Annotated in this window: 47 protein-coding genes (1 of these 47 running past the window's edge); 32 read left to right on the plus strand and 15 right to left on the minus strand. The window is 72.1% G+C overall.

What is annotated here, in order from left to right:
- The first annotated feature begins 235 nt into the window (after positions 1-235).
- Together ACGFQC_RS04410 and ACGFQC_RS04415 are read left to right on the plus strand one after the other, a co-directional pair.
- A complete protein-coding gene (locus ACGFQC_RS04410; protein WP_363087214.1) occupies positions 236-1,075 on the plus strand; it encodes a methyltransferase in 840 nt (279 codons plus the stop codon).
- A gap of 266 nt (positions 1,076-1,341) precedes the next feature.
- Positions 1,342-1,743 carry a DUF3040 domain-containing protein gene (locus ACGFQC_RS04415; protein ID WP_363087215.1) on the plus strand — a complete coding sequence of 134 codons (402 nt, stop codon included), beginning with the start codon at positions 1,342-1,344 and terminating at the stop codon, positions 1,741-1,743.
- A gap of 440 nt (positions 1,744-2,183) precedes the next feature.
- Here the strand turns inward: ACGFQC_RS04415 and ACGFQC_RS04420 are convergent, their stop codons facing one another.
- From ACGFQC_RS04420 to ACGFQC_RS04435, 4 genes are all read right to left on the minus strand, one after another.
- Complete coding sequence (locus tag ACGFQC_RS04420) at positions 2,184-4,706, minus strand: DUF3488 and transglutaminase-like domain-containing protein (protein WP_363087216.1); 2,523 nt, start codon at positions 4,704-4,706, stop codon at positions 2,184-2,186.
- Positions 4,703-6,076 carry a DUF58 domain-containing protein gene (locus ACGFQC_RS04425; RefSeq protein WP_363087217.1) on the minus strand — a complete coding sequence of 458 codons (1,374 nt, stop codon included), beginning with the start codon at positions 6,074-6,076 and terminating at the stop codon, positions 4,703-4,705. The genes ACGFQC_RS04420 and ACGFQC_RS04425 overlap by 4 nt, the downstream gene beginning before the upstream one ends.
- On the minus strand, positions 6,073-7,113 hold the full coding sequence (locus ACGFQC_RS04430; RefSeq protein WP_363087218.1) for a MoxR family ATPase: 1,041 nt from the start codon (positions 7,111-7,113) through the stop codon (positions 6,073-6,075). Before ACGFQC_RS04430 ends, ACGFQC_RS04425 begins: the two co-directional genes overlap by 4 nt.
- A 174-nt stretch (positions 7,114-7,287) precedes the next feature.
- Positions 7,288-7,845 carry a carbonic anhydrase gene (locus ACGFQC_RS04435; RefSeq protein ID WP_363087219.1) on the minus strand — a complete coding sequence of 186 codons (558 nt, stop codon included), beginning with the start codon at positions 7,843-7,845 and terminating at the stop codon, positions 7,288-7,290.
- Positions 7,846-8,274: 429 nt separating this feature from the next.
- Here ACGFQC_RS04435 and rsmH point away from each other — a divergent pair, with 429 nt between their 5' ends.
- The 16 genes from rsmH (at position 8,275) to ACGFQC_RS04515 (ending at position 26,387) form a co-directional block, all read left to right on the plus strand.
- Positions 8,275-9,276, plus strand: coding sequence for a 16S rRNA (cytosine(1402)-N(4))-methyltransferase RsmH (rsmH, locus tag ACGFQC_RS04440; protein ID WP_363087220.1), 1,002 nt, complete (start codon positions 8,275-8,277; stop codon positions 9,274-9,276).
- A gap of 73 nt (positions 9,277-9,349) precedes the next feature.
- Positions 9,350-9,904, plus strand: coding sequence for a septum formation initiator family protein (locus tag ACGFQC_RS04445; protein WP_363087221.1), 555 nt, complete (start codon positions 9,350-9,352; stop codon positions 9,902-9,904).
- Between the two features lie 5 nt (positions 9,905-9,909).
- A complete protein-coding gene (locus tag ACGFQC_RS04450) occupies positions 9,910-11,886 on the plus strand; it encodes a penicillin-binding protein 2 (protein WP_363087222.1) in 1,977 nt (658 codons plus the stop codon).
- 204 nt (positions 11,887-12,090) lie between these two features.
- Entirely contained in the window at positions 12,091-13,611 is a 1,521-nt protein-coding gene (locus ACGFQC_RS04455; protein WP_363087223.1) for a UDP-N-acetylmuramoyl-L-alanyl-D-glutamate--2,6-diaminopimelate ligase, read from the plus strand.
- 4 nt (positions 13,612-13,615) lie between these two features.
- Complete coding sequence (gene murF, locus ACGFQC_RS04460; protein ID WP_363087224.1) at positions 13,616-15,046, plus strand: UDP-N-acetylmuramoyl-tripeptide--D-alanyl-D-alanine ligase; 1,431 nt, start codon at positions 13,616-13,618, stop codon at positions 15,044-15,046.
- The gene (mraY, locus tag ACGFQC_RS04465; RefSeq protein WP_363087225.1) at positions 15,043-16,116 is read left to right on the plus strand and encodes a phospho-N-acetylmuramoyl-pentapeptide-transferase; all 1,074 of its coding nucleotides are present in this window, start codon (positions 15,043-15,045) and stop codon (positions 16,114-16,116) included. The genes murF and mraY overlap by 4 nt, the downstream gene beginning before the upstream one ends.
- A complete protein-coding gene (murD, locus tag ACGFQC_RS04470) occupies positions 16,098-17,516 on the plus strand; it encodes a UDP-N-acetylmuramoyl-L-alanine--D-glutamate ligase (RefSeq protein WP_363087226.1) in 1,419 nt (472 codons plus the stop codon). The genes mraY and murD overlap by 19 nt, the downstream gene beginning before the upstream one ends.
- A gap of 73 nt (positions 17,517-17,589) precedes the next feature.
- Complete coding sequence (ftsW, locus tag ACGFQC_RS04475) at positions 17,590-18,942, plus strand: putative lipid II flippase FtsW (protein WP_363087227.1); 1,353 nt, start codon at positions 17,590-17,592, stop codon at positions 18,940-18,942.
- A 6-nt stretch (positions 18,943-18,948) separates the two neighbouring features.
- A complete protein-coding gene (gene murG / locus ACGFQC_RS04480; RefSeq protein ID WP_363087228.1) occupies positions 18,949-20,046 on the plus strand; it encodes an undecaprenyldiphospho-muramoylpentapeptide beta-N-acetylglucosaminyltransferase in 1,098 nt (365 codons plus the stop codon).
- A 119-nt stretch (positions 20,047-20,165) separates the two neighbouring features.
- On the plus strand, positions 20,166-20,960 hold the full coding sequence (locus ACGFQC_RS04485) for an FtsQ-type POTRA domain-containing protein (protein WP_363087229.1): 795 nt from the start codon (positions 20,166-20,168) through the stop codon (positions 20,958-20,960).
- A gap of 287 nt (positions 20,961-21,247) precedes the next feature.
- The gene (gene ftsZ / locus ACGFQC_RS04490) at positions 21,248-22,471 is read left to right on the plus strand and encodes a cell division protein FtsZ (protein ID WP_363087230.1); all 1,224 of its coding nucleotides are present in this window, start codon (positions 21,248-21,250) and stop codon (positions 22,469-22,471) included.
- Positions 22,468-23,199 (plus strand): peptidoglycan editing factor PgeF, encoded by a 732-nt coding sequence (gene pgeF, locus ACGFQC_RS04495; protein ID WP_363087231.1) that lies wholly within the window; start codon positions 22,468-22,470, stop codon positions 23,197-23,199. The genes ftsZ and pgeF overlap by 4 nt, the downstream gene beginning before the upstream one ends.
- 5 nt (positions 23,200-23,204) lie before the next feature.
- Positions 23,205-23,939: a YggS family pyridoxal phosphate-dependent enzyme gene (locus ACGFQC_RS04500; RefSeq protein WP_363087232.1), complete on the plus strand. Its 735-nt coding sequence runs from the start codon at positions 23,205-23,207 to the stop codon at positions 23,937-23,939.
- Positions 23,940-24,065: 126 nt separating this feature from the next.
- Positions 24,066-24,707: a cell division protein SepF gene (gene sepF, locus ACGFQC_RS04505; protein ID WP_363087233.1), complete on the plus strand. Its 642-nt coding sequence runs from the start codon at positions 24,066-24,068 to the stop codon at positions 24,705-24,707.
- 64 nt (positions 24,708-24,771) lie between these two features.
- Positions 24,772-25,056, plus strand: coding sequence for a YggT family protein (locus ACGFQC_RS04510; RefSeq protein WP_363087234.1), 285 nt, complete (start codon positions 24,772-24,774; stop codon positions 25,054-25,056).
- Positions 25,057-25,109: 53 nt separating this feature from the next.
- Entirely contained in the window at positions 25,110-26,387 is a 1,278-nt protein-coding gene (locus tag ACGFQC_RS04515; RefSeq protein ID WP_363087235.1) for a DivIVA domain-containing protein, read from the plus strand.
- Positions 26,388-26,591: 204 nt separating this feature from the next.
- Here ACGFQC_RS04515 and ileS read toward each other — a convergent pair whose 3' ends face one another.
- Positions 26,592-29,738 carry an isoleucine--tRNA ligase gene (gene ileS, locus ACGFQC_RS04520; protein ID WP_363087236.1) on the minus strand — a complete coding sequence of 1,049 codons (3,147 nt, stop codon included), beginning with the start codon at positions 29,736-29,738 and terminating at the stop codon, positions 26,592-26,594.
- Between the two features lie 593 nt (positions 29,739-30,331).
- On the opposite strand from ileS, the gene ACGFQC_RS04525 reads away from it, so the two are divergent.
- The 5 genes from ACGFQC_RS04525 to ACGFQC_RS04545 all read left to right on the plus strand — a co-directional run bounded on the left by ACGFQC_RS04525 (position 30,332) and on the right by ACGFQC_RS04545 (position 35,230).
- Complete coding sequence (locus ACGFQC_RS04525) at positions 30,332-31,375, plus strand: TraR/DksA family transcriptional regulator (protein WP_363087237.1); 1,044 nt, start codon at positions 30,332-30,334, stop codon at positions 31,373-31,375.
- 68 nt (positions 31,376-31,443) lie between these two features.
- Positions 31,444-32,085 carry a signal peptidase II gene (lspA, locus tag ACGFQC_RS04530; RefSeq protein ID WP_363087238.1) on the plus strand — a complete coding sequence of 214 codons (642 nt, stop codon included), beginning with the start codon at positions 31,444-31,446 and terminating at the stop codon, positions 32,083-32,085.
- 42 nt (positions 32,086-32,127) lie between these two features.
- On the plus strand, positions 32,128-33,072 hold the full coding sequence (locus ACGFQC_RS04535; protein WP_363087239.1) for an RluA family pseudouridine synthase: 945 nt from the start codon (positions 32,128-32,130) through the stop codon (positions 33,070-33,072).
- Complete coding sequence (locus ACGFQC_RS04540) at positions 33,069-33,548, plus strand: GNAT family N-acetyltransferase (RefSeq protein WP_363087240.1); 480 nt, start codon at positions 33,069-33,071, stop codon at positions 33,546-33,548. Before ACGFQC_RS04535 ends, ACGFQC_RS04540 begins: the two co-directional genes overlap by 4 nt.
- 95 nt (positions 33,549-33,643) lie before the next feature.
- Positions 33,644-35,230, plus strand: a complete 1,587-nt coding sequence (locus ACGFQC_RS04545; RefSeq protein ID WP_363087241.1) for a Na+/H+ antiporter — start codon at positions 33,644-33,646, stop codon at positions 35,228-35,230.
- A 202-nt stretch (positions 35,231-35,432) separates the two neighbouring features.
- Here ACGFQC_RS04545 and ACGFQC_RS04550 read toward each other — a convergent pair whose 3' ends face one another.
- A complete protein-coding gene (locus ACGFQC_RS04550; RefSeq protein ID WP_363087242.1) occupies positions 35,433-36,545 on the minus strand; it encodes a mechanosensitive ion channel domain-containing protein in 1,113 nt (370 codons plus the stop codon).
- A 122-nt stretch (positions 36,546-36,667) separates the two neighbouring features.
- On the opposite strand from ACGFQC_RS04550, the gene ACGFQC_RS04555 reads away from it, so the two are divergent.
- Positions 36,668-37,237 (plus strand): dienelactone hydrolase family protein, encoded by a 570-nt coding sequence (locus tag ACGFQC_RS04555; protein ID WP_363087243.1) that lies wholly within the window; start codon positions 36,668-36,670, stop codon positions 37,235-37,237.
- Positions 37,238-37,255: 18 nt separating this feature from the next.
- On the opposite strand, the gene ACGFQC_RS04560 is transcribed toward ACGFQC_RS04555, so the two are convergent.
- From ACGFQC_RS04560 to ACGFQC_RS04575, 4 genes are all read right to left on the minus strand, one after another.
- A complete protein-coding gene (locus ACGFQC_RS04560) occupies positions 37,256-38,938 on the minus strand; it encodes an alkaline phosphatase D family protein (protein ID WP_363087244.1) in 1,683 nt (560 codons plus the stop codon).
- Between the two features lie 105 nt (positions 38,939-39,043).
- The gene (locus ACGFQC_RS04565) at positions 39,044-39,856 is read right to left on the minus strand and encodes a DsbA family protein (protein ID WP_363087245.1); all 813 of its coding nucleotides are present in this window, start codon (positions 39,854-39,856) and stop codon (positions 39,044-39,046) included.
- Between the two features lie 173 nt (positions 39,857-40,029).
- Positions 40,030-40,725, minus strand: a complete 696-nt coding sequence (locus ACGFQC_RS04570; protein WP_363087246.1) for a hypothetical protein — start codon at positions 40,723-40,725, stop codon at positions 40,030-40,032.
- Positions 40,726-40,829: 104 nt separating this feature from the next.
- Positions 40,830-42,179, minus strand: coding sequence for a DUF2252 domain-containing protein (locus tag ACGFQC_RS04575; protein WP_363087247.1), 1,350 nt, complete (start codon positions 42,177-42,179; stop codon positions 40,830-40,832).
- A gap of 314 nt (positions 42,180-42,493) precedes the next feature.
- Here ACGFQC_RS04575 and dnaE point away from each other — a divergent pair, with 314 nt between their 5' ends.
- The gene (gene dnaE / locus ACGFQC_RS04580; RefSeq protein ID WP_363087248.1) at positions 42,494-46,033 is read left to right on the plus strand and encodes a DNA polymerase III subunit alpha; all 3,540 of its coding nucleotides are present in this window, start codon (positions 42,494-42,496) and stop codon (positions 46,031-46,033) included.
- An 88-nt stretch (positions 46,034-46,121) separates the two neighbouring features.
- On the opposite strand, the gene ACGFQC_RS04585 is transcribed toward dnaE, so the two are convergent.
- The gene (locus tag ACGFQC_RS04585; protein ID WP_363087249.1) at positions 46,122-46,286 is read right to left on the minus strand and encodes a hypothetical protein; all 165 of its coding nucleotides are present in this window, start codon (positions 46,284-46,286) and stop codon (positions 46,122-46,124) included.
- 224 nt (positions 46,287-46,510) lie between these two features.
- Between ACGFQC_RS04585 and ACGFQC_RS04590 the strand changes: the two genes are divergently transcribed.
- The 4 genes from ACGFQC_RS04590 to ACGFQC_RS04605 all read left to right on the plus strand — a co-directional run bounded on the left by ACGFQC_RS04590 (position 46,511) and on the right by ACGFQC_RS04605 (position 50,427).
- A complete protein-coding gene (locus ACGFQC_RS04590; RefSeq protein ID WP_363087250.1) occupies positions 46,511-47,725 on the plus strand; it encodes an NYN domain-containing protein in 1,215 nt (404 codons plus the stop codon).
- A gap of 108 nt (positions 47,726-47,833) precedes the next feature.
- The gene (locus ACGFQC_RS04595) at positions 47,834-48,808 is read left to right on the plus strand and encodes an ABC transporter ATP-binding protein (RefSeq protein ID WP_363087372.1); all 975 of its coding nucleotides are present in this window, start codon (positions 47,834-47,836) and stop codon (positions 48,806-48,808) included.
- Between the two features lie 64 nt (positions 48,809-48,872).
- Entirely contained in the window at positions 48,873-49,697 is an 825-nt protein-coding gene (locus ACGFQC_RS04600) for an ABC transporter permease (protein WP_363087251.1), read from the plus strand.
- A 34-nt stretch (positions 49,698-49,731) separates the two neighbouring features.
- Positions 49,732-50,427, plus strand: coding sequence for a DUF2567 domain-containing protein (locus tag ACGFQC_RS04605; RefSeq protein ID WP_363087252.1), 696 nt, complete (start codon positions 49,732-49,734; stop codon positions 50,425-50,427).
- Positions 50,428-50,868: 441 nt separating this feature from the next.
- On the opposite strand, the gene ybaK is transcribed toward ACGFQC_RS04605, so the two are convergent.
- From ybaK to ACGFQC_RS04625, 4 genes are all read right to left on the minus strand, one after another.
- Positions 50,869-51,369: a Cys-tRNA(Pro) deacylase gene (gene ybaK, locus ACGFQC_RS04610; protein WP_363087253.1), complete on the minus strand. Its 501-nt coding sequence runs from the start codon at positions 51,367-51,369 to the stop codon at positions 50,869-50,871.
- Between the two features lie 17 nt (positions 51,370-51,386).
- Complete coding sequence (locus ACGFQC_RS04615; RefSeq protein ID WP_363087254.1) at positions 51,387-52,127, minus strand: LON peptidase substrate-binding domain-containing protein; 741 nt, start codon at positions 52,125-52,127, stop codon at positions 51,387-51,389.
- An 11-nt stretch (positions 52,128-52,138) separates the two neighbouring features.
- Positions 52,139-53,173, minus strand: a complete 1,035-nt coding sequence (locus ACGFQC_RS04620; RefSeq protein WP_363087255.1) for a hypothetical protein — start codon at positions 53,171-53,173, stop codon at positions 52,139-52,141.
- Positions 53,174-53,344: 171 nt separating this feature from the next.
- On the minus strand, positions 53,345-54,922 hold the full coding sequence (locus tag ACGFQC_RS04625; RefSeq protein ID WP_363087256.1) for an oxidoreductase: 1,578 nt from the start codon (positions 54,920-54,922) through the stop codon (positions 53,345-53,347).
- A 169-nt stretch (positions 54,923-55,091) separates the two neighbouring features.
- On the opposite strand from ACGFQC_RS04625, the gene hisD reads away from it, so the two are divergent.
- The 3 genes in view from hisD to hisB are tightly spaced (each overlapping or abutting the next) and all read left to right on the plus strand, a layout consistent with a single transcriptional unit that may run on beyond the window.
- Entirely contained in the window at positions 55,092-56,417 is a 1,326-nt protein-coding gene (gene hisD / locus ACGFQC_RS04630) for a histidinol dehydrogenase (RefSeq protein ID WP_363087257.1), read from the plus strand.
- Positions 56,414-57,520, plus strand: coding sequence for a histidinol-phosphate transaminase (locus tag ACGFQC_RS04635; protein WP_363087258.1), 1,107 nt, complete (start codon positions 56,414-56,416; stop codon positions 57,518-57,520). The genes hisD and ACGFQC_RS04635 overlap by 4 nt, the downstream gene beginning before the upstream one ends.
- A protein-coding gene (hisB, locus tag ACGFQC_RS04640) for an imidazoleglycerol-phosphate dehydratase HisB (protein WP_363087259.1) crosses the window boundary here: on the plus strand, positions 57,517-57,671 show its start. The gene runs 439 nt beyond the window's last position; 155 of the gene's 594 nt are visible here — the first part of the coding sequence; the start codon lies at positions 57,517-57,519; its stop codon lies off the right edge, out of view. Before ACGFQC_RS04635 ends, hisB begins: the two co-directional genes overlap by 4 nt.

Raw genomic sequence — 57,671 nt, forward strand, 5'->3', positions numbered from 1 at the left:
CGCCGCCGACGGGACCGGCCGGGCCGGCGGGGTGTCCGTCCGGGACGCTCGCGCGGGCGTCCCGGGGAGGCCGGCGAACCCCGCGGCCCGGGCGCACCGCGGTGACCGGGCGCGGGGGCGGAGGCAATAGGGTGGACGGTGCCTGAAGCCTTCCCCCCGCCGCCGCCGCGGCCGGGAAGGCGCCCCGTTCGCTCCGCCGCGCCAGAGGCGGTGCCGCGCCGAGGAGTCAACTGCCGTGCCGGACCCCATGCGCCCGTCCGTCTCCCACCGCCACTCCCACACGGCGTCGCTGCGCTCCGGCCCCTCCCGCCCCCGCGCCTCACTCCGTACCGCCGTGGTCTGGGAGGTCCTCCAGGACGCCCTCGACCGCCAGGTCAAGGCCACGGGGCGTGAGTCGCTGGACGTGCTCGACACCGGGGGCGGCAGTGGCAACTTCGCGGTGCCGGTCGCCCGCCTCGGGCACCGGGTCACCGTCGTCGACCCCAGCCCCAACGCGCTGTTCGCGCTGGAGCGCCGCGCCGCCGAGGCCGGAGTCGCCGACCGCGTGCAGGGCGTCCAGGGCGACGCCCACGGCCTCTTCGACGTGGTCCGGCGCGGTGGCTACGACGTCGTCCTGTGCCACGGCGTCCTGGAGTACGTCGACGACCCCGCCGAAGGCGTCCGCAACGTGGTGGCCGCGCTGCGCCCCGAGGGGGTCCTCAGCCTGCTCGCCGCCGGCCTCGGCGGCGCCGTTCTGGCCCGCGCCCTCGCCGGTCACTTCACGGAGGCCCGCCAGGCCCTCACCGACCCGGACGGCCGCTGGGGCGAGGGCGACCCCGTACCGCACCGTTTCACCGCCGACCAGCTCACCGGACTGGTCGAGGGGGCCGGCCTCCGGGTGGGTGCCGTGCACGGGGTGCGGGTCTTCGCCGACCTCGTGCCCGGCGTGCTCGTGGACACCGAGCCCGGCGCCCTGGAGGCACTGCTGAAGCTGGAGGAGGCGGCGGCCGAGCTGCCCGCCTTCCACTCCGTGGCGACACAGCTCCACGTGCTCGGTGAGACCCGGGGGACCGACGAGGTCGCCGACCCCTCCTGAGACGTGCCGCTGATCAGGTACGCGGCTGCGCATGGAGTACGCCACAGGCCCCCCGTTCGGCCGAAGCGCGCCGTATGATCGAGGGGGACCGCCCGGCATGACGGGTCGGCCGCCGGGGAATGGAACCCCCAGCGGACCCGAGACGCTCATGACGGGCTCCGGTTGGCCAATTGGCGTAGAGGGGCGGGTTTCACGGGGGCGATTCCCTGCCTATCCTGAAGGGACCCCCCGGGTCGCCCCGGCGACCGCACGATGAGGAGGACTCCGTGCCGCTCTCGGAGCACGAGCAGCGCATGCTCGAGCAGATGGAGCGAGCGCTGTACGCCGAAGATCCCAAATTCGCGTCGGCGCTTGAGGGAAGCGGGCTGCGTACGTACACCCGGCGCCGGGTCTACCAGGCGGTCGCGGGCTTCCTCGTGGGTATCGCGCTCCTCATGGCCGGTATGGTCGCCCAGCAGGTCTGGCTCAGCGTGGTGGGCTTCCTCGTCATGCTGGGGTGCGCGGTCCTCGCGGTCACCGGTTGGCGCAAGGCCCCCAAGCCGGGTGAACAGCCTGCCGGCGCCCCGCAGGCACGCGGGCAGGGACGGCCGAAGCGCTCGGTGATGAACCGGATCGAGGAGCGCTGGCAGCGTCGCCGTGACGAGCAGGGCGGCGGCCAGGGGCACTGAGGCGCCGCTGGGACTGCGCCGGACCGCTCCCGTGCCCGGCCGGTGAGACGCCGGAGCCGCACAGAGACGTAGTCGAGGGGGTGACCGCCCGACCGGGCGGTCACCCCCTCACGTATGCCCACTGCCCGCACCCTCACCTGCGGACGCGGCGCTTCCGCCGGCCCGCCGCGGAACAGCGTTCGGCCCCCGTTCCGGGATCTCTCTTGGAACGGGGGCCGAACGCGTCATCAGCGGTCGCACTCACCGGCCTCGACGCCCTGGCCTCGCCCGAGCGTCCGCCGCCTCGACGCCCTGGCCTCGCCCGAGCGTCCGCCGCCTCGGCGACCCGGCGGAGCCTGAGCGTCCGCCGCCCGCCACAGCCGCCCGCCACAGCCGCCCGCCACAGCCGCCGGTCACCGGCCGCCGGCCACAGCCGCCGGTCACCGGCCGCCGGCCGAGCGTCAGCTGCCCGCCTGGGCGTCGGCCGCCCGGCTGCGCGGTCGTACCCGACGGGCCAGGGCCGCCAGGCGTGCCGAGCAGGTCGCCTTGGCCGCCGTCCAGCGGTCGCTGAGGTCCCACACCACACGGACGGCCGAACGCGGTGCCACGACCGCTCGCAGCCGGGTCCGCCGGTCGACCCGCGCCCGCAGGGCCACCCGCACCTCGCGCACGTCCTCGGCCAGTCCGGCCTCGGCCCGCGGCCGCGGGGCGAACAGCACCTGCTCCACGGCGCCCGCCACCCGGTGCACGGATCCGGCCACCGCTTGGTCCAGCTCGCCGAGCCGGACGATCCGGTCCGCCGCCCGGCGGGGCGTCAGCGCGTCGTCGGGCGGGATCCCGTAGTCCCAGGCCGTGTCGGTCAGCTCGCGCCACACCCCCAGGACGTGGGCCGCGGCTGCCTCACCGGCCTCCTCCGGAGGCACGTCCGGCAGCACCGACGGACCGGCGTCGCCCGCCGGCTGCCCGACGCCGTCCCCGCGTGTCCCGGGGCTCGCCCGGCTCACCGCCGGGGAACCGGTGTGCTGGGCCGAGGCCAGCCGCACCGACCGCCGTCTCAGCCGCCACACCATCGGCAGCAGGGGCGACACCAGCACCGCGAGCCCCAGTACCGTCCAGCCCGCGATCCTGTACCAGGGCGGGCCGCCGCCACCCTGATCCGCCTGGTCCAGCGGCAGCGCGTCGGTGCAGCCCTGGAGCCTCTTGTCCTCCGCGGTGCAGCTCGTGCTCGCCGACGGCTCGGCCGACGGCGCCGCGCCCGCCGACCGCGAGGCCTGCGGCAGGTCCGGGACGGCACTGCCCGAGGTCTCCGGCAGCGTGTACGGCGGTGTCGTCCCCCGGGTCGGGGTCGGCTCGAAACGGGTCCAGCCCACACCCTCGAAATACAGTTCCGGCCAGGCGTGCGCGTCCTTCAGGCTCACCGCCACCGAACCGTTGGACTGAGGGGAGCCGGGCGCGAAGCCCACCGCCACCCGGGCCGGTATGCCCAGCGTGCGGGCCATCGCCGCCATCGCGAACGAGAAGTGCACGCAGAAGCCCTGCTTGTCCCGCAGGAAACGGGCGAGCGCGTCCTTCCCGGTGCCGACCTCGACCTCGGTGTCGTACTCGAAGCCGCCCGTCACCGCGAACCAGTCCTGGAGCTTCACCGCCCGCTCGTAGTCGTTCGACGAGCCGTCGGTGATCTCGCGGGCCGTCCGCGACACCACCGCCGGCAGGGTGTCGGGCACCTGGGTGTACTCGCCGCGCAGCGAACCGCGGGCCCGCGGGGCGGCGGCCAGCTGTTCCGCGGTCGGCCGCAGCTGAAGGCTGTTCACCTCGTAGGACTTGCCGCGGGTGGTCTGGCGGTGGTCGCCGACCACGGTCATGCCGACCGGCTCGTACCGCCACCTGCCGCTGACCTGCACACCGCTCGGCGGGTACGGCATCGGCAGCCAGTCCTGGGCGTACCAGTCGGCGGCGGACACCCGGGTGGTGATCTCCGTGCGCGGCACCTGCGGGCTCAGGCCGGGCGGGGTGGGCAGCTCGTCGGGCACGGCGACGACATCGCGCTTCGACGGCTTCCACGTGGTGCCGTCGAAGTCGTCCAGGGAGACGATCCGCAGATACAGGTCCGAGATGTCGCCGGTGTTGGTGCGCAGGGTCAGGACCGTGCGGTCCTCGTTCACGTTCAGGCTGTCGCGCAGCGACACCAGCGGGTTGACCGCGGAGATCGTGCCCCCGCCGCCGGTGCCCGGTCCGGCCCCGGTACCCGCGCCGTCCAGCAGGCCGCCGTCGATCGCGGGCAGCGGCAGCAACGGCACCGCGAGCGCCACGCCCAGGGCGGCCGCGCCGATGCGCCGCCCGGTGCGCACCGGGGCCACCGGTCCGGACTGCCCGCCCGGGGCGCGCGGGGCGCCCCCGAAGAGACGGCCCCACTGCGAGAGCCGCTCCCGGCCCTCGGCGAGCAGCAGCATGAGATAGCCGCCGCCGGCCACCAGGAACCAGAGCCAGTCGGTCCCCCCGTCGGAGAGCCCCGCGGCGACCGAGTACAGCGCCAGCAGGGGCAGGCCGGCCGGTGCGGCGTTGCGGTAGGTCACCGCGAGGGTGTCCACCGCGAGCCCGATCAGCAGCACACCGCCGATCATCATCAGCCGGATGCCGTCGGAGAGCGGCGCCGGTATCGCGTACCGCCCCACGTCGTCGGTGCCCGCGCGGAGGAGGTCGGCGAAGTGCTGGAAGGCCTGCGGGCCGGGGATCAGCCCGGCGATGGCCTGCTCCCGCGCGAAGACCAGGGTGAGCAGCACCAGCGTGGCCAGGACCTGGGCCAGCACGGTCAGCGGCCGGGCCAGCGGCACCCGCCGGGCGGCCGCGCCGACCCCGCACTGGACGGCCAGCAGGACGGCCGCCAGCAGGATCCACGAGGTCTGCTCGACCAGGGGCAGCAGGGCGGAGGCGGCCATCAGCGTGGCCGCCGCGGCGCACACCGTCAGCCGGGCCCGACCGCTCATGACCCCGTCCCCCTTCCGCTCGGTCCACCGGCCGTCACGACACCCGAACGCTCCCGGTCCGCCTGCCGCCACAGCTCGTCCAGCGGAGTGCCCCGCGGCACGCTCACGGCCGTCCAGCCCGCCTCGCGCAGCATCCGCAACCGCTCCTGGTGCCTGTTCATCGGATGAGGCGCGTCATTCGGTTCACGCACCCAGCTGTCGCCGTCCAGGAGGAAGGCGACGGCGCCCCCGCTGCGCTGGCGCATCTTGGCGGCCACCGCCGCCTCCTCCTCGTCGAGGTCGCCGAGGAAGGCCACCAGCAGCCCCTCGTTGCCCCCGCGCAGCACGTCGTAGGCCGGGGACAGGCCCGTGCCGTCGGAATGGTCGATCACGGCGAGGGTGTCCATCATCAGCCCGGCCGCGTCGGCCGAGCCCTGGCCGGAGCCGGCGAAACCCTCGGCGCCCTCGCCCGGCACCGAGCTGCCGGTGTCCGTCAGCAGCCGGACGGAGAAGCCCCGCTCCAGCATGTGCACCAGGACGGACGCGGCGCCCGAGACCGCCCACTCGAAGGCCGAGTCGGGGCCCGCGCCCCGGTGGGCGACCCCGCGGGTGTCCAGCAGCACCGTGCAGCGGGAGCGCTGGGGCTGTTCCTCGCGGCGCACCATCAGCTCGCCGTAGCGGGCGGTGGAACGCCAGTGGACACGGCGCAGGTCGTCGCCGTAGCGGTAGCCGCGCGGGATCGCGTCGTCCTCGCCGGCCAGTGCCAGCGAGCGCTGCCGCCCGTCGCCGTACCCCTTCGCCTCGCCGCCCAGCCGGACCGGCGGCAGCGCCTCCACGCGCGGCACGACCGTCAGGGTGTCGTACGTCGAGAAGGAGCGGGTCAGTTCGCACATGCCGAACGGGTCGTTCAGCCGCAGCTGCAGGGGGCCCAGCGGGTAGCGGCCGCGCAGGTCGGAGCGGACCCGGTAGGACACCTCGCGCCGGCCGCCCGCCTCGACCCGGTCCAGGACGAAACGGGGGCGCGGGCCGAGGACGTAGGGCACCCGGTCCTGCAGCATCAGCAGGCCCGTCGGCAGCCGGGAGACGTTGTCCATTCGCAGATGGACGCGGGCCTCGCTGCCGGCGGGCACGCGCGCGGGGGAGAGCCGACGGCTGCCGGCCACCCGGTAGCGGGTGCGGTAGACCACGGCCGCGCAGACCAGCGGCAGCGTGGCCAGCAGCAGTCCGACGCGCAGCAGGTCGGGCTGGCCGAGGACGTAGGCGCAGATCGCGGCGGCGACTCCGGCCGCCAGGAAGGAACGGCCACGCGTGGTGAGACCGGCCAGGGCGGTGCGTGCGCCGCCCTTCTCCCCGCGGTCCGCCTCCGCCGGTCCGGCCGCGCCGGTGGTCATCCGAGCCTCCGCGGCGGCTGCCGGCCGTACACCGGGGTGCCGTCGCCCAGGCCGTAGCCGCGCTGCTGCGGGGAGCCGGTGGGCACCGGGGTGCGCTGGATGATCTCCTCGACGACCTGCTCCGAGGTGCGGCGGTTCAGCTGGGCCTGCGCGGTGGGCAGCAGCCGGTGGGCCAGGACGGCCACGGCGAGGTTCTGCACGTCGTCCGGCAGCGCGTAGTCCCGGCCGCAGAGGGCGGCGGACGCCTTCGCCGCGCGCAGCAGGTGCAGGGTCGCGCGCGGGGAGGCGCCGAGTCTGAGATCGGGGTGGGTGCGGGTGGCGGAGACCAGGTCGACCGCGTACCGCCGGATCGCCTCGGCGACGTGGACCCCGCGGACCGCCTCGATCAGCTTCAGGATCTCGTGCGCGTGGGCCACCGGCTGGAGGTCGTCCAGGGGGTTCACCCCACCGTGGACGTCGAGCATCTGCAGCTCGGCCTCCGGACTGGGGTAGCCGATGGAGACCCGGGCCATGAAGCGGTCGCGCTGGGCCTCGGGCAGCGGATAGGTGCCCTCCATCTCCACCGGGTTCTGGGTGGCCACCACCATGAAGGGGCTGGGCAGCTCGTAGGTCTGCCCGTCCATGGTGACCTGGCGCTCCTCCATCGACTCCAGCAGCGCGGACTGGGTCTTGGGCGAGGCGCGGTTGATCTCGTCGCCGATCACGATCTGCGCGAAGATCGCACCCGGCTTGAACTCGAAGTCCCGGCGCTGCTGGTCCCAGATGGACACGCCGGTGACGTCCGAGGGCAGCAGGTCGGGCGTGAACTGGATACGCCGGACCGAACAGTCGATGGACCGGGCCAGCGCCTTCGCCAGCATCGTCTTGCCCACGCCGGGGACATCCTCGATCAGAAGATGTCCCTCGGCGAGAAGCACCGTCAGAGAAAGCCGTACGACCTCGGGCTTGCCCTCGATCACTCCCTCCACCGAACTGCGGACCCGCTCCACGGTGTCGGTCAGATCTGTGAGGCTCGCACGCTCGTCATAGGTCGTCACCCGGCCCTCCTCGGCCCGTTCTTTCCGGGCCGACGCTCTGCGACGCGGACCGGCCCACCCCGAAACACGGACACCACGCGGGAAACACTCAGCGCGACGCCACTCCCGCATTCTTGCTGCCGTTACCGTTTCGTGTCACTCGGCTGTGGACAACTGACAGCGATATGTCAGGTCTTAGGACTGTTCGGCCGGGTCGATTTCCCTCAGCAGTCCCGTCCTCACGTCGAAGACGAAGCCCCGTACGTCGTCGGTGTGCAGCAGGAACGGCGAGGTGCGCACGCGCTGCATCGACTGCCGCACGTCCTGGTCGACGTCCCGGAAGGCCTCCACCGCCCACGCCGGGCGCTGCCCCACCTCCATCTCCAGGTCGTGGCGGAACTCCTCGGTGAGGCTCTCCAGACCGCAACCGGTGTGGTGGATCAGCACCACGCTGCGGGTGCCCAGGGCGCGCTGGCTGATCGTGAGGGAGCGGATCACGTCGTCGGTGACGACACCACCCGCGTTGCGGATGGTGTGGCAGTCGCCGAGTTCCAGGCCGAGGGCGTCGTGCAGGTCGAGTCGGGCGTCCATGCAGGCCACCACGGCCACGTGCAGGACGGGGCGCGCGTCCATCCCCGGGTCGCTGAACGCGGCGGCATAGCGCCGGTTCGCGTGGACCAGGCGGTCGGTGACCGTGCCGCCAGTGGGTATGGCGGCCTCGGAGCCGGTGGGTACCGATGCGGAAGTCGTCATACCCATGACGTTACTGGTCACAAGCTCTCCGGTCTCGTTGTGAGAAGGGTGAAGAACGTCATCCCGGTCGTGTGTGAGGTAACCCACACGAGTGGCGGGAGGAAGCCCGTAGGAGTGATTTTCCCGTAATCGCCGCTTCGCATGCGTATCGGAGCACGACGCGCAGGCCGGTTGATTGACCGCGAGACAGGGTGGACTAAAGTGACGCGAAGCGGGAGGCGGTGATCTCCCCGCTGGACTGAATTCCCCGAGAGACCCCGGCGCGGCCGCCGGGGATCTCCCCGCGTGCGCGGCGCGTACGTACGGCTCGGCCTCCTCCCGCTCCCGGTCGGCTGACGCTTCCGGCGCCGGCTGACCTCCCCTTCTTCGAGCGGGTGGGGATCCGGCGGTGCGTACGGACTCCGCCGGATCTGAGAGGGCCCAGGAGCGATGGGGCGCGAAGCGCATTCCAATGAGGGTGATGGCGGGCGACGGGAGGGACGGAGCCGACACGTCCCGGTGATGCTCCAGCGGTGCCTGGACCTGTTGGCCCCCGCCCTCCAGCGGCCCCAAGCGGTGGTCGTCGACTGCACGCTCGGCCTCGGCGGACACAGCGAGGCCCTGCTCACCCGGTTCCCCGAGGCCCGCCTGGTCGCCCTCGACCGCGACAAGGAGGCCCTGCGGCTGTCCGGCGAGCGCCTCGCCCCGTACCAGGACCGCGCCACCCTCGTGCACGCCGTCTACGACGAACTCCCCGAGGTGCTGGAGCGGCTCGGCATCCCGCGCGTGCAGGGCGTCCTGTTCGACCTCGGTGTCTCCTCCATGCAGCTCGACGAGGCGGAGCGGGGATTCGCCTACGCGCAGGACGCCCCCCTCGACATGCGCATGGACCAGACGACCGGCATCAGCGCCGCCGAGGTCCTCAACACCTATCCGCCGGGCGAACTGGTGCGCATCCTGCGGGCCTACGGCGAGGAGAAGCAGGCCAAGCGGATCGTCTCCGCGGTCGTGCGCGAACGGGAGAAGGAGCCGTTCACCAACAGCGCCCGGCTCGTCGAGCTGATCCGCGACGCTCTGCCGCAGGCGGCCAAGCGCACCGGCGGCAACCCGGCCAAGCGCACCTTCCAGGCGCTGCGCATCGAGGTCAACGGCGAACTGTCGGTCCTGGAGCGGGCGATCCCGGCCGCCGTGAAGGCCCTCGACGTCGGCGGACGGATCGCCGTGCTGTCGTACCAATCGCTGGAGGACCGGCTGGTCAAGCAGGTGTTCGCGGCCGGCGCCGCCACCACCGCGCCGGCCGGACTGCCCGTCGTCCCCGAGCGCTACCAGCCGCGCCTCAAGCTGCTCACCCGTGGTGCCGAACTTCCCACGGAGGAAGAGGTCGCCGAGAACCGGCGGGCCGCCCCGGCGCGGCTGCGCGGGGCCGAGCGGATCAGGGAGGACGTCGAGTGACGGGCGTGCGGCGGGCGGGCCGGGGAACATCCCGGTCCGACGGGTTCGTGACCGGCGGCCCAGGGGAGGGCGAGTGAGCAGGAAACCCCGGCTGAAGGGGCGGGCCGCCCGGCTCGCGCGGCTCTTCCCGGCCCGGCCGCGACAGGCTGCCCGCACGCCGTTCGTCCTGCTCGTCGTGCTGCTCCTCGGCGGTGGTCTGATCGGCCTGCTGGTGCTGAACTCCGCGCTCAGCGAGGGCTCGTTCGAGATGGACGACCTCCAGAAGGACACCAAGAGCCTCACCGACGAGGAACAGGCGCTCCAGCGGGACATCGACGCCTACTCCGCCCCGGACGCCCTCCAGCGCCGCGCGCGGGAACTGGGCATGGTGCCCGGCGGCGACCCGGCCTTCCTCGACCCCGACGGCACCGTGAAGGGCGTCCCCTCGGCCGCCCCCGGCTCCCCGGCGGACACCCAGCTCGCCGCGCGGCCCCCCGAGGCCATCGCGACCCTGCCGGCCTTCCCACCGGCCGGCGCCCCCACCGCCGTCCCCGGCGCCTCCCCGACCGCCGCGGCCGAACCCGGCCCGGCGGCGACCGCCCCCGGCGGGTCCGCGACCGCAGCCACTCCCACGACTCCCGGCAGGTGACGGAAGTGTCCGACAGGGAACCGCCGCGCCGGCGCGTGCCCGGCCCCGCCCGTCCCGCCCGCTCGGCCCGGCCCGCCCGCCCCGTGTCGGCCCAGCGCAGGCCGGGGCCCGGAGCGCGCCCCACCCGCCGTCCTGCCGCGCGGCCCGCGGCTCCCCGCGTCATCCGGCTCGGCAGCCCGCGCCCCCGGCTGCGTCTGGTCGGCCTCGCGCTGGCCCTGGTGATGATCGCCTTCGTCATCCGTCTGCTCCAGGTGCAGGCCGTCGACGCCGGCACCTACGCCGCCAAGGCCGAGCAGAACCGCTACGTCGGCCAGGTCCTGACGGCCGAGCGCGGCGAGATCACCGACCGCTCCGGCGTGGCCCTCGCCTCCAGCGAGGACGCCTACGACATCACGGCCGACCCGACGATGTTCGCCCCCGACCAGCTGAAGACCGACGACGGGCCCGAACAGGCGGCCGCCCTCCTCGCGCCGATCCTCGGCCAGGAGCAGTCCGCGCTCGTCAAGAAGCTGCGCCCCGGCAACGCGAACGTCCGCTACGCCAAGCTGGCCGGCCGGCAGACCCCGCAGGTCTGGAAGCAGATCAAGGACCTGAAGTCCGCGCTCGCCACCAAGGCCGAGTCGGACCCCGCCACGGTCAACGTCCTGGCCGGCGTCTTCTCCGTCCCGAGCAGCAAGCGCGTGTACCCCAACGGTGAGCTGGCCGCCGGGATACTGGGCTGGGTCAACGCCGAGGGCACGGGCGGCGGCGGCGTCGAGCAGAAGCTGAACGCCACCCTGGCCGGCAAGGACGGCAAGATCCGCTACGCCCAGTCCGGCGGCCGTCAGGTGCCCACCGCCGGCTCCACCGAGACGCCGGCCGTGCCCGGCTCCGACGTCGAGCTGACGATCGACCGGGACATCCAGTGGGCCGCCCAGAACGCCATCACCGAGCAGGTGAAGGCGTCCAAGGCGGACCGCGGCTACGTCATCGTCCAGGACACCCGCACCGGCGAGATCCTCGCCCTGGCCAACTCGCCCGGCTTCGACCCCAACGACCTGTCCGACGCGATCCCCGAGGCCCTCGGCAACGCGGCCCTCCAGGACGCCTTCGAGCCCGGCTCCACCGCCAAGGTCATGTCGATGGCCGCCGTACTGGAGGAGAACGCCGCCACGCCGCTCACGCGCGTCACCGTGCCCAACCGGCTGCACCGCGGCGACCGGCTGTTCCAGGACGACATCGACCACCCCACCTGGTACCTCACGCTCAACGGCGTGCTCGCCAAGTCCAGCAACATCGGCACGATCCTGGCGACCGGCCAGCTCGGCAGGACCCAGGCGCAGGCGAACCAGACCCTCTACTCCTACCTGCGCAAGTTCGGCATCGGCAGCTACACCGGGCTCGGCTTCCCCGGCGAGACCAAGGGCATCCTCGCGGCGCCCGGCGACTGGTCGACCTCGCAGCAGTACACGATCCCTTTCGGCCAGGGCGTCTCCATCAACGCGCTCCAGGCGGCCTCCGTCTACTCGACGATCGCCAACGGCGGCGTGCGCGTCGAACCGAGCCTGGTGCGCGGCACCAAGGGGCCCGACGGCCGCTTCGTCCCCGCCGAGGCCCCCCGCAAGACACGGGTGGTGAGCCAGAAGACGGCCAAGTCCCTCGCGCAGATGCTGGAGTCGGTGGTGGACGACGAGGAGGGAACCGGCACCAAGGCGCGCATCCCCGGGTACCGCGTCGCGGGCAAGACGGGTACCGCGAACCGCGTGGATCCGGCCACCGGCAAGTACCGCGGCTACACCTCGTCGTTCGCCGGATTCGCGCCCGCCGACAAACCCCGGGTGACGGTCTACTGCGCGATCCAGAACGCCACCGAGGGCAGCTACTTCGGCGGCCAGATCTGCGGCCCGATCTTCAAGCAGGTCATGGAGTTCTCCCTGAAGACGCTCCAGATCCCGCCGACCGGCGGGAAGCCGGCCAACCTCCCGGTCTCCTTCGCCCCCTGACCCCGCCACCCCGCCCGCCAGCCCGTCAGCCGCCCGTGTTCAGCGCCGAACCACCCAGGGAACCAGCCCGTGACCATGATCACTCCCGACCCCGCGGACCAGGCACCCCCCGCCGCCTCGCTTCGCCCCCGACCGGCCCCGCCCGGTACGCTCACCGCCGTGCCACACGCTGATCAGTCCCCAACCACTCAGAAGGGCGCTTCCGTGACGTATCCGGGACCGCCGCGACCGGTGCACGTCGCCGCCACACCCCTGGCGGAGCTGGCCGGACAGCTGGGTGCCGAGCAGCCGGAGAGCGGCGCGGAGGTCACGGGCATCACCCACGACTCACGCGCCGTCCGCCCCGGCGACCTGTACGCCGCCCTCCCGGGCGCCCGCCTGCACGGCGCCGACTTCGCCACCCAGGCCGCGGGCCTCGGCGCGGTCGCCGTGCTGACCGACCCGGCCGGCGCCGAGCGCGCCGCCGCCACCGGCCTGCCGGTCCTGGTCGTCGACGACCCGCGCGCACGGATGGGTGAACTGGCGGCCACCATCTACGGCCACCCCGGCCGCGAACTGCTCCAGATCGGCATCACCGGCACCTCCGGCAAGACCACCACCGCCTACCTCGTCGAGGGCGGCCTGAAGAAGGCCAGGGCGACCGGCCTCATCGGCACGGTCGAGATGCGCATCGGCGACGAGCGCATCAAGTCCGAGCGCACCACCCCGGAGGCCACCGACCTGCAGGCCCTGTTCGCCGTCATGCGCGAACGCGGCGTCGAGGCGGTCGCGATGGAGGTCTCCAGCCACGCCCTGGTCCTCGGCCGGGTCGACGGCTGCGTCTTCGACATCGCCGTGTTCAACAACCTCAGCCCGGAACACATGGAGTTCCACTCCGACATGGAGGACTACTTCCGGGCCAAGGCGCAGCTGTTCACCCCGCTGCGCAGCAGGCTCGGGGTGGTCAACCTCGACGACGAGTACGGCCGCCGGCTGGCCGGCGAGGCCACCGTCCCCGTCGTCACGTTCTCCGCCGAGGGCCACCCCGACGCCGACTGGCGGGCCGTGGACGTCCAGGTCGGCCCGATGGACTCGACGTTCACCGTCCTCGGCCCGCAGGGCGAGCGGATCGCCGCCAGGTCGCCGATCGCCGGCCCCTTCAACGTGGCCAACAGCCTCGGCGCCATCGTCGCCCTCGCCGCCGCCGGACTCGACCCGCAGACCGCCGCCGACGGCGTGGCCGCCGTACCGGGCGTGCCGGGCCGGCTGGAGCGGGTGGACGCCGGACAGGACTACCTCGCGGTCGTCGACTACGCGCACAAGACGGACGCCGTGGAGTCGGTGCTCAGGGCGCTGCGCAAGGTCACCAAGGGCCGGCTGCACGTGGTGCTCGGCTGCGGCGGCGACCGCGACACCACCAAGCGGGCCCCGATGGGCGCCGCCGTGGCCCGGCTCGCCGACACCGCCGTACTGACCTCCGACAACCCCCGTTCCGAGGACCCCCTCGCGATCCTCGCGACGATGCTCCAGGGTGCCGCGTCCGTGCCGGCCCACGAGCGCGGCGAGGTGCAGCTGTTCGAGGACCGGACCGCCGCGATCGCCGCCGCCGTCGGCCGGGCGCGGCCCGGGGACACCGTGCTGGTCGCGGGCAAGGGCCACGAGCAGGGCCAGGACATCGCCGGTGTGGTCCGTCCCTTCGACGACCGCCAGGTGCTCCGCGAAGCTATCCAGAAGACCCAGGGATGAACTTGTGATCGCCCTCTCCCTCGCCGAGATCGCAGCAGTCGTCGGCGGGCAGACGTACGACATACCTGATCCGTCCGCGCAGGTCACCGGACCCGTCGTCCGGGACTCCCGCGAGGTGGAACCCGGCAGCCTCTTCGTCGCCTTCGTCGGTGAACGGGCGGACGGCCACGACTACGCGCGGGCGGTCGTCGAGGCGGGCGCGGCGGCCGTACTGGCCTCGCGGCCCGTCGGCGTGCCCGCGATCGTCGTGGACGACGTCCAGGCGGCGCTCGGCGCCCTCGCCCGGCACGTCGTGGGCAGGCTCGGCACGACCCTCGTCGCCCTCACCGGCTCGGCCGGCAAGACCAGCACCAAGGACCTCATCGCCCAGGTCCTGCGGCGCAAGGCGCCGACGGTGTTCACGCCCGGCTCGCTCAACAACGAGATCGGGTTGCCGCTGACCGCGCTGTCCGCCACCGAGGAGACCCGGTTCCTCGTCCTGGAGATGGGCGCCCGCGGCATCGGCCACATCCGCTACCTCGCCGGTCTGACGCCGCCGAGGATCGGCCTCGTGCTCAACGTCGGCACCGCCCACATCGGCGAGTTCGGCGGCCGCGAGCAGATCGCCCGGGCGAAGGGCGAACTCGTCGAGAGCCTCCCGTCCGCGAGCGAGGGCGGTGTGGCGGTCCTCAACGCCGACGACCCCCTGGTCCGCGCCATGGCCTCCCGTACGAAGGCGAAGGTGGTCCTTTTCGGAGAGTCCGACGAAGCGGACGTACGGGCCGAGAACGTGAGACTCACGGACACCGGACAGCCCGCCTTCAGGCTTCACACACCCTCCGGTGCAAGCGATGTGACCATGCGCCTGTACGGTGAGCACCACGTGTCGAACGCGCTCGCCGCGGCCGCCGTCGCCCATGAGCTGGGTATGTCCGCGGAAGAGATCGCCACCGCGCTCTCCGAGGCGGACTCCCTCTCCCGCTGGCGGATGGAGGTCACCGAGCGCCCGGACGGCGTGACGATCGTCAACGACGCCTACAACGCGAACCCCGAGTCCATGCGAGCCGCCCTGCGCGCGCTCGCCGCAATGGGCAGAGCCTCACAGGCGAAGGGGGGCCGCACGTGGGCGGTGCTCGGCAAGATGGCCGAGCTGGGGGACGAGGCGCTCGCCGAGCACGACGCGGTCGGACGGCTCGCCGTCCGGCTCAATGTCGGCAAGCTCGTCGCGGTCGGGGGCAGGGAAGCCGCCTGGCTGCAACTGGGCGCATACAACGAGGGTTCGTGGGGTGAGGAGTCGGTGCACGTGTCCGACGCACAGGCGGCTGTCGACCTGTTGCGCAGCGAGTTGCGCCCGGGGGACGTCGTACTCGTGAAGGCGTCCCGTTCGGTCGGACTGGAGAGTGTCGCGCAGGCGCTGCTCGAGACCGGTGCCGAGGGTGAGGTCGCCGCCCGATGATGAATCAGATCCTGTTCGCGGGCGTCATCGGCCTCTTCCTGACGCTGGTCGGCACCCCGCTGCTGATCAAGCTGCTCGCACGCAAGGGGTACGGCCAGTACATCCGCGACGACGGCCCGCGCGAGCACGCCAGCAAGCGCGGTACGCCGACCATGGGCGGCATCGCCTTCATCCTGGCGACGGTCGCGGCGTACTTCCTGTCCAAGGTCATCACGGGCAAGCCGCCGACCTACTCCGGTCTGCTGGTGCTCGGCCTGATGTGCGGCATGGGTCTGGTCGGCTTCCTCGACGACTACATCAAGATCGTCAAGCGGCGTTCGCTGGGTCTGCGGGCCAAGGCGAAGATGGCCGGCCAGCTGATCGTCGGCATCGCCTTCGCGGTGCTCTCGCTCCAGTTCTCCGACCAGCGCGGCAACACCCCGGCCTCCACGAAGCTGTCGTTCATCACGGACTTCGGCTGGACGATCGGCCCGGTGCTGTTCGTCGTCTGGGCGCTGTTCATGATCCTCGCGATGTCCAACGGCGTGAACCTGACGGACGGTCTGGACGGCCTCGCCACCGGTGCCTCCGTCCTGGTCTTCGGCGCCTACACCTTCATCGGCGTCTGGCAGTTCCAGGAGTCCTGCGCCAACGGCGAGACCCTGACCAACCCCAGCGCCTGCTACGAGGTGCGCGATCCGCTGGACCTCGCGGTCATCGCCTCCGCGCTGATGGGCGCCTGCCTCGGCTTCCTGTGGTGGAACACCTCGCCGGCCAAGATCTTCATGGGCGACACCGGTTCGCTGGCGCTCGGCGGTGTGCTCGCCGGTCTCGCGATCTGCTCCCGCACCGAACTGCTGATGGCCATCCTGGGCGGGCTGTTCGTCCTCATCACCATGTCGGTGGTCATCCAGGTCGGCTCCTTCCGGATGACCGGCAAGCGCGTCTTCCGGATGGCGCCGCTCCAGCACCACTTCGAACTCAAGGGCTGGTCCGAAGTCCTCGTCGTGGTCCGCTTCTGGATCATCCAGGGCATCTGCGTGATCGTCGGACTGGGTCTCTTCTACGCGGGATGGGCAGCAGAAAAGTGACCGACTGGCAGGGGAAGAACGTCACCGTCGCCGGACTCGGAGTCTCCGGCATCCCGGCGGCCAAGGTGCTGCACGGCCTCGGCGCGCACGTCACCGTCGTCAACGACGGCGACGACGCACACGCGCGTGAGCAGGCCGCGGAGCTGCTGGAGCTGGGCGTCACCGTGCGCCTCGGCGACGGGGCGACCCTGCCCGAGGACACCGAACTGATCGTCACCGCGCCCGGCTGGAAGCCGGACAAGCCGCTGTTCACGGCGGCCGCCGCGGCCGGTGTGCCGGTGTGGGGCGACGTCGAACTCGCCTGGCGGCTCAGGGGGCCCGACGCGGCCCCCTGGCTCTGCGTCACCGGCACCAACGGCAAGACCACCACCACCCAGATGCTGGCGTCGATCCTGACGGCGGCCGGCCTGCGCACGGCGGCCGTCGGCAACATCGGCGTCTCGCTGCTGGACACGGTCCTCGGCGAGGAGCGCCACGACGTCCTCGCCGTGGAACTCTCCAGCTACCAGCTGCACTGGGCGCCCTCCCTGCGCGCCCACTCGGCCACCGTGCTCAACCTGGCCCCGGACCACCTCGACTGGCACGGCTCCATGGAGGCGTACGCCAGGGACAAGGGCCGTGTGTACGAGGGAAATCGGGTCGCCTGCGTCTACAACGTGGCCGACAAGGCCACCGAGGACCTGGTGCGCGAGGCGGACGTCGAGGAGGGCTGCCGGGCCGTCGGCTTCACGCTGGGCACTCCCGGCCCGTCCCAACTCGGCGTCGTGGACGGCATCCTGGTCGACCGCGCCTTCGTCGAGAACCGGCAGAAGAACGCCCAGGAGCTGGCCGAGGTCTCCGACGTCACCCCTCCCGCGCCGCACAACATCGCCAACGCCCTTGCCGCGGCGGCCCTCGCGCGCGCCTTCGGGGTGCCCGCCACGGCCGTACGGGACGGGTTGCGGGCCTTCACACCCGACGCCCACCGGATCGCCCACGTGGCGGACCTGGACGGCGTCGCGTACGTCGACGACTCCAAGGCCACCAACACCCACGCCGCGCAAGCCTCGTTGGCGGCGTACGAGTCGATCGTGTGGATCGCGGGCGGCCTCGCCAAGGGGGCGACCTTCGACGAGCTGGTCACGCGGTCGGCGAAGCGGCTGCGCGGGGTCGTGCTCATCGGCGCCGACCGCGCCCTGATCCGTGAAGCCCTCACGCGACACGCCCCGCAGGTACCGGTCGTCGAGCTCGACCGGACCGACACTGGGGCGATGCTCGCGGCTGTCCAGGAGGCCCGCGGACTCGCCGTCGAGGGCGACACGGTACTGCTCGCCCCGGCCTGCGCCTCCATGGACATGTTCGTCAACTACAACCAGCGCGGTGACGCGTTCGCGGAGGCCGTTCGCGAACTCGGCGCCTGACCCGGCCGCCTGCCGGGCGGACCTTGGGAGGGACGAGTGCGACCGTCGAGGCCGACGTTCACCGGAGGCTGCGGTGCCCGCTAGCCGTACCGGGCGGCCGCCCGTCCAGCGGGCCGTCCGCAGACCTGCCGCCAGGCCGCCGCGCGACAACCCGGCGCTGCGGCTCTACACGCGTGCCCGCAGGGCCTGGGACCGGCCGCTCACCGCCTACTACCTGATCCTCGGCGGCAGCCTGCTGATCACCGTGCTGGGTCTGGTGATGGTCTACTCGGCCTCGCAGATCACCGCGTTGCAGATGTCGTTGCCGGGCTCGTTCTTCTTCCGCAAGCAGTTCCTCGCCGCCGCCATCGGCGGACTGCTGATGCTGGCCGCCTCCCGGATGCCGGTGAAACTGCACCGGGCACTGGCCTATCCGATCCTCGCGGGCGCCGTCTTCCTGATGATCCTGGTGCAGGTGCCGGGGATAGGGATGGCGGTCAACGGCAACCAGAACTGGATCTCGCTCGGCGGCTCGTTCCAGATCCAGCCCAGCGAGTTCGGCAAGCTCGCGCTGGTGCTGTGGGGCGCCGACCTGCTGGCCCGCAAACAGGACAGGACGCTGCTGAGCCAGTGGAAGCACCTGCTGGTGCCGCTCGTGCCGGTGGCGTTCATGCTGCTCGGACTGATCATGCTCGGCGGCGACATGGGGACGGCGATCATCCTCACGGCCATCCTGTTCGGCCTGCTGTGGCTGGCGGGCGCGCCCACCCGCCTCTTCGCCGGCGTGCTCTCGATCGCCGCCCTGATCGGCGTGATCCTCATCAAGACCAGCCCGAACCGCATGGCCCGGCTCGCCTGCATCGGCGCCACCGAACCGAAGTCCGGGGCGGCCGACTGCTGGCAGGCCGTGCACGGGATCTACGCCCTCGCCTCGGGCGGCATCTTCGGCTCCGGGCTCGGTGCGAGCGTGGAGAAATGGGGACAACTCCCCGAGGCGCACACCGACTTCATCTTCGCCGTCACCGGCGAGGAACTGGGTCTCGCGGGGACGCTGTCGGTGCTCGCCCTGTTCGCGGCTCTAGGCTATGCGGGTATCCGCGTGGCCGGACGCACGGAGGACCCCTTCGTCAGGTATGCCGCGGGAGGCGTGACCACCTGGATCACGGCCCAGGCCGTGATCAACATCGGTGCGGTACTCGGCCTGCTGCCGATCGCCGGTGTCCCCCTCCCGCTGTTCTCCTACGGAGGATCCGCCCTGCTGCCGACCATGTTCGCCATCGGGTTGATGATCGCCTTCGCACGCGACGAGCCCGCTGCGCGGGCGGCGCTTGCGATGCGGCCTTCCCGCTTTGGTAGAAAGCGGGGAGCCGGGGGTTTCACGGGGCCCCGGAGATGGAACACGATGCGACGGCGTGCCTCGGCGGCGCGCACGTCCGGAGAGCGGTGAATTTCGGTGCATGTCGTACTCGCTGGTGGGGGGACCGCCGGCCACATCGAGCCCGCGCTCGCCCTCGCGGACGCCCTGCGCAGGCAGGACCCCTCGGTGGGGATCACGGCCCTGGGCACGGAGCGCGGTCTGGAGACCACGCTCGTACCCCAGCGGGGTTACGAGCTGGCGCTGATCCCCGCGGTGCCGCTGCCGCGCAAGCCGACCCCCGAGCTGATCACCGTCCCGGGCCGGCTGCGCGGCACGATCAAGGCGACCGAGCAGATCCTGGAGCGCACCAAGGCCGACGTGGTCGTGGGCTTCGGCGGATACGTGGCGCTGCCCGCCTACCTGGCCGCCAAGCGCCGGGGCGTGCCGATCGTCATCCACGAGGCCAACGCCCGCCCGGGCCTGGCCAACAAGATCGGCTCGCGGTACGCCGCCCGCGTCGCCGTCTCCACGCCCGACAGCAAGCTTCGCGACGCCCGCTACATCGGCATCCCGCTGCGTCGTTCCATCGCCACGCTGGACCGGGCCGCCGTGCGCCCCGAGGCGCGGCACGCCTTCGGGCTCGACCCGAACCTGCCGACGCTGCTCGTCTCCGGCGGCTCGCAGGGCGCCCGCCGCCTCAACGAGGTGGTCCAGCAGGTCGCCCCGTGGCTCCAGCAGGCCGGCATCCAGGTCCTGCACGCGGTCGGCCCGAAGAACGAACTGCCGCAGGTCCAGCAGATGCCGGGAATGCCCCCGTACATCCCGGTACCGTACGTGGACCGGATGGATCTCGCGTACGCCGCGGCCGACATGATGCTCTGCCGCGCGGGCGCCATGACCGTCGCCGAACTCTCCGCCGTCGGGCTCCCCGCCGCCTACGTCCCGCTGCCCATCGGCAACGGCGAACAGCGGCTGAACGCCCAGCCGGTCGTCAAGGCCGGCGGCGGCCTCCTGGTCGACGACGCGGAACTGACCCCGGAGTGGATCCGGGAGAACGTCCTGCCGGTGCTGGCCGACCCGCACCGGCTGTACGAGATGTCCCGCGCCGCCGGTGAGTTCGGCCGCCGGGACGCCGACGACCTGCTCGTCGGCATGGTGTACGAGGCGATCGCCGCCGGCCGTGCACACCACTAGGAAACGCATCGGCGAGTGAGCCGAAGGGGCGCGTCGGCGCCGAGCGGTCAGGGATCCCCTGCCGTCCGGCGCCGACCGCGGCGCCCCGGAGGTGAACCGGGCCAGGAAAGGGAGGGCGCGTGGCCGGATCCGCCACCGCCGAGCGCGGTGCACGCCAGCAGGAGTCGTCGGGCCCGCCCCTCGTCCGGCGGCTCGGCCCGCGCCGACTTCGTGTGATCGTCATCATCGCGCTCGCGGTCGTCCTGCTCGGCGCCGGCGTCGGCTGGCTGCTGTACGGTTCCCAGTGGCTGCGCGTGGAGCGGGTCTCCGTCTCCGGCACGGCGGTTCTGACGCCGGCCCAGGTCCGCGAGGTCGCCGCCGTCCCCGTCGGGTCGCCGCTGGTCTCCGTCGACACCGGTGCGATCGAGGAGCGGCTGAGGGAGAAACTGCGCCGAATCGACTCGGTTGCCGTGACGCGTTCCTGGCCCGACGGAATCGGTCTGAAGGTGACCGAGCGTACGCCCGTCCTGCTTGTCCAAAAAGGGCGGAAATTCATCGAAGTGGACGACGGAGGTGTCCGTTTCGCCACCGTTTCCCGGGCGCCGAAGGGTGTTCCGTTGCTGGAAGTGGAACTCGCCCCGTCGAGTTCGGCCGCCGCGAGTCTGCGCCGCTTCGGCGAGGACCGCCTCGTCCGCGAGGCGGTGCGGACCGCCGGCGCCCTGCCGCCCGCGGTCGCCCGGGCCGCCCGTGTCGTCAAGGTCCGTTCCTACGACGACATCTCGCTGGAGTTGAGCGGTGGCCGCACCGTCGCGTGGGGCAGCGCCGAGGACGGAGCGGCGAAGGGCCGTACCATCCTCGCCCTGATGAAAGCCTCTCCGGACGCACGGCACTTCGATGTGAGTGTCCCCACGGCCCCTGCGTCAGCGGGGAGTTGACGCACATCAGCGCAGGCCAGCACCCTGGTTGGGCAGCGACATGGCTGATCACATAGGGTGAAAAGAAAAACGGGAGGTTCGGCGTGTTCGTTGAACGGGCGCCACTTGTCGACTTAGTGTCCTGTTCAGAAGACTTCAAGGAACAGGCACACTGGTAACCCTAAACTTCAGCGTTAGGGTTCGGGTCGGCGAAACGGACCGTCCCATTCGGCATCAGTCGCCGGATCGTGGAGCGCAGAGCGTCTCGCGAACCAGCGACACGTAACTCGAGGCGAGAGGCCTTCGACGTGGCAGCACCGCAGAACTACCTCGCAGTCATCAAAGTCATCGGTGTCGGCGGCGGTGGTGTCAATGCCATCAACCGGATGATCGAGGTCGGTCTCAAGGGTGTCGAGTTCATCGCCATCAACACGGACGCCCAGGCGCTGTTGATGAGCGACGCCGACGTCAAACTCGACGTCGGCCGCGAACTCACCCGCGGACTCGGCGCCGGAGCCAACCCGGCCGTCGGCCGCAAGGCCGCCGAGGACCACCGCGAGGAGATCGAGGAGGTCCTCAAGGGGGCCGACATGGTCTTCGTGACCGCCGGCGAAGGCGGTGGCACCGGCACCGGCGGCGCACCCGTCGTGGCCAACATCGCGCGCTCCCTCGGCGCCCTGACCATCGGCGTGGTCACGCGCCCGTTCACCTTCGAGGGACGGCGCCGTGCGAACCAGGCCGAGGACGGCATCGCCGAACTCCGTGAAGAGGTCGACACCCTCATCGTCATCCCCAACGACCGGCTGCTGTCCATCTCGGACCGCCAGGTCTCCGTCCTCGACGCGTTCAAGTCGGCGGACCAGGTCCTGCTCTCCGGTGTCCAGGGCATCACCGACCTCATCACCACGCCGGGTCTGATCAACCTCGACTTCGCCGACGTCAAGTCGGTCATGTCCGAGGCGGGTTCGGCCCTCATGGGCATCGGCTCGGCCCGCGGCGACGACCGCGCGGTGGCCGCCGCCGAGATGGCGATCTCCTCGCCGCTGCTCGAGGCGTCCATCGACGGCGCCCGGGGTGTGCTCCTGTCCATCTCCGGCGGCTCCGACCTCGGCCTGTTCGAGATCAACGAGGCCGCCCAGCTGGTCAGCGAGGCCGCCCATCCCGAGGCCAACATCATCTTCGGCGCCGTCATCGACGACGCGCTCGGCGACGAGGTCCGGGTCACCGTGATCGCGGCCGGCTTCGACGGGGGCCAGCCCCCGGCCCGCCGGGACAACGTCCTCGGCTCGGCCTCCGGCTCCTCGTCGCCGTCCTCGGCCTCGTCATCGCACCGCCGCGAGGAGCCCGCTCCGGTACGGCAGCCGGAGAGCCGGCCGACCTTCGGCTCGCTCGGCAGCGTGACCCCGAAGGAGGAGCCGGAGCCGGCGCCCGAGCCGGTGGCCGACATCCCGGTCGCCCCGCCGGTGCCGCCGTCGCGCAGCTACTCGGACAGCGCGGCCGAGGAACTGGACGTGCCGGACTTCCTGAAGTGATAGGACAGCGCGGACACGCGAGCGGCGCGCACTTCGCCTTCACCGACCGGTGGGGCGGGGTGAGCGCCGCTCCGTATGAGGAGCTCAACCTCGGCGGCGCGGTCGGCGACGACCCCGAGGCCGTACGGACCAACCGGGAGTCGGCGGCCAAGTCGCTGGGTCTCGAGGCGGACCGGGTCGTCTGGATGAACCAGGTGCACGGCGCGGACGTCGCCGTCGTCGACGGTCCCTGGGGCGTGGGGAGCCCGGTGCCCGAGGTCGACGCGATCGTCACCCGGGAGCGGGGGCTCGCGCTCGCCGTCCTCACCGCCGACTGCACGCCCGTCCTGCTGGCCGACCCGGTCGCCGGTGTCGCGGCCGCGGCCCACGCCGGCCGGCCCGGGATGGTCGCGGGGATCGTCCCCGCCGCCGTACGGGCCATGGTCGGACTCGGTGCCGAGCCCTCCCGGATCGTCGCGCGCACCGGGCCGGCCGTCTGCGGCCGGTGCTACGAGGTGCCGGAGGCGATGCGGGCCGAGGTGGCCGCCGTCGAGCCGGCCGCGTACGCCGAGACGAGCTGGGGCACTCCCGCGGTCGACGTGACCGCCGGGGTGCACGCGCAGCTCGACCGGCTCGGGGTGCACGACCGGGAGCGGTCGCCGGTGTGCACGCGCGAGTCGCAGGACCACTTCTCGTACCGCCGCGATCGCACCACAGGGCGACTCGCGGCATATGTCTGGCTGGACTGATGGACATGACGGACCGCAAGGAAGAACTCGCCGGAAATCTGGCGAAGGTGGAACAGCGCATCACGGCCGCGTGCGCGGCGGCCGGGCGCGCGCGGGAGGAGGTGACCCTGATCGTGGTCACCAAGACCTACCCGGCGAGCGACGTGCGGGCACTGTCGGAACTGGGCGTGCGGCACGTCGCCGAGAACCGTGACCAGGACGCCGCGCCCAAAGCCGCCGCCTGCTCGGATCTGCCCCTTTCCTGGCACTTCGTAGGGCAATTGCAGACCAACAAGGTTCGTTCTGTGGTCGGTTACGCGGATGTCGTGCAGTCCGTGGACCGGGCCCGCCTGGTCGCGGCCCTGTCGAAGGAGGCCGAGCGCGTCGGGCGCGAGGTCGGCTGCCTCATCCAGGTCGCGCTCGACGCGGGGGAGCCCTCGGCGGGAGGGGGCGCGCGGGGGGAGCGGGGCGGTGTCGCGCCCGGCGGGATCGCGGAGTTGGCCGACCTCGTGGCGGGCGCTCCGGGGCTCCGGCTCGGCGGGCTGATGACGGTCGCACCTCTGACCGGGAAGTACGCCGGACGTCAACGGGCGGCGTTCGACCGGTTGATGGATTTGTCGACTGACCTGCGCCGAACCCATCCTGCTGCGAACATGGTCTCGGCAGGGATGAGCGCGGACCTCGAACAGGCCGTGGCGGCCGGAGCGACACATGTACGCGTCGGCACCGCGGTACTCGGAGTCCGTCCCGGGCTCGGGTAACGTCGCCAGGAAGTCGGACCACAGCAGAAAATATGGTCATTACCGCCGAAGGCGGCACAAGGGCCACGTGGATCGCGGGACTTGGCAGTCGTCAGCGGATCCACCACAGAGCGGAGGACTCAGAGCATGGCCGGCGCGATGCGCAAGATGGCGGTCTACCTCGGCCTCGTGGAGGACGATGGGTACGACGGCCGGGGTTTCGACCCCGACGACGACTTCGAACCCGAGCTCGACCCTGAGCCCGAGCGTGACCACCGACGGCACGAGCCGTCACACCAGTCACATGGAGCACATCAGTCCCAAAGGGACGAAGAGGTGCGAATCACTCAACCGCCCGTGCCGCGCGAGCCGGTGGCCAGATCCGTTTCGCCAGGCGCGGAATCCGGGCGTCCGGCGCGGATCGCGCCCGTGGCATCCATCACACAAGAACGTCAGTCCCTGGAGAAGAACGCGCCGGTGATCATGCCCAAGGTCGTGTCCGAACGAGAGCCGTACCGGATCACCACGCTCCACCCCCGGACCTACAACGAGGCCCGTACCATCGGGGAACACTTCCGTGAGGGCACCCCGGTGATCATGAATCTGACTGAGATGGATGACACAGACGCGAAGCGACTTGTCGACTTTGCGGCCGGTCTGGTGTTTGGTCTTCACGGCAGCATCGAGCGGGTGACGCAGAAGGTGTTCCTGTTGTCGCCTGCTAACGTCGATGTCACGGCGGAGGACAAGGCCCGCATCGCAGAGGGCGGGTTCTTCAACCAGAGCTGAGACGCACGACCGGAACAAGCAGTGACGAGAGAGCACGTAAGCAGGGGAGAGGGAAGCACCGAACATGAGCGTGGTCCTGGATGTCGTCTACATCGCGCTGATGGTCTTCCTCATCGTGCTCATCTTCCGGTTGGTCATGGACTACGTCTTCCAGTTCGCCCGCTCATGGCAGCCCGGCAAGGCGATGGTGGTCGTTCTGGAGGCCACCTACACTGTCACCGATCCACCGCTCAAGCTTCTGCGGCGGGTGATCCCGCCGTTGCGTCTCGGGGGCGTGGCGCTCGACCTGTCCTTCTTCGTACTGATGATCATCGTCTACATCCTGATCTCGATCGTGGTCCGGCTGTGAGCGATGTGAACTACCGTCTTGCCGAATGCCGACGACTACGTTGAGGTGAAGAGATGCCGTTGACCCCCGAGGACGTGCGGAACAAGCAGTTCACGACCGTCCGCCTCCGAGAAGGCTATGACGAGGACGAGGTCGATGCCTTCCTCGACGAGGTCGAAGCCGAACTGACCCGCCTGCTGCGGGAGAACGAGGACCTGCGCGCCAAGCTGGCCGCCGCCACGCGTGCTGCTGCCCAGAACCAGCAGAACATGCGCAAGCCTCCGGAGCAGCAGGACCAGCAGCAGGGGATGCCCCCGCAGCAGCAGGGTATGCCTCAGCAGGGTATGCCCCAGCAGGGGATGCCGCAGCAGGGGATGCCGCAGGGTATGCGCGGCGGTCCGGTGCCCGCCGGCATATCGGGCCCGCCGCAGCAGCAGATGGGTGGCCCCATGGGTGGTCCGCCCCAGCTGCCGAGCGGTGCCCCGCAGCTGCCCGCCGGCCCCGGCGGTGGTCAGAGCGGTCAGCAGGGTCCCGGCCAGATGGGCCAGGGCCCCATGGGTCAGGGGCAGATGGGTCCCGGCCAGATGGGCCAGGGCCCCATGGGTCAGGGGCAGATGGGTCCCGGCCAGATGGGCCAGGGCCCCATGGGACAGGGGCAGATGGGGCAGGGTCCGATGGGCCAGGGCCCCATGGGCGGCCACCCCATGCAGCAGCAGATGGGCGGCCCCATGGGCGGTCCCGGTCAGGGCCCCGGTGGCGACAGCGCCGCCCGTGTCCTCTCGCTGGCCCAGCAGACCGCCGACCAGGCGATCGCCGAGGCCCGTTCCGAGGCCAACAAGATCGTCGGTGAGGCGCGTTCGCGTGCCGAGGGTCTCGAGCGCGACGCCCGTGCCAAGGCCGACGCCCTGGAGCGGGACGCGCAGGAGAAGCACCGCGTCGCGATGGGCTCCCTGGAGTCCGCCCGCGCCACGCTGGAGCGCAAGGTCGAGGACCTGCGCGGCTTCGAGCGCGAGTACCGCACGCGCCTGAAGTCGTACCTCGAGTCCCAGCTGCGTCAGCTGGAGACCCAGGCCGACGACTCCCTCGCCCCGCCGCGTACCCCGGCCGCGGCCTCCCTGCCGCCGTCCCCGTCGCCTTCGATGGCTCCGGCCGGCGCGAGCGCGCCGTCCTACGGCGGCGGCACCTCGGGCATGGGCGGACCGAGCCAGACCGGCCCGTCCTACGGCGGTCAGCAGCAGATGTCCCCGGCGATGACCCAGCCGATGGCACCGGTGCGTCCGCAGGGCCCCTCCCCGATGGGGCAGGCTCCCTCGCCGATGCGCGGCTTCCTCATCGACGAGGACGACAACTGACGGCCGACACCACGCCTTAGGCGTCGGCAGCGTTCACAGGGCGGGGCCCCGGATTCCTTTCCGGGGCCCCGCCCTGTTTACGCGTGTTGCGGGGCCGGCCCACGCATGCCGAGAGGGCGGGCGGCAGCCTGCGGTGACGCCGGGCATGCGGAAGGGCCCGGTCTTCCCCAGGGGGAGACCGGGCCCTCGTCGGCGCCGGAGGCGTTACGCCTTGCGCAGGCGGAACGTCAGGGTCAGGCCCTCGTCCGTGAACGGGGCGCCGTAGGTGTCGTCCGCCCCGCCCTGGGCGAAGTCGGTGGCGAGGACCTCGTCGGCGATCAGGGCCGAGTGGCCGGTCAGCGCGTCGACGGTGGCCGGGTCGGTCGCGGTCCAGCGGAGCGCGATGCGGTCGGCGACGTCGAGGCCGCTGTTCTTGCGGGCCTCCTGGATCAGGCGGATCGCGTCCCGGGCCAGGCCGGCACGGCGCAGCTCCTCGGTGATCTCCAGATCGAGGGCGACCGTCGCGCCCGAGTCGGACGCCACCGACCAGCCCTCGCGCGGGGTCTCCGTGATGATCACCTCGTCCGGGGCGAGGGTGACCGTCTCGCCGTCGACCTCCACCGACGCCGTGCCCTCGCGCAGGGCGAGGGAGAGCGCGGCCGCGTCGGCGTTCGCCACGGCCTTGGCCACGTCCTGGACGCGCTTGCCGAACCGCTTGCCCAGGGCGCGGAAGTTGGCCTTGGCGGTCGTGTCGACGAGGCTGCCGCCGACCTCGGCGAGCGACGCCAGCGACTCGACGTTCAGCTCCTCCGTGATCTGCGCGTGCAGTTCGGGGGAGAGCGCGTCGAAGCCCGTGGCCGCGATGAGCGCCCGGCGCAGCGGCTGGCGCGTCTTCACGCCGGACTCGGCGCGCGTGGCACGGCCCAGCTCGACCAGGCGGCGCACCAGGGCCATCTGCCGCGACAGCTCCGGGTCGATCGCGGAGAGGTCCGCCTCCGGCCAGGACGCCAGATGCACCGACTCGGGGGCGTCGGGGGAGACCGGCACGACCAGGTCCTGCCAGACCCGCTCGGTGATGAACGGGGTCAGCGGGGCCATCAGCTTCGTGACCGTCTCGACGACCTCGTGCAGGGTGCGCAGCGCGGCCTTGTCGCCCTGCCAGAAGCGGCGGCGGGAGCGGCGTACGTACCAGTTGGACAGGTCGTCGACGAACGCCGAGAGGAGCTTGCCGGCGCGCTGGGTGTCGTAGGCCTCCAGGGACTGGGTCACCTGGTCGGTGAGCGCGTGGAGTTCGGACAGCAGCCAGCGGTCGAGGACGGTGCGGTCGGCGGGGGCCGGGTCGGCGCCGGACGGGGCCCAGCCGGACGTGCGGGCGTACAGGGCCTGGAAGGCGACCGTGTTCCAGTAGGTGAGGAGCGTCTTGCGCACCACCTCCTGGATGGTGCCGTGGCCGACGCGGCGGGCCGCCCAGGGGGAGCCGCCGGCCGCCATGAACCAGCGCACCGCGTCGGCGCCGTGCTGGTCCATCAGCGGGATCGGCTGGAGGATGTTGCCCAGGTGCTTGGACATCTTGCGGCCGTCCTCGGCGAGGATGTGGCCGAGGCAGACGACGTTCTCGTAGCTGGACCTGTCGAAGACCAGGGTGCCGACCGCCATCAGCGTGTAGAACCAGCCGCGGGTCTGGTCGATGGCCTCGCTGATGAACTGCGCGGGGTAGCGGGACTCGAAGAGTTCCTTGTTCTTGTAGGGGTAGCCCCACTGCGCGAAGGGCATCGAACCCGAGTCGTACCAGGCGTCGATGACCTCGGGCACGCGCGTGGCCGTCTTCCCGCAGCCGTCGTGGCGGCAGTCGAAGGTGACCGCGTCGATGTAGGGGCGGTGCGGGTCCAGCTCGGACTGGTCGGTGCCGGTCAGCTCGGTCAGCTCCGCGCGCGAGCCGACGACGGTGAGGTGGCCGTCCGCGCAGCGCCAGATGGGCAGCGGGGTGCCCCAGTAGCGGCTGCGGGAGAGCGCCCAGTCGATGTTGTTGTTCAGCCAGTCGCCGAAGCGGCCGTGCTTGACGGTGTCCGGGAACCAGTTGGTCTTCTCGTTCTCCGCCAGGAGGCGGTCCTTGACGGCCGTGGTGCGGATGTACCAGGACGGCTGCGCGTAGTAGAGCAGCGCGGTGTGGCAGCGCCAGCAGTGCGGGTAGCTGTGCTCGTACGGCAGGTGCTTGAAGAGGAGGCCGCGCTGCTGGAGGTCCTCGGTGAGCTTCTCGTCCGCCTTCTTGAAGAAGACGCCGCCGACCAGTGGCACGTTCTCCTCGAAGGTGCCGTCCGGGCGGACGGGGTTGACGACGGGCAGGCCGTAGGAACGGCAGACCTTGAGGTCGTCCTCGCCGAAGGCGGGGGACTGGTGGACCAGACCCGTGCCGTCCTCGGTCGTGACGTACTCGGCGTTGACCACGTACTGCGCGGGCTCGGGGAACTCCACGAGCTCGAACGGACGTTGGTAGGCCCAGCGCTCCATCTCGGCGCCGGTGAAGGTCTGGCCGGTGCTCTCCCAGCCCTCGCCGAGGGCCTTGGCGAGCAGCGGCTCGGCGACGACGAGCTTCTCCCGGCCGTCGGTGGCGACGACGTAGGTGACCTCGGGGTGCGCGGCGACCGCGGTGTTGGAGACCAGCGTCCAGGGCGTGGTCGTCCAGATCAGCAGCGCGGCCTCGCCGGCGAGCGGACCGGAGGTGAGCGGGAAGCGGACGTACACGGACGGGTCGACGATCGTCTCGTAGCCCTGCGCCAGCTCGTGGTCCGACAGGCCCGTCTCGTCGCGCGGGCACCAGGGGGCCACGCGGTAGTCCTGCACCAGCAGGCCCTTGTCGAAGATCTCCTTGAGCGACCACCACACGGACTCGATGTACTCGGGGTCCATCGTCCGGTAGGCGTCGTCCAGGTCGACCCAGTAGCCCATGCGGGTCGTCAGCTCGGTGAACGCGTCGGTGTGCCGGGTCACGGACGCGCGGCACTTGTCGTTGAACTCCGCGATGCCGTACGCCTCGATGTCCCGCTTGCCGGTGAAGCCGAGCTCCTTCTCGACCGCCAGCTCCACCGGGAGGCCGTGGCAGTCCCAGCCGGCCTTGCGGCCCACGTGGTAACCGCGCATGGTGCGGAAGCGGGGGAAGACGTCCTTGAAGACGCGTGCCTCGATGTGGTGGGCCCCCGGCATGCCGTTGGCGGTGGGCGGGCCCTCGTAGAACACCCATTCGGGGCGGCCCTCGGACTGCTCCAGGGTCTTGGCGAAGATCTTCTGCTCGCGCCAGAACTCGAGCACGGCGTGCTCGAGGGCGGGCAGGTCGACCTGGGCGGGTACCTGGCGGTACTGCGGCTGCGTGTTCAACGAGCTTCCTCCGGCGGATGTGCTGCCTTCCGTCGGAGGGACGAGAGCCTTGTCCACGCCGTGTGCGGCGCGCTCCCGCGGTACCACCCTCCTTGGCCCTCCGGTGCGCCGTACGCTCCGGGGAGCCCCCTCATTGGGGTCGCGATGCCGGGTCTACTCGCCGCCGCCCTCGGGCTGCGGCTTTCTTCCGGCGGCTCCGGGGTGATCTTCACGTCGCGCTCGCCCCCGGGCTTCCACCGTCCCCGGGTCGCTCTGGGCTGCGTACGCCGCTACTCGTCCCCATCCACGCTTCTCGCTCCGCCCAGTGTACGGCGCCGCACGGACAGGGGCCGACCGGTTTTCCGGCTTCGCGGGCGGCGGGCGGGGGTGGTCCCGGATGACCCGAACGGGGAGGTGCGCGGGTTCCGGCTCCCGGACCGCCGACTGATCGGATTACCCGGCGGGGAGCTGGGCACAACGGATGCATGCTTGCCGTGTGACGTGCGAGGGGCGGGCGGATCGGGCGGTGTGCCCCGTTGCCGCGGGACTCAAGTCGATTTATCGTCCCAGCACGATTCGCGTGCAAGATCACAATATGTGAAGGGGCCGCGGCCATGGTGGCGAAGAAGACCGCCGTACAGCAGTCGGCGTCCGGCAGTTCCACCGGCGCCTCCGGCGGTGCGGCCAAGGACGTCGGTGCGAAGAGGAGCACGCGGGGCGGTGGCACGGCGGGAGCCGCGAAGCCGGCGAGCCGGGCCGCGAAGGCGGTGCCTGCGAAGACGGCGCCCGAGGAGGCGGCGGCGAAGAAGAAGGCCACGGCCTCGGAGGCGGCAGCCGCCCCCGAGGCCGTGGCGTCCAGTGCGGCAGGGGTCTCGGAGGAGACGGCGGCCGCGGGGAGGGCGGTCGCCGAGGAGACGCCCGTCAAGGAGGAGCCCGCCGGGAAGAAGGCCGCTTCGAAGAGGGCGGCCGCGGGCAGGAGGACGGCCGGGGCCCGGCAGGGCGCGGCCCGCGGGTCGGGAACCGGTCCGCGGGGCGCGGTCGGTGAGGTGGACGCCGGTACGCAGGGTACCGGCGGCGGGGGCGGCGCGGCCGGGAAGAGGACCGCCCGCAGGAGTACCCCCAGGAAGAGCACGGCCAATAAGGTGGGCGCGGCCTCGGCCGCGGAGCAGACGGGAGCCACGACGGTGGTTGCGAAGAAGACTCACACGGCCCCGGCGGCGCAGACCGCTGTTCCCAAGGCGCGGTTCGCCGCGACGGAGCCCGGCGAACTGGCGGTACGCCCCGGCGAGGACCCCTGGACCCCCGAGGAGGTCGCGGAGGCCCGCGCCGAACTGGACTCAGAGAAGGACCGGCTGCGCGCCGAACTGGCCTCGTCCGAGGCGGCCCTGGTCGGACTGATGCGGGACTCGGGGGACGGTGCGGGCGACGACCAGGCGGACACCGGGACGAAGAACATCACGCGCGAGCACGAGCTGGCGCTGGCCGCCAACGCGCGCGAGATGCTCATCCAGACCGAGCACGCCCTGGAGCGGCTGGACGCGGGCACCTACGGCCTGTGCGAGAACTGCGGCAATCCCATCGGCAAGGCCCGCATGCAGGCCTTCCCGCGGGCCACGCTGTGCGTCGAGTGCAAGCAGAAGCAGGAGCGGCGGTACTGATCACCCGGCCGTCGACAGGCGTGCCGTACCCTCGATCCTCAGTCAGGTACCTAGGTCGAGGGACTCACGTGGCAGAGGCGGAGCGCATCATCGGTACGCCGGACACTCCGGAGGCGGCGGGAGCCGAGCCGGAGCCGTCCGGCAAGAACGCCGGGCAGCCGGCGTCGGGCGAGTCGCCCGACGCGGACGGGACCGCGGCGCAGGCCGCCGGGCAGGGGCCCCGCGGCAGGCGCCGCATCGCCGTGCTGTTCACGGTCGCCGCGTTCGCGTACGCCGTCGACCTGATCAGCAAGATGATCGTGGTCGCGAAGCTGGAGCACCACCAGCCGATCGAGATCGTCGGGGACTGGCTGCGGTTCGAGGCGATCCGCAACGCGGGCGCCGCCTTCGGCGTCGGCGAGGCCTTCACCGTGATCTTCACGGTGATCGCGGCCTCGGTGATCGTGGTCATCGCCCGCCTCGCCCGCAAGCTCTACAGCCTGCCCTGGGCGATCGCGCTCGGCCTGCTGCTCGGCGGTGCGCTCGGCAACCTCACCGACCGGATCTTCCGGGCGCCGGGCGTCTTCCAGGGCGCGGTGGTGGACTTCATCGCGCCGAAGCACTTCGCCGTCTTCAACCTGGCCGACTCGGCGATCGTGTGCGGCGGCATCCTGATCGTCCTGCTGTCCTTCAAGGGCCTCGACCCGGACGGCACCGTCCACAAGGACTGAGCGCGTGTCGGGGGTGCCGGACCCGTCCGGCATACTCGACGGGTGAGCACGATTCCCGAGATCCGCACCCTGCCCGTGCCCGACGGCCTGGAGGGCGAGCGTGTCGACGCCGTCATCTCCCGCATGTTCGGCTTCTCCCGCACCAAGGCCGCCGAACTCGCGGCCGCGGGGAAGGTCACGGTCGACGGGTCGGTGGTCGGGAAGTCCGAGCGGGTGCACGGCGGGGCCTGGCTCGAGGTCGAGATGCCGCAGGCGCCCGCGCCGGTGCAGGTGGTCGCCGAGCCCGTCGAGGGCATGGAGATCGTGCACGACGACGAGGACGTGGTCGTGATCGTCAAGCCGGTCGGCGTGGCCGCGCACCCGTCGCCCGGCTGGAGCGGCCCCACCGTCATCGGCGGACTCGCCGCCGCCGGATACCGCATCTCCACCTCCGGCGCCGCCGAGCGCCAGGGCATCGTGCACCGCCTCGACGTGGGCACCTCCGGGCTGATGGTCGTCGCCAAGTCGGAGCGCGCGTACACCTCGCTGAAGCGCCAGTTCAAGGAGCGCACGGTCGACAAGCGCTACCACACGCTCGTCCAGGGCCACCCGGACCCCACCAGCGGCACCATCGACGCCCCCATCGGCCGACACCCCCAGCACGACTACAAGTGGGCGGTCACCGCCGAGGGAAAGCCCTCCGTCACGCACTACGACCTGATCGAGGCCTTCCGCGCCGCCTCCCTGCTGGACGTCAAGCTGGAGACCGGCCGCACGCACCAGATCCGCGTCCACATGGCCGCCCACCGCCATCCGTGCGTCGGCGACCTGACCTACGGCGCCGACCCGACGCTCGCCAAGCGGCTGAAACTGACCCGGCAGTGGCTGCACGCGGTCCGGTTGGGCTTCGAGCACCCCGGGGACGGCCGGTGGGCCGAGTTCGCCTGCGAGTACCCGGACGATCTCCAGCAGGCCCTCGACCAGGTCCGCGAGGAGACCTACGGATGAGCGGTACGCGCGCGTACGTGATCCGCGTCGCCGAGGACCCCGCCGACCGTGAGGCCTGCTTCGCGGTCCGCAAGGAGGTCTTCGTCGGCGAACAGGGTGTTCCCGAGGACATCGAGTACGACGCCCACGACCCCGGCGCGGTGCACGTGCTGGCGGTCCGGGAGGACGGCGTACCACTCGGGACCGGGCGGCTGCTGTACGGCGCCGAGGCCGCGGCGAAGACCGGCGGCGACCCGTCGGTCGGGTCGCTGGGGCGGCTCGCCGTCACCCGGCAGGCGCGCGGGCTCGGAGTGGGGGCCGCGCTGGTGCGGGCCATCGAGGACGCGGCACACGCGCGTGGACTCGCGGCCGTGGACCTGCACGCGCAGACCCACGCCCTCGGGTTCTACGAACGGCTGGGGTACCGGGCGTACGGCCCCGAGTTCCCGGACGCGGGGATCCCGCACCGCGCGATGCGGCGGGCGCTCCAGCGGTAGCCGGGGCAACGGGGCGCCGAAAGGGCTGGTGACGGGGGGTGACGTGGCAGGCTTGAGGTCCGCCGTGTGACGTCTCAGCCCCCGGAGCACCGACCGTGGACCAGTTGGCCCTGTTGTTCGTCCTGTTGCTCGGGGCCGTGGTGAGCGTCCCGCTGGGAGACCGGTGGAACCTGCCGGCACCGGTCCTGATGACCCTGCTCGGGATCGTGCTCGCGGTCGCCGACTTCGTGCCCGACGTGAACGTCCCGCCGGACCTGATCCTCCCGCTGCTGCTGCCGCCCCTGCTCTACGCGGCCGTACGGCGCACCTCCTGGCGGCAGTTCACCGCCAACAAGCGGCCGATCTTCCTGCTCGCCGTGGCGCTGGTGTTCGTCACGATGCTGTGCGTGGCCGCCGTCGCCCACGCGATCGTCCCCGGCCTGCCGATCGCCGCGGCCGTGGCCCTCGGGGCGCTCGTCGCGCCGCCGGACCCGGTGGCCGCCACCGCCGTGGCGGGGCAGCTCGGGCTGCCGCGCCGGCTGGTGTCCATCCTGGAGGGCGAGGGGCTCTTCAACGACGTCACCGCCATCGTCCTCTACCACGTGGCCATCGCCGCCGTCGTCAGCGGGGCCTTCTCACCCTGGGAGGCGGCTCTCGACCTCGTGCTGTCCGCCGTCGTCGCGGTCGCGGTCGGGCTGGCGCTCGGCTGGGGGGCGAACCGGCTCATGGACCTGCTCGGGGACGCGACCCTGCAGATCGGGCTCACGCTGCTGGTGCCGTACGCCTCCTACGTGCTCGCGGAGGAGTTCCACGGGTCCGGGGTGCTCGCCGTGCTCACCACCGCGCTGTTCCTCGCCGAGTACGCCACCGATCCCGACGACGTGATGACCCGTCTGGCCGGGCACACCTTCTGGAACATCATCGACACCCTGGTGACCGGGGTGGCGTTCGGGCTGATCGGCCTGGAACTGCACATGGCGATCCGGACGGCGTCCGGACGGTGGGGGGAGATGCTGGGGTGGGCCGCGGTGGTGGTGGCCGTCGTGATCCTCGTGCGACTGCTGTGGCTGCTGCCGGCGACCTGGCTCACCCGCCGGATGCACGCCAGGCGGGACCACGACGAGGACATCCCGATGACCTGGCGGGAGACCGTCGTGATGTGGTGGTCGGGGATGCGCGGGGTCGCCTCGGTGGCGCTGGCGCTCGCGATTCCGCTGAAGACCGACGAGGGGGCCGCCTTCCCGGACCGGGACGAGATCGTGTTCATCGCCTTCGGCGTCATCATGGCGACGCTCGTCATCCAGGGGCTGACCCTGCCGTGGCTGGTCAAGCGGCTCGGGGTGCAGGCCGACACCGGCCGCGAGAAGGAGTTCGAGAGGGAACTGGCCGTGCGGGCGGCCAAGGCGGCGAAGCGCAGGCTGCGGGAGATCGAGGCCCAGGAGGAGCTGCCGGAGGAGCTCTCCGAGCAGATGGGCCGGCGCGCCCTCGACATCGGACTGCGCATCAGCCCGGACCTGGGCGAGGACGAGCGGCGGGAGGCGCACGAGCATCGGGTGCGCCGGCTGAAGAGGGTGCGGCGGATCCAGGGCGAGATGCTGAGCGCGGCCCGGCACGAGGTGGTCGCGGCGCGCAGCGAGCCGGGAGCCGATCCCGAGATCGTGGACCGGGTGCTGCGCCACCTCGACGTGCGCAGCCTGCGGTGATGCCCCGCCCGCGCCCGTCGGGCGGGGGCGGGTTCGGCCGCGCCCGACGTACCGCCGCTCGCCGGCGGCGCTCCCCGCGCGCGGTGGCTCGTCTTCGGCGGCCGCGCACGGACGGACGCGGGGTGCCGGCGCGGGACGCCGGCCGGGCGCACGGGGCGGCCCGGCCGGCGGCAGTGGCTCCTCGGCTCAGCGGCTCATCGGTTCAGCGGTCGGCCCGCGGTGACTCGTGGGCGCGGCGCTGGGGCCCTATGCCGCCGGGGACCCGGCCGTTGGAACGGGACGACGACACGATCGCGTCGGCGGTGTTGACGCGCGGCAGCGCGTACGGGTGCTCCTCGGACAGCCAGCGGATCATCCGCTCGCGGACGGTCACGCGGACCGTCCAGATGTCGTCGGCGTCCTTGGCGGTCACCAGCGCCCTGACCTGGAGGGTGCTGGGCGTGGTGTCCGTGACGTCCAGGCCGTGGGCACGGCCGTCCCACGCCGGGCACTCGCGCAGGATGTCGCGGAGCTTCTCACGCATCGCGTCCAGCGGCGCCGAGTGGTCGAGGTGCCAGTAGACGATGCCGGTCATCTGCGGGGTGCCGCGCGACCAGTTCTCGAACGGCTTGGACGTGAAGTACGAGACGGGCATGGTGATCCGGCGCTCGTCCCAGGTACGCACGGTGAGGAAGGTCAGCGTGATCTCCTCGACCGTGCCCCACTCGCCGTCCACCACCACCGTGTCGCCGATCCGCACCATGTCGCCGAAGGCGATCTGGAAGCCGGCGAACATGTTGCTCAGCGTCGACTGGGCGGCGACACCGGCGACGATGCCGATGATGCCCGCGGAGGCCAGCAGCGAGGCGCCGGCCGCGCGGAACGCCGGGAACGTCAGCAGCATCGCCGCCACCGCGACCACCCCGACCACCGCGGAGACGACCCGCATGATCAGCGACACCTGGGTGCGTACCCGCCGCACCCGTGCCGCGTCCTGGTGCACGCGCGCGTAACGGCGGTACGAGGTCTCGACGACCGCGGCGGCGATCCGGATCGCCATCCACGCGGTCGACCCGATCAGCACCAGGGTGAGCGTCTGGCTGACGCCGACGCGGTGGTCCTCCAGTACTTCGGCGTTGTCGAACGATCCTCTCAGCAGGGCGGCGCACAGCCCGAGCTGGTACGGGATGCGGGCCCGGCGCAGCAGCCCCCACAGGGGTGTCTCGGGATGCCGTCGGTCGGCCTTGGACAACAGTCGGTCGGTGGCCCAGCCGATGAACAACGTCAGCACGACCGAACCGCCGACCACGATCAGTGGGCGGAGCAGGTTCTCCATGCCTTCGAACGTAACCGGCCCGGTGGGGTCGTGAACATGCACGTTGTGTGAAGAGACCCACGTGAGGCGGTGCGGGGGGCGCCCCGTGGGGCGTTGTCGGTGCCGGCTGGCACCATGGCCCCATGAACATCATGCTCTTCCATTCGACCTATGGACTGCGTCCCGCGGTGCGGGCGGCGGCGGACCGGCTGCGCGCCGCCGGTCACGAGGTGTGGACCCCGGACCTCTTCGACGGGCGCACGTTCGACACGGTCGAGGAGGGCATGGTCCACAACGAGGGGATCGGCAAGGACGAACTGCTGAGGAGAGCCGTCCTGGCCGCCGCGCCCTACTCGGAGCGGGGGCTGGTGTACGCCGGTTTCTCGCTGGGCGCGTCGATCGCCCAGACCCTCGCCCTCGGTGACGACAAGGCGCGCGGTCTGCTGCTCCTGCACGGCACCTCCGACCTCGCGCCGAACGCCTCGGTGGACGACCTGCCGGTGCAGCTGCACGTGGCCGAGCCGGACCCGTTCGAGACCGACGACTGGCTGAGCGCCTGGTACCTCCAGATGGGCAGGGCGGGCGCCGACGTGGAGATCCACCGGTACGCCGGGGCCGGTCACCTCTACACCGACCCCGACCTGCCCGACTACGACGCGGAGGCCGCCGAGGCCACCTGGCGGGTGGCGCTCGGCTTCCTCGACAGCCTGTAGGCGGCCGGTAGGCGGCGGCTACACGGGGTCGTACGTCCGCTCGACCTTCTGCGTGCCGGTGCGGGTGCGGTAGGAGCGGGACCAGGACGAGGTCGCGTCCGCCCTGGTGCGGCTGGACACCACGTAGTAGTCCATCTGCGCGCGGTCGGCGGTGATGTCCAGGACGCCGTAACCGTGCCGGTCGGTGTCCACCCAGTGGACGTGGCGGTTGGCGGCCCTGATGACCGGCGCGGCGACCGCGGAGACCGTGCCCTCGGGGACCTTCACCAGGTCGTCGAGGTTGTCGGAGGTCACCGAGGTGACCACGAACTCCGTGGCGGCCGAGGCGGACAGCGGGTAGGTCCCGGCGTCCACGGGCACGTCGTTGGCCCACGCCATGTGGATGTCGCCGGTGAGGAAGACGGTGTTGCGGATGGCGTTCGCGCGCAGGTGGGCGAGGAGTTCACGGCGGTCGTCCGTGTAGCCGTCCCACTGGTCGGTGTTGAGGGCGAGGCCCTCCTGCGGCAGGCCGAGCAGCTTGGCGAGCGGCTTGAGCAGGTCCGCGGAGAGCGAGCCGATCGCGAACGGCGAGATCATCACCGAGTTGCCGACCAGCCGCCAGGTGGTGTCGGACGTCTTCAGACCGGCCTTCAGCCAGTCGAGCTGGGCGCGGCCGGTGAGGGTGCGGTCCGGGTCGTCGACGCCGCCGTTGCCGACGGAGACCTGCTGGGAGCGGAAGGAACGCAGGTCCAGCAGGGAGAGGTCGGCGAGCTTGCCGAAGCGCAGCCGGCGGTAGGTGGTGCCCGCCAGCGCCGGGCGGACCGGCATCCACTCGAAGTAGGCCTGCTTGGCGGCCGCCTGACGGGCGGCCCAGCCGCCCTCGGCGCCCTCGGTGTGGTTCTCGGCGCCGCCCGACCAGGTGTCGTTGGCGATCTCGTGGTCGTCCCAGATCGCGATGACGGGCGCCTTGGCGTGCAGGGCCTGCAGATCGGGGTCGGTCTTGTACCTGCCGTGCCGGGTGCGGTAGTCGGCGAGGGTGAGGATCTCGTGCGTGGGCGCGTGCTGCCGTACGACGGTGCCGCGGGTGCCGTACTCGCCGGTGCCGTACTCGTAGATGTAGTCGCCGAGGTGCAGCCAGGCGTCGAGGTCGCCGCGGGCGGCGAGGTGGCGGTAGGAGGAGAACCAGCCGGCCTCCCAGTTGGCGCAGGACACCACGCCGAAGCGCAGGCCCGCCACGGACGCGTCCGCCGCCGGCGCGGTGCGGGTGCGCGCCACCGGGGAGTCGGTCCCGCCGGCCGAGAAGCGGAACCAGTAGTCCGTGGCCGGGGCGAGACCGCGGACGTCGGCCTTGACGGTGTGGTCGGAGGCGGCGGTCGCGGTGACGGACCCCTTCGCCACGACGTTCGTCAGTGCCTTGTCCCGGGCGACGACCCACTCGACCTCGGTGTCCGGGCCGAGCCCGGAGCCGGGTATGGCCTCGGCTGCCGGCGTCACCCGGGTCCACAGCAGGACGCCGTCGGGCAGCGGGTCGCCGGAGGCGACACCGTGCAGGAAGGCGGGGGCCTCGTCGGCGGCCCGCGCGGGCAGCGCGGCGGCGAGAGGCCCGGCCAGCACGGCGGTGGCGGCGGCGGCCTTGACGACCGTACGGCGGCGCGGGGCTCGCGTGTCGAGGCGGTCCGACGACGCGTCGGTGCTCTCTGTTGATCTGTATCGACTGGTCACGGGCGATCAGATTACTGACCAGTACGGCGAGGAGCGGGCGAACTGGCAAAAGTTCGCCCGCTCTTCGGTTCTCCGTCTCTCAACCTGCCGTCACCCGGCGGCAGTTCAGGCCTTGAGGGCCGCCTCGAGCGCGGTGGTGAAGTCGGCGGCCGTCATCGGGGCGTTCTGGCTGCCGGGCGCGGTCAGCGCCTTCCCGTCCATCCTCAGGGTCGGGGTGCCCGAGACACCGCTCTCGTCGAACGCCTCGGACATCTCCAGCGCCCACCTGTCGTAGGTGCCGTCCTTCACGGCCTTCTGGAACTCGGTGTTGCCCTTGAGCGCGGAGACCGTGTCGGCCGCCTTGATCAGGTAGCTGTCGTCCTTGAACTTGTCGTCGGACTCCTCGGGGTGCCACTTCGCCGAGTACAGGGCCGTCTTGTACTCGAGGAACGCCTCCTGGCCGACGTCGAGCGCGGCGCCCAGCGCGCTCAGCGCGTTCTTGGAGCCCTCGCCGGACAGGCCGTTGTCGAGGAAGGTGGCGCCGACGAACTGGAGCTTGAACTTGCCGGCGTCGTAGTCCGACTTCAGCTGGGGGCCCACGCTCTGCTCGAACTGGGCGCAGACCGGGCAGCGCGGGTCCTCGTAGATCACGAGGGTCTTCTTGGCGGTGCTCTTGCCCATCACGACGGTCGTGCCGTTCTCGCCGGTGGTGTTGGCCGGCTTGACCAGCGGCTTGTCCTTGGCCTCCTCCCAGTACGTGGGCTTGTTGTTCTGGACGACCGCGTAACCTATGCCGCCGGCCACCGCCAGCACTCCGACGACCGAGCAGGCCACGATGACCTGCCGCTTGACCTTGGCCCGCTTGGCCTGGCGTTCGCGCTCGAGGCGCAGTCGCTCGCGGGCCGCCGTCTTCGCCGCCGCACTGTTGCGCTTGCTCATGGTGGTGTTCTCCAGGTGGGACGCGCACGGGGGTGCGCGGGATACGTGTGTGGGGACTGTCGTGCTCCGGGGCCGCGCAGGGCGATCGGGCCGGGGACCGGCCCGGTGGTCGAACCCGGTGACCGGAACCGGTGGTCGAACCCGGTGACCGGAACCGGGCGATCCGGTGTCGCTCAGGCGGCGGTGGCCGGGCGCGGGGGTCCGCGACGTCCCAGGGAGTGCACGAGGATCCGGTCGCGGCTGGTGGTGACCGGACGGCGCGCGGGCCGCGGCAGGCGGCGGGCGGCCGGGGCGCCGCGGACGGTCACGGCGGCCACGGCCAGCAGCAGCGGCCGGAACGTGGTCGCGGTCGCCGCGCGCAGCAACTGGCCCAGCGCGCGCTCGCCCCGCCGCAGCCAGGCCGCGGCGAGGAGGCCGACGCCGACGTGCGCGCCCAGCAGCAGCCAGGCCGTCGACGGGTCGGCGTGGGCGAGGAGGCCGCCGACCCGCTCGGGGTCGGTGCCGGTCACGCGCGCCAGCGGGGCGCCGACACTGGTGCCGTCGCCGCACAGGACGTCGAGGCCGACGGAGCGCAGCGGGCCGGCGACCGGGCCGCCCGCCCGGCCGTAGCAGACGTGCTGGCCGGTGGTGAAGACGGTGTCGGCCGCCAGCTCCAGCGGGATCAGCAGGGCGGCGATCCGCCCGAAGCCGCGCTCCCGGCCCGCCAGCGCGTACGCCAGGAGGAACACGGCGACCGCGAGGGCGGCCACCGTGTTCAGCGGCAGCGGGACCCGGGACAGCAGCACGTGCGACGCGGTGCTGAGCGTCACGACGAAGGCCGTGAACAGCACCGCGCGTACGGCTCTGAGGCGGGTCCCGGATATGTCCATAGCGGAGGAGAGTGTGTCATGCGCGCCGGTAAGAGACCCCTAAAGGGTTGCTGTGAGCGCCCTTTTCGTTATGGAGTTCGGTGTGGGGCCCGGCATGGCGCTCCTCACAGACCCGGGATCCGGCCGTTGCGGAACAGGTCGAGGAAGATCTGGTGGTCCGCACGCGCGCGTGCGCCGTAGGCGTGCGCGAAGTCGACCAGGAGCGGCGCGAAGCCCCCCTCGTCGCCGGCGATCGCCGCGTCGATGGCCCGCTCGGTGGAGAACGGCACCAGCGACTCGCCGGAGGTGTCGTCCGCCGCCGCGTGCATGGTGGCCGTGGCCCGGCCCAGGTCGGCGACGACGCCCGCGATCTCCTCCGGGTCGTCGATGTCGCCCCAGTCCAGGTCCACCGCGTACGGCGAGACCTCGGCGACCAGCTGGCCCGCGCCGTCCAGCTCGGTCCAGCCCAGCCACGGGTCGGCGTGCTGCTGGAGGGCCCGCTGGGAGATCACCGTGCGGTGGCCCTCGTGCAGGAAGTAGTCGCGGATCGCCCGGTCGGTGATGTGCCGGGAGACGGCCGGGGTCTGGCCCTGCTTGATGTAGATCACCACATCGTTCTCCAGGGCGTCGCTGTGGCCCTCCAGGAGGATGTTGTACGAGGGCAGGCCCGCCGAGCCGATGCCGATGCCCCGGCGGCCGACGACGTCCTTCACGCGGTAGGAGTCCGGGCGGGCCAGGGAGGTCTCCGGCAGCGTCTCCAGATAGCCGTCGAAGGCGGCGAGGACCTTGTAGCGGGTGGCGGCGTCCAGCTCGATGGAGCCGCCGCCCGGCGCGAAGCGGCGCTCGAAGTCGCGGATCTCGGTCATGGAGTCCAGCAGCCCGAAGCGGGTCAGGGAACGGGCGTCGCGCAGCGCGTCCAGCAGGGGGCCCTCGGCCGTGTCCAGCGTGAAGGGCGGCACCTCGTCCTGCTTGGCGCCCGTCGCCAGGGCGCGGATCCGCTCGCGGTAGGCGCCCGCGTACACCTGGATCAGCTCGGTGATCTGGTCGTCGCTGAGCGCCTTCGCGTACCCGATCAGGGCGATCGAGGCGGAGAAGCGCTTGAGGTCCCAGGTGAAGGGGCCGACGTAGGCCTCGTCGAAGTCGTTGACGTTGAAGATCAGACGGCCCTGGGAGTCCATGTAGGTGCCGAAGTTCTCCGCGTGCAGATCGCCGTGGATCCACACGCGCGAGGTGCGCTCGTCCAGGTAGGGCCCGGTGAAGGTGCCGGTGGCGCCGCGCCCGCCGCTCGCCGCGTCCTGGTCGTGGTAGAAGAGGCTCGCCGTGCCCCGGTAGAACGCGAACGCCGAGGCCGCCATCTTGCGGAACTTCACGCGGAACGCGGCCGGGTCCGCGGCCAGGAGTTCGCCGAAGGCGGTGTCGAGGACGGCGAGGATCTCCTCGCCGCGAGGCTCTTCGTTGAGCTGCGGAACCGACATCGCGGGGTGCCTCCTGGTGCTTCATGTGTACGACAGCGTTTCTGTCGTCCCCAACGGGCGGACGCGTGTGAAAGTGCCCACGGTCCCCGCTGTGAAGGTACGCGGGGAACCCGCCCGCCCGTCACCCGCCCGCCGTCCTGCGCCGGCGCGCTCCGCGCCGCGGTGTCGGCCTCGCATGTCGGTGCCGAGGCATAGACTTCGAGGCTGACCCCCCGACCGTCCGCCAGCCCGTCGTCGATCGTTCGCCCGTCGCCCGGCCGCCGCCCGCAACACGGCGCGTCGCGCCGCAGCTCTTGTCCCATGGAGGCCATGCCGTGTCGAAGCCGCCGTTCACGCACCTGCACGTCCACACCCAGTACTCGCTGCTGGACGGTGCCGCGCGGCTGAAGGACATGTTCAACGCGTGCAACGAGATGGGCATGACCCACATCGCCATGTCCGACCACGGCAACCTCCACGGGGCGTACGACTTCTTCCACTCCGCGAAGAAGGCCGGGGTCACCCCGATCATCGGGATCGAGGCGTACGTCGCCCCCGAGTCGCGGCGCAACAAGCGCAAGATCCAGTGGGGCCAGCCGCACCAGAAGCGCGACGACGTCTCCGGTTCCGGCGGTTACACGCACAAGACCATCTGGGCGGCGAACGCGACCGGCCTGCACAACCTCTTCAAGCTCTCCTCGGACGCGTACGCCGAGGGCTGGCTCCAGAAGTGGCCGCGGATGGACAAGGAGACCATCTCCCAGTGGTCCGAGGGGCTCATCGCCTCCACCGGCTGCCCCTCCGGCGAGCTCCAGACCCGCCTGCGCCTCGGCCAGTACGACGAGGCGCTGAAGGCGGCGGCCGAGTACCAGGACATCTTCGGCAAGGACCGCTACTTCCTGGAGTTGATGGACCACGGCATCGAGATCGAGCGCCGGGTCCGCGACGGCCTGCTCGACATCGGCAAGAAGCTCGGCATCCCGCCGCTGGTCACCAACGACTCGCACTACACGTACGCGCACGAGGCGACCGCCCACGACGCCCTGCTGTGCATCCAGACCGGCAAGAACCTCTCCGACCCGGACCGCTTCCGCTTCGACGGCACCGGCTACTACCTGAAGTCCACGGACGAGATGTACGCCATCGACTCCTCGGACGCCTGGCAGGAGGGCTGCGCCAACACCCTCCTGGTGGCCGAGCAGATCGACACGAGCGGCATGTTCGAGGCGAAGAACCTCATGCCGAAGTTCGACATCCCCGAGGGCTACACGGAGGTCAGCTGGTTCAAGGAGGAGGTCCGCCGCGGCATGGAGCGCCGCTTCCCCGGCGGCGTCCCCGAGGACCGGCAGAAGCAGGTCGAGTACGAGATGGACGTCATCATCCAGATGGGGTTCCCGGGCTACTTCCTCGTCGTCGCCGACTTCATCATGTGGGCCAAGAACAACGGCATCGCGGTCGGCCCCGGCCGAGGCTCCGCGGCCGGCTCGATCGTCGCGTACGCCATGGGCATCACCGACCTCGACCCGATCCCGCACGGCCTGATCTTCGAGCGGTTCCTCAACCCCGAGCGCGTCTCCATGCCGGACGTCGACATCGACTTCGACGAGCGTCGGCGCGTCGAGGTGATCAGGTACGTGACCGAGAAGTACGGCGCCGACAAGGTCGCCATGATCGGCACCTACGGCAAGATCAAGGCGAAGAACGCCATCAAGGACTCCGCGCGCGTGCTGGGCTACCCGTACGCGATGGGCGACCGTCTCACCAAGGCGATGCCGGCCGACGTCCTGGGCAAGGGCATCGACCTGAACGGCATCACCGACCCCTCGCACCCCCGCTACAGCGAGGCGGGCGAGATCCGCGCGATGTACGAGAACGAGCCGGACGTGAAGAAGGTCATCGACACCGCCAAGGGCGTCGAGGGCCTGGTCCGGCAGATGGGCGTGCACGCGGCGGGCGTGATCATGTCCAGCGAACCGATCGTCGACCACGCCCCGATCTGGGTGCGGCACACCGACGGCGTGACCATCACCCAGTGGGACTACCCCCAGTGCGAGTCGCTGGGCCTGCTGAAGATGGACTTCCTCGGCCTGCGCAACCTCACGATCATGGACGACGCCATCAAGATGGTGAAGGCCAACAAGGGCATCGACCTGGAGATGCTCGCCCTCCCGCTGGACGACCCCAAGACCTTCGAACTGCTCTGCCGCGGCGACACCCTCGGTGTCTTCCAGTTCGACGGCGGCCCGATGCGCTCGCTGCTCCGCCAGATGCAGCCCGACAACTTCGAGGACATCTCCGCCGTCTCGGCCCTGTACCGGCCCGGCCCGATGGGCATGAACTCGCACATCAACTACGCGGAGCGCAAGAACGGCCGCCAGGAGATCACGCCGATCCACAAGGAGCTGGCCGAGCCCCTCGAGGAGGTCCTGGCCGTCACCTACGGCCTGATCGTCTACCAGGAGCAGGTGCAGAAGGCCGCCCAGATCATCGCCGGGTACTCGCTCGGCGAGGCCGACATCCTCCGCCGCGTGATGGGCAAGAAGAAGCCCGACGAGCTGGCGAAGAACTTCACCATCTTCCAGGCCGGCGCGAAGAAGAACGGCTACAGCGACGAGGCGATCCAGGCCCTGTGGGACGTGCTGGTCCCCTTCGCCGGCTACGCGTTCAACAAGGCCCACTCGGCCGCGTACGGACTGGTCTCGTACTGGACGGCGTACCTGAAGGCGAACTACCCCGCCGAGTACATGGCCGCGCTGCTCACCTCGGTCAAGGACGACAAGGACAAGTCGGCCGTCTACCTCAACGAGTGCCGGCGCATGGGCATCAAGGTGCTCCCGCCGAACGTGAACGAGTCCGAGTCGAACTTCGCCGCCCAGGGCGACGACGTGATCCTCTTCGGCCTCTCCGCCGTGCGCAACGTCGGCACCAACGTCGTCGAGTCGATCATCAAGTCCCGCAAGGCCAAGGGGAAGTACTCCTCCTTCCCCGACTACCTCGACAAGGTCGAGGCGGTGGTCTGCAACAAGCGCACCACGGAATCGCTGATCAAGGCCGGCGCCTTCGACTCCATGGGCCACACCCGCAAGGGCCTCACCGCGCAGTACGAGCCGATGATCGACAACGTGGTCGCGGTCAAGCGCAAGGAGGCCGAGGGCCAGTTCGACCTCTTCGGCGGCATGGGCGAGGAGCAGAACGACGAGCCCGGCTTCGGCCTCGACGTCGAGTTCACCACCGACGAGTGGGACAAGACGTACCTGCTCGCGCAGGAGCGCGAGATGCTCGGCCTCTACGTCTCCGACCACCCCCTCTTCGGACTGGAGCACGTGCTGTCCGACAAGGCGGACGCCGGCATCGCCCAGCTCACCGGGGGGGAGCACGCCGACGGCGCGGTCGTGACCATCGGCGGCATCATCTCGGGCCTCCAGCGCAAGATGACCAAGCAGGGCAACGCCTGGGCCATCGCCACCGTCGAGGACCTCGCCGGCTCCATCGAGTGCATGTTCTTCCCCGCGACCTACCAGCTGGTCTCGACCCAACTCGTCGAGGACGCCGTGGTGTTCGTCAAGGGCCGCCTCGACAAGCGGGAGGACGTGCCCCGCCTGGTCGCGATGGAACTCCAGGTGCCGGACCTGTCCAACGCGGGCACCAACGCGCCCGTGATCCTCACCATCCCGGCCGTGAAGGTCACCCCGCCGATGGTCAACCGCCTCGGCGAGATCCTCACCCACCACCGCGGCGACAGCGAGGTCCGGATCAGGCTCCAGGGCCCGACGAAGACGACCGTGCTCCGCCTGGACCGGCACCGGGTCAAGCCCGACCCGGCCCTGTTCGGCGACCTGAAGGTGCTGCTCGGCCCGTCCTGCCTGGCCGGCTGAGCCGCGGACGCGCGCAAGGGGCGCACCCGGACCTCCGGGTGCGCCCCTCCTGCATGCGCGAGGGCGTCAAGGGCCCGTCACGCGGATGCTAGTTGTGGCCGAAGCGCTTGCCGCGTCCCTTGCCGCGGGCCATCTCGCCGGGCGCCATCTGCGTCGGGTTCGACTCGTCCTGCGGCTCCAGAGTGGCCTGCGCCGTCTGCGGAGTGCGCTCGGACTGCGGCTGCTTACGGTCACGGTTCTTGTTCTTGGCCATGGGGATCTGCCTCCTGTTGGGGGTCTAGGGGCCAGGGCCGGAATCAGATTCACATAGGCTGACTTATGGCGCATTTCGGATAATTACCGTCGGTGACAGGGTCCGTCGGCGGGCTCCGCCCCGAAACGCCACGCCGAAGATCGAGTTCCGGCCGTTAACCCCCGTGCGGTCGGGCAGACTCGAGGCAGGCCTGAAGCAAACCTCCCGGGAAGAGGGTGAGTCGTGTGGACCGCTGCATCGTCCTGGTGGACGCCGGGTATCTGCTGGGGGCCGCCGCGAGTCTCCTCGCCGGGGAACCCTCGCGTTCCCGGATCACCGTCGATCACGCCGCCCTCGTCCAGGGCCTGCGCGAACAGGCCGAGTCCGAGACCGAACGGCCCCTGCTGCGCATCTACTGGTTCGACGGCGCCCCCGACCGCGTCCCCCAGCCCGAGCACCGCAGACTGCGCGTGATGCCGCGGGTCACCGTCCGGCTGGGCGCCCTGACCCGCAGCGACGGCCGCTGGGCGCAGAAGGGCGTCGACGCCGCGATGCACGCCGAGCTGACCGAGCTGGCCCGCAACCGGGCCTGCTCCGACGTCGTCCTCGTCACCGGTGACGGCGACCTGCTGCCCGGCATGATGGCCGCCAAGGAACACGGCGTCGCCGTCCACCTGTGGGCCGTCCAGGCCGCCGACGGCGACTACAACCAGTCCGAGGACCTGGTCGCCGAGGCCGACGAACGGCGCGTGCTGGACCGTACCTGGATCACCAAGGCCGTACGCGCCAAGGACCTCGGCGGGGTCTGCGCGCCACCGCCCGTGCCGCGGCCCGAGATCGCCGCCATCCTCTCCGCGCCGCTCCCCGAGTCCACCCTGGCGCCCACGTCCGAGCGACCCGCGGAGCAGAGCGAGCACCCCTCCGCCGCCACCGGCAGCGGCACCCGGGACCGGGTCCCCGCCCCCAAGGGCGTCCCCACCCCCAAGGACCTCGCGGCCCTGCGCGCGCCCGGCGACCGGGCCGACCGGCCCCCGGCCACCGCGACCCTGCGCTGGTCCTCCGACAAGGGCTGGGTCGACCGGCCCTCCTCCGCCGCCGAGCCCCCCGAGGTCGCCTCGATGCCGACCCTCGCGCAGGTCACCACGGCCGAGCAGCGGTGGGCCGACCGCGAGGAGGACATCACCACCGTCGGCGGCGATCCCTTCGAGGTGGGACAGGTCTTCGCCCGCCGCTGGATGGGGCGCCTCGGCGACCAGGGCCACCTCCAGAAGCTGTCCGGCATGTACCCGCGCATCCCGCACCGCATCGACGGCGAACTGCTGCGCTACGCGGCCCGCTTCGGCCTCCTCGCGCACAAGGACGACCAGATCGACGAGCACGACCGCTACGCCATCCGGGCGGGGTTCTGGCGCGAGATCGACGTGCGGGCGACGGCCGAGCACGCGCCCGCGGCGGACTGAACCGGACACTCTGGGCGCCCCCGACGGCGAGCGGGGGGTGCCGACCCCGTAGGCTCGTTCCTTGTGAGTACGCGCGCGGCATCGACCATTCGGCACCGGGACGAGGTCGTGTGTGCCGTACGCGGACTGACCAAGACCTATCCGGCGGTCCGCGGCCGGCGCGGCACTCCCGGGACCCCCGAGGTCCGCGCCACCGACGACGTGCGGCTCGACGTACGGCGGGGTGAGATCTTCGGCCTGCTCGGGCCCAACGGAGCCGGCAAGACCAGCGTCGTGCGCCAGGTCACCGGGCTGATGCGGCCGGACGGCGGCAGCGTGGAGATCCTCGGCCACGACATCGTGCGCCATCCCGAACGGGCCGCGCGCATCCTCGCCTACCTCGGTCAGGAGTCCACCGCCCTCGACGAACTCACCGTCTCCCTCGCCGCCGAGACCACCGGACGGCTGCGCGGCCTCCCCGTGCGTGAGGCCCGGCGGGAACGGGACGCCGTGCTCGAGGAGCTGGGACTCACCCCGATCGCCGGCCGGCCGCTGCGCAGGCTCTCCGGCGGACAGCGGCGGCTGGCCTGCTTCGCGACCGCGCTGGTGGGGGAGCGGCCGCTGCTGGTGCTGGACGAGCCCACCACCGGGATGGACCCCGTCGCCCGGCGTGCCGTGTGGTCCGCCGTGGACCGGCGGCGCGCCGAGCGCGGCACCACCGTGCTGCTCGTCACCCACAACGTCATCGAGGCCGAGACCGTCCTCGACCGGGTCGCCGTTCTCGACCGCGGCCGGGTCATCGCCTGCGACACGCCCGCCGGGCTCAAGGAACAGGTCGCCGACGAGGTACGGGTCGAGCTGGTGTGGCGCGAGCGGGCGCCGCTGGACGTCCCCGAGGTCGCCGCGCTGCGCGAGCGGGCCGTGGAGTCCGGGCGCCGCTGGACGCTGCGACTCGGCCCCGAGGAGGCCCGCACGGTCGTCGCCACCGTCACCGGCGGGGCCGCCTTCGCCGCCCTGGACGACTTCACCCTCGCCACCCCCAGCCTGGAGGACGTCTACCTGGCGCTGGGCGGAGCCGCCCGGCAGGGGTTGGTGAGGGCGTGAGCAGGACCGTCCCCGCGTCCGTATCGAACAGGGCGACCACCGGACCCAAGAGGAGCACCGCGACGTGAGTGTCGTACCCGCAGAGGTTCTGCCGGGCAGCGCCCTGGCCGTGGACGGGCAGCCGGCCCGGGAAGCGGCCGAGCTCGCGCCGCGCGCGCGGCTGTGGCCGTCGCTCGCGGCCGTGTACCGGGCGCAGCTGTCCCGCGCGCGGGTGGCCCGCATCCCGCTGCTGTTCGTGGCGACCTTCCAGTCGGTCGGCATCCTGATCATGATGCGCGGGGTCGTGGAGGGCGGACGCGAGGCGGAGGCCGTGGTGGCCGGCTCCTCGGTCCTCGTCGTCGCCTTCGTCGCGCTGAACCTGCTGGCGCAGTACTTCGGCCAGCTGCGGGCCACCGGCGGCCTCGACCACTACGCCACGCTGCCGGTGCCGCCCGCGGCCGTCGTGCTGGGCGCCGCGGGCGCGTACGCCTCCTTCACCGTGCCGGGGACGCTGGTGACCGCGGTCTTCGGCGCCGTGCTCTTCGGACTGCCGCTGACCCACCTGTGGGTGCTGGCGCTCGTCGTCCCGCTGTCCGGTGCCGCGCTGGCCGGGCTCGGCGCGGCCTTCGGCCTGCTCGCCCCGCGCCCCGAGCTGGCCACCGTGCTCGGCCAGCTGGGCATGTCGGCGGCGCTGCTGCTCGGCGTCCTGCCGCCCGACCGGATGCCGGAGGCGGTCCGCCTCACCCGCGACCTGCTGCCGTCGACGTACGGCGTGGAGGCGCTCGCGCGGACCTTCCGGCCGCACCCCGACTGGGCCTTCGTGCTCGGGGACCTCGCGGTGTGCGCCGCCGTCGGCGTGGTGTCGCTGGCGGTCGCCACCTGGGCGTACCGCCGGGCCGCCGTCCGATGACGCACGGCACCGACGGGCCTGGCACGATGTCAGGGTGACCGCACCGCTGACTCCCCCTCCGCCGCCGCACGAACCGTCCCCCGGCGACGCCTGGCCGTCGCCCGGAGCGCACCCCGGTGCGGCCGCGTTCCAGGGTGCCGTGCCCCACGACGCCGGACACGGACAGGACGGGCCCGGGATGAGGACGGAGCTGCGGGAAGCCGCCGTGATCACCGTCGTGGTCGCGCTCGCCGGAGTGGCGCTGGGGCTGCTGTGGCTGTGGCTCGCGCCGCGCGTCCCGCTGGTCGGGGAGGTCGTCGACGGCAACTGGGTCGTCTACCTCAAGGACACCGAGGGCGAGCAGGCCGTCGGCGTGGACGGAACGTTCGTCCTGCTCGCCGTGGCCTGCGGCGCGGTGAGCGCCGCCGCCGTGTTCGCCTGGCGCCGGTGCGGAGGCGTGCCGCTGGTCGTGGCGCTGGCCCTCGGCGGACTGCTCGGCTCCCTGCTGGCGTGGCGGCTGGGCGTGTGGCTCGGCCCCGGGCAGGACGTGATCGCGCAGGCGAGGGCGGCGGGTGCGGGCGCCACGTTCTCGGCCCCGCTGAAGCTGAGCGCCAAGGGCGCGCTGCTGGCCTGGTCCCTGGCCGCCCTCCTGGTGCACCTCGGCCTCACCGCCCTGTTCGGCCCCCGCGACCCCGAGCCGTACGCGCCGGGAGCGCTCCCGAAGGACCCGTACGGGGCACCGCTCGGGTAGGGCCGGTGCCGGGCCCGAGCCGCGCCCGCGCCGGGCGTGCGGTGCCCGCGCCCCGGCTCGGGCCGGCCGGCCCGAGCCGGGGCGCGGCAGTGCTCGGCCGGCTTGCGCGCCGGGGAACGGTGGGGCGTGGCCGGGCTCGGCGGGCGCGTGGCCGGGGTGGCCGGGGTGCGCCCGGCCGTACGGAGCGTGCGGTGTCCGTACGGGGCGCGTGGTGTCCGTACGGAGCGTGCGGTGTCCGTACGGGGCGCGTGGTGTCCGTACGGAGCGCGTGGTGTCCGTACGAGGCGTGCGACGCCCGTGCCGGGCGGCACCCGAGCCGGAACTGTGGCCGGGTGTGCCGGGCCCGGGCCGGGGTGCGGCCGGGCCCGTACTGAGCCTGTCGGGTGCTTGGCCGGTCAGGCGGGGCCGGGCCCGTATCGAGCCTGTCGGGTGCTTGGCCGGTCAGGCGCGGCCGATGGGGGCCAGGACCGCTTGCGTGAGCCCGGCCAGGTCGGTGGGGGCCAGCTCGACCTCCAGGCCGCGGCGGCCCGCCGAGACGCAGATGGTGGCGTGCGCCCGCGCCGAGTCGTCGACCACCGTGGGGAGCTTCTTGCGCTGGCCCAGCGGGGAGATGCCGCCGCGGACGTAGCCCGTGGTGCGTTCGGCGAGGGCCGGGTCGGCCATGGCGGCGCGCTTGCCGCCGACCGCCGCCGCGAGGGCCTTGAGGTCGAGCGAGCCGGCGACCGGGACCACGGCGACCGTCAGGGTGCCGTCCACGTCGGCGACCAGGGTCTTGAAGACCCGGTCGGGGGAGACGCCCATGGCCTCGGCGGCCTCCTCGCCGTAGGAGGGGTGGGCCGGGTCGTGGTCGTAGGCGTGGACCGTGAACTCCACGCCCGCCGCCGTCAGGGCGACGGTCGCGGGTGTGCCGCCGGACTGCTGTTTCTTCGACTTCTTCGCCATCAGGGCCTTCTCGTGCGTCAGTTCAGACTGGTCTGCCCGCGGGTCAGGTCCGCCGCGGGCAGCGAGGGCAGGCTACGGAGGATGGCCGTCTCCGCGCGCAGGAGTTCCAGCTCGTCGCGCAGCCGGGAGGCGGTGTCCGGGGCCTGGAGCAGCCGCTGCTTGGCGGGCGTGTCGAGCATCATCGCGGCCGCCACCAGGTACGACACCACGGACGGATCGTCCGGCAGGTCCGCCCCGGTGGACAGCGACCGCTCCCGCGCACCCGCCAGACGCTTCTGGTACTGGCGGAAGGCCCGCAGCACGCCCTCCGCGAGCGCGCCCGCCTCGTCGCCAGGCTCCTCCGGCAGCTCCTCCAGTTCCGCCACCAGGAAGGGGCCCGAAGCGTCCACCGACACCAGGCGCACCCGGGTCGTCCCGGTGGCCAGTACCTCGAAGGTGCCGTCGGCACGCTCCCGGACCGTCGCCGCGTCGGCGACGCACCCGACGGAGTGGAACGCCTTGACCGGGTCGTCGCCGAACCCGGCGGCGGGACCCCGCCGGGGCGGCGCCGTCCGGTCCGGCATGCCCGGTGCGGCCGGTGCCACCTCGTGACCGTCGCGGATGGCGACGACGGCGAACCGGCGCGCCTCCTCCTCGGGGGTCTTCAGCAGATCGCGCATCAGGGCGCGATAGCGCTCCTCGAACACGTTGAGCGGCAGCACCAGTCCGGGGAAGAGGACGGTGTTCAGCGGGAAGAGCGGCAGCCGGACGGTGGTCACGGCGCAGAAGCCTAGTGGTCCGTGGGGTACGCGCGTTCCCCGTGCCCGTTCCGTGGACGGCCGGGGGGCTCTCCGGGTCCCGCGCACACGCTCTCGCGCACCGCCAGGAAGTGTCCCAGCGGGTCGTCGGACAGCCGGCCCCACGGGAAGGACGTGGCGTACGGGCCGACCAGACGCAGCTGGGCGAGGGCGTCCGCACGGCGGCCGAGCCGGACCAGGACGTACGTCAGGAGGTTGCGGATCTCGGCCGTCCACGGGTCCGACCCCGGGAAACGGGCGGAGAGCACGATCGCGCGGTCGGCGGCCGCGTCGAGGCGCTCACGGGGCACCTCGGGCCCGCAGCCGTCGGTCAGGTAGGAGAAGGCGGCCCGTACCGGCAGCGCCTGGACGAGCGAGCCGGCCGGGGCGTCCTGCGCGGCACGGTCGGCGAAGTCGAAGCACTCGCGGTGGGAGCCGTGCCAGGACTCGGCCAGATAGCGTTCGGCGGCCACATGACAGCCGTAGTGGTGCGGGGCGCGGCGGACGGCGGCCGCCCACAGCTCCTCGAAGTACGTGTGCCCGGCGTTCGAGCCGCGCGCGTGGTCCAGGGCGATCCGCCACGGCACCGGGTCGCGGTGGTCGCCCTGCGCGGCGGCCGTGATCAGCGGGCTCACCTCGCGCAGCAGCTCGGCCCGGGCGGGTGACCCCCAGGCACGCCCCACCGCGAGCTGGGCGGCCACCAGCAGGACGTCGGGGTCGTACGGGGCGGCGGCCCGCCAGTCCTCGAACCACTCCGGGCGGGACCGCGCGAAGGACGCGAGGCGGGTGACGTACCGGTCGCGGTACTCCCACTCGGCCCGCTCCCTGGTGCCGGCCAGCAGTGCGGCGGCCGCCTCGTACGCGCCCCGCCCGGCCGCGACCAGCGCGGGGCCCAGGCGGTCGTCGGGCACGTCGAGGAGCACCTCGTCGTCGGCCGGGAGTCCGGCCGCGGGGTGGGGGGCGGCGGTCCGCGCGCGCCGGGACGCGGCCGTCCGCGGGGCGCGGATGAACGGGGGCAGCAGAGCCATGGTTTTGCCATTGAAAAGCGGTCGGTCGACTGTGCGCCAGAGGGCGGCGCAAACCTCTGGAAAGTTGTACGCCGCCGGGTCAAGGCCGGGTAAAAGGTGAACGTTCCGTTCCGGTGGGTCGGCCTTCCGGGCGGGTCCACCGGGTTCCGGCCGCACCGGTCCCGGCCGCAGTCAGCCGCGCCGCAGCGCCCGGGTCACGCCCGCCGCGACCGTCGTGGCCAGCACCCAGCCCAGCAGGATCATCGCCGTCTGCACCCACTGCCAGCCGCCCTGCATCCGCCACTGGCCCGCCTGGCCCAGGTCGATCACGGGCAGCAGCAGGTCGAGGGCGAACAGTGCCGGGTTCCACGGCGGGTGCCCGTCGCGGCTGACCGGCGGAGGGTCCGCGCGCGCGAACGCCAGGGAACTCGCCGCCCACAGCACCGCCATCCACACGGCCGCCCGGCCCGGCCGGTAGCCGTAGGCCACCGTCAGGTCCTGGGCGTACCCCCACAGCTTCGCGGCCGACGGCAGTGTCTCGCGGCGCCTGCGCTGCTTGGCGAGCAGCACCTCGCGGGCGTCCTCGTCCTCCCCGCCTGCCCGCAGCACCGCCGCCAGCCGCTCGTACGGCTCCGGGTTGTACTCGGCGGTCGCCGCGGCCACCCAGCCCAGGCGCTCGTCCAGCGGGAACGGCCCCTGCGGCACCAGGTTTTCGTACGCGAAACCGCCCATGTGCAGGTTGCCGGGGCCCGGCCAGGCGCCCGCGCGGTCCACCAGGTTGACCACCCGCGCCCCCGACAGCACCACCTTGCCGCGCTGCGGCCGCTCCCCGAGGAAGCGCAGCTCGGGCGTCTGCACCCGGCGCAGCGACAGCTCCTGCTCGTCGGTGAAGGAGAACCGGGCCTGCTCCAGGTCGACGGCGTCCCCGAACCGCCCGTCGTCCAGGCGCACCCCGCCCCGGCACTCGAAGCGCTGGACGCGGGTCCCGCGCGCGGGAGTGGTGCCGCTCAGCGCCTGCCCGCCGAGGCCGGCCGGGGTCAGGTAGAGGGAACGTTCGACGGTGAGCTGGGGCGCGTTCAGCGCGAACCGGGTGTACGGGTTGCTCAGGCGCGCCCCGCGCAGGCTCAGCGAGACCCCGATCTTGGCGCTGCGCAGCCGCAGCTCGCCGTGTGACTCCAGCATCTCGGCCTGGAGGTCCTGGCCGACGCTGAGGCCGTCGGCGGTGATCGAGCGGCCGCTGCGGTCGCGGTAGACGATCGCCATGTTGAGCATCAGGTCGGTGCCGATCTGCGCGTCGGTGAGCCGGACGCCGTTGTGGAAGCGGCAGCGGGGCAGGTGCAGATCCCCCTCCGTCTGGAGCCGGGCGGCCTCCAGCCGCGGCACCGAGCAGTCCACCATCCGCAGCGTGGACACCCGCGCCTCGGGCAGCAGCACGTCCCGCTCGAAGCGGCAGCGCTTCATCTCGACGTACGGCTCCACGGTGCCGCCCGCCAGGTCGAGGCTGTCGCTGATCTGCACGCCGACCAGCTTGAGCGAGGACACCCGGCCGGCGAGGGCGGGCGGCCCGTCCAGCAGCAGCCAGGCCACGATCCGCGCCCGTACCGTGCGGGACTCGCCCCAGGGGTGCCCGCCGTGCGGGTCGTCGACGACGCCGTCGCCGCTGCTCAGGTCGTACACGCTGCCGTTGCGGAAGGCCTGCCACATGCCGGCCTCGGCGGCGGTCAGGTCGTCCGGCAGGTCCCCGGTCTGTGTGCCGGTCCCTTCCGTCACGCTGCTTCGGTCCCTTCGCTCTCGCACACGTTTCGTACGACCGTTCATGCCCGGTGGGTGACGCCCCGAACGCTAACCGTGAGGGGGATCTTCCGTTTCCGGCCACGTCCTGTATCAGCCATTGATACGCGCGGACGGCCACTGATCCCGGTCTGAGAGAATTGACCACGTGATCTCTCGAATCGATCTGCGCGGCGACGCCCTCCCCGAGGGACCCGCCCTGCGCGACCTGCTGCCCCGAGCCGACTTCGACGTCTCGGCCGCCCTGGAGAAGGTGCGTCCGATCTGCGAGGCCGTGCACCATCGTGGCGACGCGGCACTGATCGACTTCGCCGAGAAGTTCGACGGCGTCCGGCTCGACCGGGTACGGGTCCCGGCCGAGGCCCTCACCCGCGCCCTCGCGGAACTCGACCCCGCCGTGCGCGCGGCCCTGGAGGAGTCCGTCCGCCGCACCCGTGCCGTCCACCGCGAGCAGCGCCGCACGAACCGCACGACGCAGGTCGTGCCCGGCGGCTCGGTGACCGAGAAGTGGGTTCCGGTCGACCGCGTCGGGCTGTACGCGCCCGGCGGCCGGTCGGTCTACCCGTCCTCCGTGATCATGAACGTGGTCCCGGCCCAGGAGGCCGGCGTCGAGTCGATCGCGCTCGCCTCCCCGGCCCAGGCCGACTTCGGCGGACTGCCGCACCCGACGATCCTCGCCGCGTGCGCGCTGCTCGGCGTCGACGAGGTCTACGCGGCCGGCGGCGCCACCGCCGTCGCGATGTTCGCCTACGGCACCGAGTCCTGCCCGCCCGCCGACATGGTCACCGGCCCCGGCAACATCTGGGTCGCCGCCGCCAAGCGCTACTTCACCGGCAGGATCGGCATCGACGCCGAGGCCGGCCCGACCGAGATCGCCGTCCTGGCCGACTCCACCGCCGACCCCGCCCACGTCGCCGCCGACCTGATCAGCCAGGCCGAGCACGACCCGCTGGCCGCCGCCGTCCTGGTCACCGACTCCGCCGAGCTGGCGGACGCGGTCGAGCGGGAGCTGGAGCCGCAGGTCGCGGCCACCCGGCACATCGACGACCGGATCGTCCCGGCCCTCAAGGGCCGGCAGTCCGCGATCGTCCTGGTCGACGGCGTCGAGGAGGGCCTGCGGGTGGTCGACGCCTACGGCGCCGAGCACCTGGAGATCCAGACGGCCGACGCCGCCGCGGTCGCCGACCGGGTGCGCAACGCGGGCGCGATCTTCGTCGGACCCTGGGCGCCCGTGTCGCTCGGCGACTACGCCGCCGGGTCCAACCACGTCCTGCCCACCGGCGGCTGCGCCTGCCACTCCTCCGGCCTGTCCGTCCAGTCCTTCCTGCGCGGCATCCACATCGTCGACTACACCAAGGACGCGCTGGCCGACGTCGCGCGCCACGTGGTCACGCTGGCGGAGGCGGAGGACCTGCCCGCGCACGGCGCGGCGATCAAGGCACGGTTCGACTGGAAGGTACCCGAGGGCAAGTGACCGGCATTGACGATCTCCCCGTACGGGACGAGCTGCGCGGCAAGTCCCCCTACGGCGCGCCCCAGTTGGACGTGCCGGTACGGCTGAACACCAACGAGAACCCCTACCCGCTGCCCGAGGCGCTCGTCGAGCGGATCACCGAGCGCGTCCGCGCGGCCGCCCGTGACCTCAACCGCTACCCCGACCGGGACGCCGTCGAGCTGCGCACCCGGCTCGCCGCGTACCTGACGGACACCTGCGGGTACGAGGTCGGGCCGGCGAACGTCTGGGCCGCCAACGGCTCCAACGAGGTCATCCAGCAACTGCTCCAGACCTTCGGCGGACCGGGCCGCACCGCGATCGGCTTCGAGCCGTCGTACTCGATGCACGGCCTCATCGCGCGCGGCACCGGCACCGGATGGATCTCCGGGCCGCGCAACGAGGACTTCACCATCGACCTCGCGGCCGCCGAGAAGGCCATCGCGGAGAACCGGCCGGACGTCGTCTTCGTCACCACCCCCAACAACCCCACCGGCACCGCCGTCCCGGCCCCGACCGTCCGCGCGCTGTACGAGGCCGCGCAGGCCGCCAAGCCGTCCATGGTGATCGTGGACGAGGCCTACGTCGAGTTCAGCCACGGCGACTCGCTGCTGCCGCTGCTCGAAGGTCGGCCGAATCTCGTCGTCTCGCGGACGATGTCGAAGGCCTTCGGCGCGGCCGGCCTGCGCCTCGGCTACCTCGCCGCCCACCCGGCCGTCGTGGACGCCGTCCAGCTGGTCCGGCTGCCCTACCACCTGTCCGCCGTCACCCAGGCGACCGCCCTGGCCGCCCTGGAACACACCGGCACGCTGCTGAAGTACGTCGAGCAGCTCAAGGCGGAGCGGGACCGGCTCGTGGCCGAACTGCTCGCGCTCGGCTACGAGGTGACCGCCTCCGACGCCAACTTCGTGCAGTTCGGCCGGTTCGACGACGCGCACGCGATGTGGCGGAAGATCCTCGACCGGGGCGTCCTGGTGCGCGACAACGGCGTACCGGGATGGCTGCGGGTCACCGCCGGGACCCCCGAAGAGAACGACGCGTTCCTCGACGCGGTCCGTGAGATCAAGAAGGAGCAGGGTTCATGAGCCGTGTCGGACGCGTGGAGCGCACGACCAAGGAGACGTCCGTCCTGGTCGAGATCGACCTCGACGGCACCGGCAAGGTCGATGTGGCGACCGGTGTCGGCTTCTACGACCACATGCTCGACCAGCTCGGCCGGCACGGTCTGTTCGACCT

Source organism: Streptomyces sp. NPDC048734 (assembly GCF_043198675.1).
Taxonomy (GTDB): domain Bacteria; phylum Actinomycetota; class Actinomycetes; order Streptomycetales; family Streptomycetaceae; genus Streptomyces.

Excerpts from the sequence above, each read along its gene's own strand:
- rsmH (WP_363087220.1), top strand. The coding sequence starts at position 8,275 with ATGGGGCGCGAAGCGCATTCCAATGAGGGTGATGGCGGGCGACGGGAG.
- sepF (WP_363087233.1), top strand. The coding sequence starts at position 24,066 with ATGGCCGGCGCGATGCGCAAGATGGCGGTCTACCTCGGCCTCGTGGAG.
- murD (WP_363087226.1), top strand. The coding sequence starts at position 16,098 with ATGGGCAGCAGAAAAGTGACCGACTGGCAGGGGAAGAACGTCACCGTC.
- ACGFQC_RS04525 (WP_363087237.1), top strand. The coding sequence starts at position 30,332 with ATGGTGGCGAAGAAGACCGCCGTACAGCAGTCGGCGTCCGGCAGTTCC.
- ACGFQC_RS04575 (WP_363087247.1), bottom strand. The coding sequence starts at position 42,179 with ATGTCGGTTCCGCAGCTCAACGAAGAGCCTCGCGGCGAGGAGATCCTC.
- ACGFQC_RS04555 (WP_363087243.1), top strand. The coding sequence starts at position 36,668 with ATGAACATCATGCTCTTCCATTCGACCTATGGACTGCGTCCCGCGGTG.
- ACGFQC_RS04420 (WP_363087216.1), bottom strand. The coding sequence starts at position 4,706 with ATGAGCGGTCGGGCCCGGCTGACGGTGTGCGCCGCGGCGGCCACGCTG.
- ybaK (WP_363087253.1), bottom strand. The coding sequence starts at position 51,369 with ATGGCGAAGAAGTCGAAGAAACAGCAGTCCGGCGGCACACCCGCGACC.
- ACGFQC_RS04570 (WP_363087246.1), bottom strand. The coding sequence starts at position 40,725 with ATGGACATATCCGGGACCCGCCTCAGAGCCGTACGCGCGGTGCTGTTC.
- ACGFQC_RS04540 (WP_363087240.1), top strand. The coding sequence starts at position 33,069 with ATGAGCGGTACGCGCGCGTACGTGATCCGCGTCGCCGAGGACCCCGCC.
- ACGFQC_RS04585 (WP_363087249.1), bottom strand. The coding sequence starts at position 46,286 with ATGGCCAAGAACAAGAACCGTGACCGTAAGCAGCCGCAGTCCGAGCGC.
- ACGFQC_RS04510 (WP_363087234.1), top strand. The coding sequence starts at position 24,772 with ATGAGCGTGGTCCTGGATGTCGTCTACATCGCGCTGATGGTCTTCCTC.
- ACGFQC_RS04435 (WP_363087219.1), bottom strand. The coding sequence starts at position 7,845 with ATGACGACTTCCGCATCGGTACCCACCGGCTCCGAGGCCGCCATACCC.
- ACGFQC_RS04620 (WP_363087255.1), bottom strand. The coding sequence starts at position 53,173 with ATGGCTCTGCTGCCCCCGTTCATCCGCGCCCCGCGGACGGCCGCGTCC.
- ACGFQC_RS04425 (WP_363087217.1), bottom strand. The coding sequence starts at position 6,076 with ATGACCACCGGCGCGGCCGGACCGGCGGAGGCGGACCGCGGGGAGAAG.
- ACGFQC_RS04515 (WP_363087235.1), top strand. The coding sequence starts at position 25,110 with ATGCCGTTGACCCCCGAGGACGTGCGGAACAAGCAGTTCACGACCGTC.
- ACGFQC_RS04500 (WP_363087232.1), top strand. The coding sequence starts at position 23,205 with ATGACGGACCGCAAGGAAGAACTCGCCGGAAATCTGGCGAAGGTGGAA.
- ACGFQC_RS04550 (WP_363087242.1), bottom strand. The coding sequence starts at position 36,545 with ATGGAGAACCTGCTCCGCCCACTGATCGTGGTCGGCGGTTCGGTCGTG.
- ACGFQC_RS04565 (WP_363087245.1), bottom strand. The coding sequence starts at position 39,856 with ATGAGCAAGCGCAACAGTGCGGCGGCGAAGACGGCGGCCCGCGAGCGA.
- mraY (WP_363087225.1), top strand. The coding sequence starts at position 15,043 with ATGATGAATCAGATCCTGTTCGCGGGCGTCATCGGCCTCTTCCTGACG.